Source organism: Peptostreptococcus canis (genome assembly GCF_014229965.1).
Classification (GTDB): domain Bacteria; phylum Bacillota; class Clostridia; order Peptostreptococcales; family Peptostreptococcaceae; genus Peptostreptococcus; species Peptostreptococcus canis.
Genome location: NZ_JABGBW010000004.1, coordinates 57672 through 103818 on the forward strand (window position 1 = coordinate 57672; position 46147 = coordinate 103818).

Annotated in this window: 39 protein-coding genes and 1 other annotated feature (1 of these 40 running past the window's edge); of the genes, 2 read left to right on the plus strand and 37 right to left on the minus strand. The window is 31.0% G+C overall.

Going from position 1 to position 46147, the window contains the following annotated elements; translation table 11 throughout:
• From HLB29_RS06495 to HLB29_RS06570, 16 genes are all read right to left on the minus strand, one after another.
• On the minus strand, positions 1-1420 hold the 5' portion of the coding sequence (locus tag HLB29_RS06495) for a putative polysaccharide biosynthesis protein (RefSeq protein ID WP_185624360.1). It extends 200 nt beyond the left edge of the window; 1420 of the gene's 1620 nt are visible here — the first part of the coding sequence; its start codon is at positions 1418-1420; its stop codon lies beyond the left edge, outside the window.
• Between the two features lie 204 nt (positions 1421-1624).
• Positions 1625-2209: an orotate phosphoribosyltransferase gene (gene pyrE / locus HLB29_RS06500; RefSeq protein ID WP_185624361.1), complete on the minus strand. Its 585-nt coding sequence runs from the start codon at positions 2207-2209 to the stop codon at positions 1625-1627.
• Between the two features lie 18 nt (positions 2210-2227).
• Positions 2228-3130, minus strand: a complete 903-nt coding sequence (locus tag HLB29_RS06505; protein WP_185624362.1) for a dihydroorotate dehydrogenase — start codon at positions 3128-3130, stop codon at positions 2228-2230.
• A complete protein-coding gene (locus tag HLB29_RS06510) occupies positions 3130-3819 on the minus strand; it encodes a dihydroorotate dehydrogenase electron transfer subunit (protein ID WP_185624363.1) in 690 nt (229 codons plus the stop codon). Before HLB29_RS06510 ends, HLB29_RS06505 begins: the two co-directional genes overlap by 1 nt.
• A 26-nt stretch (positions 3820-3845) precedes the next feature.
• Complete coding sequence (gene pyrB, locus HLB29_RS06515) at positions 3846-4760, minus strand: aspartate carbamoyltransferase (RefSeq protein WP_185624364.1); 915 nt, start codon at positions 4758-4760, stop codon at positions 3846-3848.
• Positions 4761-5072: 312 nt separating this feature from the next.
• Entirely contained in the window at positions 5073-6185 is a 1113-nt protein-coding gene (msrB, locus tag HLB29_RS06520) for a peptide-methionine (R)-S-oxide reductase MsrB (protein ID WP_330604430.1), read from the minus strand.
• A gap of 62 nt (positions 6186-6247) precedes the next feature.
• Positions 6248-6943, minus strand: coding sequence for a redoxin family protein (locus tag HLB29_RS06525; RefSeq protein ID WP_185624365.1), 696 nt, complete (start codon positions 6941-6943; stop codon positions 6248-6250).
• A 134-nt stretch (positions 6944-7077) separates the two neighbouring features.
• On the minus strand, positions 7078-7788 hold the full coding sequence (ccdA2, locus tag HLB29_RS06530; RefSeq protein WP_185624366.1) for a thiol-disulfide oxidoreductase-associated membrane protein CcdA2: 711 nt from the start codon (positions 7786-7788) through the stop codon (positions 7078-7080).
• Between the two features lie 310 nt (positions 7789-8098).
• Positions 8099-9829, minus strand: a complete 1731-nt coding sequence (locus HLB29_RS06535) for a sensor histidine kinase (RefSeq protein ID WP_185624367.1) — start codon at positions 9827-9829, stop codon at positions 8099-8101.
• Entirely contained in the window at positions 9829-10617 is a 789-nt protein-coding gene (locus HLB29_RS06540) for a response regulator transcription factor (protein WP_185624368.1), read from the minus strand. Before HLB29_RS06540 ends, HLB29_RS06535 begins: the two co-directional genes overlap by 1 nt.
• A gap of 12 nt (positions 10618-10629) precedes the next feature.
• Positions 10630-12366: an adenine deaminase gene (ade, locus tag HLB29_RS06545; protein ID WP_185624369.1), complete on the minus strand. Its 1737-nt coding sequence runs from the start codon at positions 12364-12366 to the stop codon at positions 10630-10632.
• A gap of 215 nt (positions 12367-12581) precedes the next feature.
• Positions 12582-13637 carry a peptidylprolyl isomerase gene (locus HLB29_RS06550; protein ID WP_243155101.1) on the minus strand — a complete coding sequence of 352 codons (1056 nt, stop codon included), beginning with the start codon at positions 13635-13637 and terminating at the stop codon, positions 12582-12584.
• A 56-nt stretch (positions 13638-13693) separates the two neighbouring features.
• The gene (gene mfd, locus HLB29_RS06555) at positions 13694-17092 is read right to left on the minus strand and encodes a transcription-repair coupling factor (RefSeq protein WP_185624371.1); all 3399 of its coding nucleotides are present in this window, start codon (positions 17090-17092) and stop codon (positions 13694-13696) included.
• A gap of 12 nt (positions 17093-17104) precedes the next feature.
• Positions 17105-17665, minus strand: coding sequence for an aminoacyl-tRNA hydrolase (pth, locus tag HLB29_RS06560; RefSeq protein ID WP_185624372.1), 561 nt, complete (start codon positions 17663-17665; stop codon positions 17105-17107).
• A 40-nt stretch (positions 17666-17705) separates the two neighbouring features.
• Positions 17706-18353: an A24 family peptidase gene (locus HLB29_RS06565; protein WP_185624373.1), complete on the minus strand. Its 648-nt coding sequence runs from the start codon at positions 18351-18353 to the stop codon at positions 17706-17708.
• 27 nt (positions 18354-18380) lie between these two features.
• Entirely contained in the window at positions 18381-19487 is a 1107-nt protein-coding gene (locus tag HLB29_RS06570; protein ID WP_185624374.1) for a type IV pilus twitching motility protein PilT, read from the minus strand.
• Between the two features lie 288 nt (positions 19488-19775).
• Here HLB29_RS06570 and HLB29_RS06575 point away from each other — a divergent pair, with 288 nt between their 5' ends.
• Positions 19776-21272, plus strand: a complete 1497-nt coding sequence (locus tag HLB29_RS06575; protein WP_185624375.1) for a helix-turn-helix domain-containing protein — start codon at positions 19776-19778, stop codon at positions 21270-21272.
• 286 nt (positions 21273-21558) lie between these two features.
• On the opposite strand, the gene HLB29_RS06580 is transcribed toward HLB29_RS06575, so the two are convergent.
• The 6 genes from HLB29_RS06580 to purR form a co-directional block, all read right to left on the minus strand.
• Positions 21559-22110, minus strand: a complete 552-nt coding sequence (locus tag HLB29_RS06580) for an Mpv17/PMP22 family protein (RefSeq protein WP_185624376.1) — start codon at positions 22108-22110, stop codon at positions 21559-21561.
• Positions 22111-22537: 427 nt separating this feature from the next.
• On the minus strand, positions 22538-23491 hold the full coding sequence (locus HLB29_RS06585; protein ID WP_185624377.1) for a ribose-phosphate diphosphokinase: 954 nt from the start codon (positions 23489-23491) through the stop codon (positions 22538-22540).
• A gap of 82 nt (positions 23492-23573) precedes the next feature.
• Positions 23574-24947 (minus strand): bifunctional UDP-N-acetylglucosamine diphosphorylase/glucosamine-1-phosphate N-acetyltransferase GlmU, encoded by a 1374-nt coding sequence (glmU, locus tag HLB29_RS06590; RefSeq protein ID WP_185624378.1) that lies wholly within the window; start codon positions 24945-24947, stop codon positions 23574-23576.
• A gap of 50 nt (positions 24948-24997) precedes the next feature.
• Positions 24998-25648, minus strand: coding sequence for a C39 family peptidase (locus HLB29_RS06595; protein ID WP_185624379.1), 651 nt, complete (start codon positions 25646-25648; stop codon positions 24998-25000).
• A gap of 186 nt (positions 25649-25834) precedes the next feature.
• Positions 25835-26587 carry a pentapeptide repeat-containing protein gene (locus tag HLB29_RS06600; protein ID WP_185624380.1) on the minus strand — a complete coding sequence of 251 codons (753 nt, stop codon included), beginning with the start codon at positions 26585-26587 and terminating at the stop codon, positions 25835-25837.
• A 7-nt stretch (positions 26588-26594) separates the two neighbouring features.
• Positions 26595-27425 (minus strand): pur operon repressor, encoded by an 831-nt coding sequence (purR, locus tag HLB29_RS06605; protein WP_185624381.1) that lies wholly within the window; start codon positions 27423-27425, stop codon positions 26595-26597.
• A 231-nt stretch (positions 27426-27656) separates the two neighbouring features.
• On the opposite strand from purR, the gene murC reads away from it, so the two are divergent.
• Complete coding sequence (gene murC / locus HLB29_RS06610) at positions 27657-29009, plus strand: UDP-N-acetylmuramate--L-alanine ligase (protein ID WP_185624382.1); 1353 nt, start codon at positions 27657-27659, stop codon at positions 29007-29009.
• A gap of 66 nt (positions 29010-29075) precedes the next feature.
• Here murC and HLB29_RS06615 read toward each other — a convergent pair whose 3' ends face one another.
• The 15 genes from HLB29_RS06615 to HLB29_RS06685 all read right to left on the minus strand — a co-directional run bounded on the left by HLB29_RS06615 (position 29076) and on the right by HLB29_RS06685 (position 45917).
• Positions 29076-29549: a PTS sugar transporter subunit IIA gene (locus tag HLB29_RS06615; RefSeq protein WP_185624383.1), complete on the minus strand. Its 474-nt coding sequence runs from the start codon at positions 29547-29549 to the stop codon at positions 29076-29078.
• A 24-nt stretch (positions 29550-29573) separates the two neighbouring features.
• Positions 29574-30380 (minus strand): pyrroline-5-carboxylate reductase, encoded by an 807-nt coding sequence (proC, locus tag HLB29_RS06620; RefSeq protein ID WP_185624384.1) that lies wholly within the window; start codon positions 30378-30380, stop codon positions 29574-29576.
• Positions 30381-30565: 185 nt separating this feature from the next.
• Positions 30566-32935, minus strand: coding sequence for a trans-4-hydroxy-L-proline dehydratase (hypD, locus tag HLB29_RS06625; RefSeq protein ID WP_185624385.1), 2370 nt, complete (start codon positions 32933-32935; stop codon positions 30566-30568).
• A gap of 1 nt (position 32936) precedes the next feature.
• Positions 32937-33848, minus strand: coding sequence for a trans-4-hydroxy-L-proline dehydratase activase (locus tag HLB29_RS06630; RefSeq protein WP_185624386.1), 912 nt, complete (start codon positions 33846-33848; stop codon positions 32937-32939).
• A gap of 361 nt (positions 33849-34209) precedes the next feature.
• Complete coding sequence (locus HLB29_RS06635; RefSeq protein ID WP_185624387.1) at positions 34210-34881, minus strand: HAD family hydrolase; 672 nt, start codon at positions 34879-34881, stop codon at positions 34210-34212.
• A 21-nt stretch (positions 34882-34902) separates the two neighbouring features.
• Entirely contained in the window at positions 34903-35673 is a 771-nt protein-coding gene (locus tag HLB29_RS06640; protein WP_185624388.1) for a TatD family hydrolase, read from the minus strand.
• Complete coding sequence (gene metG / locus HLB29_RS06645; protein ID WP_185624389.1) at positions 35673-37613, minus strand: methionine--tRNA ligase; 1941 nt, start codon at positions 37611-37613, stop codon at positions 35673-35675. The genes HLB29_RS06640 and metG overlap by 1 nt, the downstream gene beginning before the upstream one ends.
• Before the next feature lie 64 nt (positions 37614-37677).
• Positions 37678-37895 (minus strand) — a binding site (T-box leader).
• Between the two features lie 61 nt (positions 37896-37956).
• The gene (locus HLB29_RS06650; RefSeq protein WP_185624400.1) at positions 37957-38385 is read right to left on the minus strand and encodes an Lrp/AsnC family transcriptional regulator; all 429 of its coding nucleotides are present in this window, start codon (positions 38383-38385) and stop codon (positions 37957-37959) included.
• A gap of 51 nt (positions 38386-38436) precedes the next feature.
• Positions 38437-39873, minus strand: a complete 1437-nt coding sequence (locus HLB29_RS06655) for a nicotinate phosphoribosyltransferase (protein ID WP_185624390.1) — start codon at positions 39871-39873, stop codon at positions 38437-38439.
• A 284-nt stretch (positions 39874-40157) separates the two neighbouring features.
• The gene (gene rsmI / locus HLB29_RS06660) at positions 40158-41000 is read right to left on the minus strand and encodes a 16S rRNA (cytidine(1402)-2'-O)-methyltransferase (RefSeq protein WP_185624391.1); all 843 of its coding nucleotides are present in this window, start codon (positions 40998-41000) and stop codon (positions 40158-40160) included.
• Between the two features lie 12 nt (positions 41001-41012).
• Positions 41013-41765: a tRNA1(Val) (adenine(37)-N6)-methyltransferase gene (locus tag HLB29_RS06665; protein ID WP_330604432.1), complete on the minus strand. Its 753-nt coding sequence runs from the start codon at positions 41763-41765 to the stop codon at positions 41013-41015.
• A gap of 1 nt (position 41766) precedes the next feature.
• Positions 41767-42654, minus strand: coding sequence for a PSP1 domain-containing protein (locus tag HLB29_RS06670; protein ID WP_185624393.1), 888 nt, complete (start codon positions 42652-42654; stop codon positions 41767-41769).
• Positions 42648-43592, minus strand: a complete 945-nt coding sequence (locus tag HLB29_RS06675) for a DNA polymerase III subunit (protein ID WP_185624394.1) — start codon at positions 43590-43592, stop codon at positions 42648-42650. The genes HLB29_RS06670 and HLB29_RS06675 overlap by 7 nt, the downstream gene beginning before the upstream one ends.
• A gap of 55 nt (positions 43593-43647) precedes the next feature.
• Positions 43648-44358 carry a dTMP kinase gene (locus HLB29_RS06680; protein WP_185624395.1) on the minus strand — a complete coding sequence of 237 codons (711 nt, stop codon included), beginning with the start codon at positions 44356-44358 and terminating at the stop codon, positions 43648-43650.
• Positions 44359-44378: 20 nt separating this feature from the next.
• A complete protein-coding gene (locus HLB29_RS06685) occupies positions 44379-45917 on the minus strand; it encodes an aminotransferase class I/II-fold pyridoxal phosphate-dependent enzyme (protein WP_185624396.1) in 1539 nt (512 codons plus the stop codon).
• Positions 45918-46147 lie beyond the last annotated feature (230 nt).

A 46147-nucleotide genomic window follows, 5' to 3' on the forward strand; every position in this document is an offset into this window, starting at 1 on the left:
CTAAAAACATAAGCATGACAGTAATAAGAGGTTTTATAAAGTAATCCATCAAATTAAACTGAATGGATAAAGCTCTTTTGATATATATATATTCAAAAATGGCTGCTATTAGGTAAGATGCTACTGTACCAAAAGCCGAGCCAAGAATATTTATACTTGGAATCGCAGTCAATGTGTAACTAATTACTATTTTTCCTGCAATACCACAAAGAAGAGCATATACAGGTATCATCGGTTTACCCATTCCCTGAAGTATTCCGTTGAACGTATATAGTAGACCTAAAAATATACATGCCGGAGAAAGAGTAAATAGTATCAATCCCACTACTTCGGCCGATTGTTTAGGAAAAAGTAATCCCATTATAGGTTGTGCAAGGGATGCAAGTCCGAATGCACAAGGTAAGACTAAAAGCAAAGTTATTTTAAATGCCATTTTTGCATTATGTCTTGCTTCATTAAATTTCTTTAAAGTATATGATTCTGAAATAGCCGGAACCAGACTCATACCTATTGCAGTGGTAAATATCATAGGCATAACTATTATAGGCATTGCCATCCCTGTTAACTGTCCTAATAAAGAATTTGCAGCCAATGTTGTAAAGCCTGCCGCTTTTAATCTGGCGATAACTATTACTGAATCAACCACATTTACAAGTGGCATTACACAGGCCCCTATACTTATAGGTATTACCACCCTCACTATATTGAGGATAATTGTAGATGTATCTTGTTTTACATATCCTGTACTATTTTCTATAAGATATTTTCTTTGTTTTGAGTCTTTAAAATATACTAACATCAAAAATATAAAAGATGCAAATGCACCTATAGTAGCACCGGATATACCACCTGCAGCACCAATTTTAGGACCAAATTGTTTCATTAATATAAAAGCAAGTGCCAATCCTAAAAATACTCTAAATATCTGTTCAATAATCTGAGAAATAGCTATTCTTGACATCTGCTGGTATCCTTGATAATAGCCTCTATATGCCGACATAGATGGCACTATTAATAATGCTGGAGCAATTGCTTTCATTGCAGTTAATGCATTTGGATTATGCTGAACATTTGTAACAATATTATCTGCACCTATAAAAAGGATTAAAAATGTCACAAGACCTGTCACAAATAGCATTAAATGTGTTATTTTAAAAATTTCATTTGCTCCTTTATGATTCCCCAATGCGACCTGCTCTGATACCAATTTTGCTATTGCAGTTGGAAATCCTGCAGTTGCCAATGTTAAAAATAGTGCATATACCGGATATGCAGTCTGATAATATCCCATTCCTTCAGCACCTATAAAATTGGCAAGTGGAATTCTAAATATGGCTCCTAATATTTTTATTATAACTCCTGCGGCACCTAATATCAGAGTGCCCATCAAAAATGAGTTTTTCTTATTACTAACTTTCATTTTTTCCTCCAATTTACAAAACTTAAAGTTAATCTAAAATTCATTATATCATAGAATAGACTTTTTTTATTATTTTTCAAATAAATAGCATTAAAAACACAAAAATATTTTCCATATAGAACGTCAAAATAGCCTAGATAATCAATATATCTAGGCTATACTTTTTATTGAAATTTACATATTATAAATACTGAATTCCAACGTCTACTTTTTAATATCTTTAAATTCTCTGCTGCCCGGCTTTACTAAATCAATTTTACCTTCTTTACATAAAACACACTCATCAGCATCATATACTTGAATATCCAAATCAATAGCACTGTAAATAGGAATACCTATATCTTCTTTAGTTCTGTTTGCTATACATGCAACTCCAATTACTTCTCCGCCCAAAGCTTCCAGGACTTTTTTGGTCTCCATAGTAGATTTACCTGTAGTTACTACATCTTCGGCTATTATTATTTTATCTCCCGGCTTTACTTCAAAACCTCTTCTCAATTCCATTACATTGTCTTTTCTCTCTGTAAATATCGCTTCTTTTCCCAGTTGTCTTCCCAACTCGTAAGAAACTACAACTCCTCCCATGGCCGGACCAACGACTAGGTCAATATCTAAATCTTTAACTTTATCAACTACTATACTAAGAACCTTTGCTGCCTGTTTTGGAAATCTTAATACTTTTGCACATTGTACATATCTATTTGAGTGCTTACCCGAAGATAGTAAAAAATGACCTTCTAATAAAGCATCACATTCTTTTAATATTTCTATTACATCTATATTTGACATTTTTATTTCTCCTATAAATTATATTATTCCTCTGATTTCATCAAGGGATTTTATATTTCTATCATCCATAAATTTCTCAAGTTCTTCTATTATTTCTTCACCTATTCTTGGATTCACAAAATTCGCAGTTCCAATCTGAATACATGATGCTCCAGCCATTATAAACTCTACCACATCTTTTGCATTCATAATTCCACCCATTCCAATCACCGGAATTTTAACTGCTTTTGATACTTCATATACCATTCTAAGGGCAATTGGCTTTATTGCCGGACCTGATAATCCTGCTGTAATATTATTAAAAACAGGTCTTCTATTTTCAATATCTATTGCCATAGCCTTAAAAGTATTAACCAGGGAAATTCCATCTGCTCCCTCTTCTTCACATACCTTTGCCATTTCCACAATATCTTCGGCATTGGGTGAAAGTTTCACAACTAATGGTTTTGTAGTAGCTTTTCTAACAGCCTTCACTACTTCTCTTGCAACTTCGGATTTTATACCAAATGCCATTCCACCATGTTTTACATTTGGACAGGATATATTTAACTCCAAAATATCAAAATCTTTGTCATCCAATAATTTGGCACCTTCTACATAATCCTCTTCACAACCCCCGCCTAAATTGACGATCCTACAGGTATTTAATTTGGAATAGTCCGGCAGCTCATTTTCTATAAAGCCTTTTACTCCGGGATTTTCAAGGCCTACACTGTTCATCATTCCGGATGGAGTTTCATATACTCTCATTCCATCATTACCATTTCTTTTTTCGAATGTAAGTCCCTTGGAACTTATTCCACCTAACTTATTTATATTATATATCTCACCATATTCCTTGCCAAATCCAAATGTACCCGATGCCATTATAATAGGATTTTTCAATTCTATTCCACATAACTTTACTCTCAAATCTGCCATTATAAAATCACATCCTCTCCCCAGAATACAGGACCATCTTTACAGGTCTTCTTATTTCCGGAATGTGTCTTACAGGTACAAACCAAACATGCTCCTACTCCACATGCCATATGATTTTCCAAAGAAACCTGGATTCTGGTTTTCTTTCCCTCTACCATTTTCATTAATTTTTTCATCATTGGAGTTGGTCCGCATGTCAATATATAATCGTACTTATCGACATCTATTATATCAGTAATAAAAGTATTTCCGGTAGTTGTATATAAATTGCTACATACTTTTTCATAATCTTTAAGCATTATGGGTTCTTCCCTAAATCCAAGATAAATATCACAATCATCCAGTTCTTTAGCCACCATATATAATGGAGCAATTCCAATTCCACCGCCAACTAAAGCAATCTTTCCGTCTACTTTTTGATATCCATTTCCATATGGACCCTCTAGCTTTATATTATCTCCACTTTTCAGTTTAGAAATAATAGTAGTTCCCTCACCTACTACTTTGTATAAAAAACTTATTCCTTCATCATCTATATCGTATATGCTTATAGGTCTGGAAAGCAGCGGGTATTTATCCCATGCTCTAAGCATGTAAAACTGCCCCATCTTTGCCGAAAAATTCCCGGCTACTTTTATATAATACATTCCCTCTCCTACATATGTATTTTCTATTACTTTATATTCCATTTTTCCACCTAACTTTATCTATTTTTTTAATCTATTCCTAAAAGCTTCATAATTAAAGCCATTCTGACATACATCCCATACTGGGCCTGTTCAAAATAAACAGCCCTTGGATCCGAATCTACTTCTACGGATATTTCATTTACTCTTGGAAGCGGATGAAGAACAAGCATATCTTTATTTGCTTTATCCATTTTTTCCATATCCAAAACATAACTGTCTTTTAATCTTTCATATTCATTCTTGTCTTCAAATCTTTCCCTCTGAATTCTCGTCATATATAATATATCTAAATTTCCTATAGAATCTTCTAAACTGGAAGTTTCTATAAATTCAACTCCGTCTATATCTTCTTTCACGGATTTGGGCATACTAAGTTCATCCGGAGATATAAATACGAATTTTATACCTGAATACCTTGACATTGCCTTCGCAAGAGAATGAACGGTTCTTCCGTATTTTAAATCTCCACACATGCCTATAGTTAAATTATTTAAATCACCTTTTAATGATTTGATTGTAAGTAAATCTGTAAGAGTTTGAGTTGGATGTTGATTGCCACCATCACCGGCATTGATAAAAGGCAGTGGGCAAACCGCTGACGCCTGATTTGCGGCACCTGAGACAGGGTGTCTCATGGTTATAATATCGACATATTTAGAAACTATCGTAATCGTATCCTCAAGAGTTTCTCCCTTTGAAACAGAAGATGCATTTGGATCTGAAAATCCGATGATTCTTCCTCCCAGCCTGTTCATAGCTGCCTCAAAACTCAATCTGGTACGAGTAGATGGTTCATAGAAAAGTGTGGCCATTAATTTGCCCTCACATTTATTGAAATAATTTTGTGGATTTTTCTTTATATCCATCCCTAATTCAAGCACGGAATTGATCTCTTCAACAGAAAAATCATCCGGCTTTACTAAATGTCTGTTCATTAACATATTTTCCTCCTTTTCGGCCTCACAGGACCCAATTAAAGTATTGAAATTAATCTCTTTTCTAAACAGATTATCACCTTCGAGCCAATTTGTCAATTTATTAGAACACATTAATATATATTTTTATTCTTTTAAATACATTTTTTATATATTAAGATATTTTATATCCTAAAATAACACGTGGTTTTATATATGGATTATTGCAATATAAAACGTAGAGTCAATCACTAAATGTGATGTTCTCTACGCCCTATAAGATTATAATATTTTGTGGCTACTCGCTAACATATTTTTTGTCTGTTTTATACATCCTTCCTATTCTATATATCCCAACAGGTAGCCATATCCTTTCTCATCCATTTGTGATTTGGGAATAAACTTTATAGAAAGACTGTTTATACAAAATCTAAGGCCTCCTTTTTCTTTTGGACCGTCATCAAATACATGCCCCAGATGTGAGTCGCCTACTCTACTTCTTACTTCAATCCTTTTCATATTGAAACTATTGTCATCATGATATGTCAATACATCATTAGATATAGGTTTTGAAAAACTTGGCCATCCACATCCCGATTCATACTTATCTCTGGATGAAAATAGGGGTTCACCTGTAACGATATCAACATATATGCCCGAATCAAATTTATCCCAATATCTGTTTGAAAAAGCACTTTCAGTTTTATTTTCTTGAGTTACGGAATACTCTTCCGGTGTCAATTTGATTCTCAATTCTTTATCTGCGGGCTTTTTATATTTACCCGGATCTATAAGCGGAACATCGGCTTCTTCAACATCTATATGGCAATATCCACCCGGATTTTTCTTTAAATAGTCTTGATGGTATTCCTCTGCAAGAACGTACTGTCTTAACGGCTCAACTTCAACGACCACTTTTTGATTTAGTTCCTTTTCTTTTTGCTCAATCACTTCCTTTATTACATTTTTATCTTTATCATTTGAATAGTATATTCCCGTTCTATACTGGGCACCCACATCATTTCCCTGCTTGTTTACGCTCGTCGGGTCTATAACCCTAAAATATCGTAGAAGAACTTCTCTTAGAGAAATAATATTTGCATCATATTTTAAGTGAACAGTTTCAGCATGCATGGTATTTTTTAGTAATCTGTAACTTGTGTTTTCAGTATTGCCATTTGCATACCCGACAGTTGCATCTTCTATACCTTCAATTCTGGAAAAATATTCTTCCAATCCCCAGAAACACCCTCCTGCCAAATAAATTTCTTTTATATTTTTGTTTTTATTTATTTTTGAAACCTCCTTTTTCTTTGACTCCCCTACCAATTTTGCTACTCTTTCCTTATAAGCAGTTATATCGGATTTGACTATATTTTGTTTTGAAAATCCGATTATGGCTACTAATATTATTATAAGAAAAATTAATATATAAATATTCTTCTTTTCCACATTAATCAACCCTCTTTTATATTAATTTCATATACACCTGCAATAAGTCACATAAAATTATATTATTTAACCTCTTTCATCATTGTCTTTATCTGTTCTTCGTTCTGATAGCCAGGCATAAATTTAACCAATACGCCATCAGTACCAATATAAGCTGATGATGGATATCCCTTTATATTAAGTGATTTTACAATAGCCTCTCCGTTAGTATCCATTAATACTTTAAGATTTTTATATCCAAGTGATTTGTACCATTTTTTAAATTCTTCTTCTTTCTTTTCATTTCCGAATCCCGGTGAAACTATAGATATAACTTCGAAATCATTCTCTTTACCGGCTAATTTATCCGTTTCCGGAAGTGTATCAAGGCAAACTGAACACCACGAAGCCCAAAATTTCACATATACTTTTTTACCTTTATAATCCGACAATTTTACCTTATTTCCATCGACATCCATAAGTGTGAAATCTTTTAATTTTTCTCCTTTATTCATAGTTTCATTCATCTTGTCTTTATCCATCATATCATCTTTTTTCATATTATCTTTATGCATATCGTCTTTTTTCATTTTGTCCTTTTCCATGTGCATCTTATCTTTTTCCATATTTTTACCTTTCTTCATTTCCATAGATGATTTTTCTTTATCCATCTTCATATCCTTTTTACTCGTGTCAGCATTAGAACAACCAACTAAAACTAAAGTACTAACCATAAAAGCTGCAGCTACTTTCATTCCATTCTTCTTCAATAAATTCATAATAACCTCTCCTTTTCATTTTTCATTTATATTTTATAAATTCATCCAGACAACCGGATAGTTTAATCTTCTTTTTATATCTTCTTTTTTATCAATTTCTTTTTTTATGTCTTTTTTAATCAATATTTTCGTGCCTATCCTATAATAGAAAGCAAGAAATTCAATTTGCCAAACATCAATAATAGTCCCATTACTACTATCAATGCACCGCCAATTCTTTTAATCAAAACGATATGTTTTTTCACCCTCGTAAAATACTTCATGACAAATGATGACGCAAAAGCTAATATTACAAAAGGAATAGAAAGACCTATGGCATATATAATCATCAGCAAAGCCCCGAAAATTGCACCTTGTTCACCTGATGCAGCCACTGCTAGTACCGAACTTAATACAGGTCCTATACATGGGGTCCATCCAAAACTAAATGTCAGTCCCAGCAAATAGGCACCCAGGTATCCTCCCTTTTTTCCCTTGTTAAAATCGACTGTTTTTTGATATTGAAGTTTTTTAATATTTATTATTTCCATTTGATGCAAACCTAATATAATGACTATGACTCCCATAATATAGTTTGTATAAGGACTATATAATATTTTTCCCAAAGCACCTGCTCCATAGCCTAGTATAAAAAAAACCATCGACAGTCCCAGTATAAAAAACAATGTTTTAAATATGGGTCTGGTAAATACTTTGTACTTGCCAATTCCTATAGTTTTTTCTCCGGTATCTTCTATTAATGTACCTATATATACCGGTAATAATGGAAATATACATGGAGAAAAAAATGATAATATCCCTGCTCCAAATACCGATACTGCGAAAATGGTCGAATATGCATTCATAGATTCAACCCCCTTTCCTAAAAAATTCTTAATAGACTCCCCAAATCCCAAATCAAAATACTTTTTTATTTTTTCATTATTCTGGTATGAGTGTATTTAAGACTTCTATTTATTTTATGATTTTATTATATAGATTATTTACATATATAAAAATAGAATATGATACGTAAAAACTTGAATTTTTTACTATCATATTCTATTTAAGATCATAAAACTATTTTTTTATATTTTTAAACCATATATTAAATTTCATAATTTAAAAATATAATTTCCTATTAGATGTGTTATCTTTTATCATTTTACATAACATCTATATCATCATGTTTTTTGCAATATCTAAATCACATTTTTTAGGCATATAAAATACTACCTTTGTATATTTGTCCGGTTCCGAATCTACATCCATCTTATAGTTTTTGCCAAAATAAAGTGATAATCTCCTGTTTACATTTTTTAAACCTACTCCGCCCAATCGATTTGTCATCTCATCTTTCTTCATTTTGACCGGCATCCCTTTTCCGTTATCTTCAATACTCACTTTAATATAGTCGACTACATTTTCTACTTTTATTTTTATAAATCCATCTCGTTCTATCTCTTTTATCCCATGATAAATAGAATTTTCTACTACAGGCTGAAGAATTAGTTTAGGTATAATAAAGTCCTTACATTCATCAATTTCCTCTATATGATAATTTAACTTTTTGCCATACCTTTTCTTTTGAATAAAGAGATATTGTCTGACATGATCTATTTCATCCGAAAGGCTTATCATTTCATTTCCTTGATTTAAAGATAGTCTAAAGTATTTTGCAAGAGATTTTGTGATTTCAACCACACTTTCACTATCATTGAATTCTGCCATCCATATAATCGTGTCCAAAGTATTATACAAAAAATGAGGATTTATCTGACTTGCCAATGCTTTAAGCTCATATTCACGTATATCCTGCTCTTTTTCTCTTACATCTTTCATCAATTGACTTATTTTATCTAACATAAGATTAAACTTTTTTGAAAGCTCTTCAATTTCAATAGAACCAGTCTCTTTAGCCCTTATATTCTGATTTCCCTTTTCTATTTCTATCATCACTTCCCTAAGATCTTTTATAGGTCTGACACATCTTTTTATTATAAAGAAAACTCCCATTGAAGCTACTATAATAGCAAGTATTGCGATTAATGAAAACGAATTTATAAGCGTTCTCTTCACGGTATTTAATTCATCCAATGAAGCTACGGCCGTTATATTCCACCCTAAATCCTCAATAAAATAATGTCTTACAAATAAAGATTCTTTATCCATATAACCGTCTTTATTATTGGAAAGTTTCAACATTTTGTTTCTCAATTCTGTATCGGTAAATACATTTTTATCCGGATGATAGACTACCTGCCCCTGTTCATCAATTATAAATGCATATCCATATTTTCCAAGATCAAGTTTATTCAAATAGCTTTCAATTGCCCTATAATCTACATCTAACCTGACTACTCCTAAATTATTTCCCTGATTATCTACAATTTCCTGGGTTACAGATATTACCCAACTTTCTTTGTCCGATGTTAAATCCTCTTTTCTGGCCGATGTTAGAACGGGTATACTATTTTTTTGTATGGCTAATTTATACCACTTTTCCTCCATCATATTATCAGACATCTTCATCTCAAGATGGGATTCATTTGATATAACCCTGCCGTCTTTCGTTATAATAACAGCTGAAACAAGATTTTCATCAGTATTTATAATTGTTTTTATTAATTCGTTTGATTTTTCTCTCCTTGTGCTTGAATTACTGGTTATAAATTCATATATCGTATTGTTCTTTGATATTGAATTTGCAGTCATCTTGAGTTTATTTGTATAGCTATTTATATAATCGACTGTTCTTTTTACAGATTCAGATGTTTTTTTTTCGGTATCATGCATTATAATTTTTGAACTAACATCATAATTCAGCCATCCGACAACTAAAAGTAATATAGAAATAGATACTAAAAAATAAGTGGTTAATTCAAAAACCAGTGATCTTTTCTTCACTAACTGCTCACCTCTCTTTGATATTGTCTCGGAGTTTGCCCTACATAATATTTAAATCTGGAAGAAAAGTAATTTACATCCTCATATCCGATTTTTTCAGCAATTTCATATATTTTCATATCCGTTGTCAGTAAAAGTATTTTAGCGTATTCTATTCTGTTTTTAGTGACATAATCCTGAAAATTAATCCCCATTCTTTTCTTTATTAATGTACTTAAATAATTTACGCTAAATCCAAGTTTTTCAGATAAGTATCCTAATGACAAGTCTGGATTAAATATTTCCTCATTTATTACCTTTTCAATGTCAATTGCATTATATTCATTACCTATTTGTTCATCCAAACTGCGAGAGTGATACTCGGATATATTAATTTTTTTTCGTTCTTCAATCGCTTTTTCTTCTCTTCTCTTTTTTTCTAATTTGCTAACTAATTTTGTCAATATTTCTTCCACGTCTTTTTTTGAAACCGGCTTTAATATATAATCATCTGCTCCTATTTTAATAGCTGACAATGCATAATCAAAATAATCGTATCCAGTAAGAAAAACTATTCTTGTATCCGGATACTTTTCTTTCACTATTTTGGCCAAGCTTATACCATCTAACTGTGGAATATTAATATCAGAAAGAATTATGTCCGGCATTTTAGAGTCGATAATATCCAATGCCTTTTTTCCATTTTCAGCCTCAAATACTTCTTGTATATTTAATTTTTCATAATTGATTAATGATACTATTCCCTTTCTAATCAATTCTTCATCTTCTATTACCAAAAGTTTATACATATTCTCTCCTTTTTAGTATAAATATTCATCATTCAATACATCATAAAGACCATTTGTAGTTATTCTTATTTCCGGTATAACCGGCAGAGCTATAAACGATAATGTAATAAAAGGTTCAATACCTATACACACACCCATTTTATGTGCTTTATCAATCATTTTATATAGTCTGTTATTAATTTCAGAACTATTTAAATCACTTATTAAACCCATTATAGGAAGTGGCAAATACTCAAAAACTTTTCCATCCTCAACTAAAACATACCCACCTTTTATTTCTTTTATATTTTCAATAGCTATCATCATATCTTTATCATTGTCTCCTATAACTACTATATTATGAGAATCATGTGATACACTAGATGCTATTGCTCCTTTTTTAATACCATAACCATAAACGTTTGAAGTATGATATTTACCCGTATTATGATGCCTTTCTATTACTGCGACCTTATTATAAAAACTGCCTTTCATATCTGATACTCTTACTTTTTTTGTGAGAATTTCTTCATTTACGAGTTTTATAGCATATTCTTTACTTTTTAACTTTAACATACTCTTTTCAAACCAATCAATATGGATTGTATCAGTAAGTTTATTAAATTTAGATAGTTTTTTTGAAAATGCTCCTCCAAGCTCACTATTAGAATTATTTTCAGAAAAACTGTCCACTACTATTTTTCTATCATCATGTCTTTTTTCTATAAATTTACCCTTGTATATTACGGAATCTATTTCCACATTTTTCAAATCATTTAGTATTACCAAATTTCCTATTTTTCCTGGAGCTATCATTCCTATTTCATCTAATTTATAACATTGAGCAGCATTGTAACTCGCCATACTATATGCCTGAATAGGATCCAATCCTAGTTTAATAGCTTTTCTAATATTATGAGATATGTGCCCTTCATTCTTAATATCTTCAATATGCTTATCATCAGTACAAAAAGTGAATCTCGAAGTATCGGCATTATTTCTAATTATTCCACCTACTATATTAGCAAGATTTCTGGCTGCAGAACCTTCCCTTATATGAACGTACATTCCATTCCTAACTTCTGAAATAGCTTGTTCATATGTACTACTTTCATGATCTGTAAGAACACCCGCCATTATATATGCACTTAATTTTTTATCTTTTAATCCCAATGCATGTCCATCCTTAGGGTTTCTTTCAAATAGTTTTAACTTAGCCATCATGGATTTTTTCCTATTTATCACTGCCTCGCAATCCATTATCTCACCTAATCCAAGTACCCTTTTATTATTTAATAAAGTCATCATTTCATCAATTTCCATAATAACACCGTTGTCTTCACCATCTTTCGCCGGGACACAAGATGGAACCATTATATAAACATCTCCACTGCTATTTTCCGTACTCTCTATTATATAATTGACTCCATCTATACCGAATACATTTGCAGCCTCATGAGGATCTGCAATAAATGTAGTAGTTCCATTTAAAGAAGCATAGTAAACTAACTCATCCGGATTTGCCATTGTAGATTCAAAATGTAAATGAGAATCTATAAATCCCGGTGAAATATATTTACCATCGCAATCAACCTCTTTTATTCCCATATAATCACCTATACCCACTATGTATCCGTCATGGATGGCAATATCAGCCTTTATTATTTCTTTTGACTGAACCATTATTATATTAGCTCTCTTTAAAACTAATTCCGGTTTTTTAACCCCCAAAGTATACTCTGCTAACTGTTTATATTTTTCTATTTTCATAAGTACCCCTTATCAAATCACATAAATTTTATAATATTAAATATACCACTTTTTTTCGTTTTTTATAAGTTTATACTTTTTTTTCATATTTTGCAATCGATTATTAATATAGATATAGTGAATTTATAATAAAAAATAGAGCGACCACATAATTAATCTTTAACATTCTTATAGGTCGCTCCAACTTATATACTATTTAATTTTAATAGTCTAAACTATTTTTGTTCTTTCTTTTCCTCTTTAGGTTGTTCTTTTTCTTTACCCTTATTAGTATCTTTTTTATCCTTTGAATCTGCCTTCTTTTCTATAAATTTAATAGACTTAACTTTGTCATCGAATTTTTTAACTTGAGCTGATTCCTGAATCTTTTTAACCAATTCCTGACTCTTCTTTTGAGTCAATTCTGCTTTCAGAGAATCTTTTACCTTATTATAATCTGACTTTATTATCTTATTTACTTTAATTATATGATATCCAAACTCAGATTTAACAGGCGCAGATATTTCACCTTCCTTTAAGGCAAACGCTGCATCTTCAAATTCTTTTACCATCTGACCTTTACCGAACTCACCAAGAGAACCGCCTTTTTGTCCTGAACCCGGATCTTGAGAGAACTCCTTAGCCAACTTGGCGAAATCTTCTCCATCTTTTGCTCTCTTATAAACATCTTCTGCTTTTTTCTTAGCTTCTTTCTGTTTTTCTTCAGAAAGAGGTTTTCCAGTTTCGTCCTTTAAAGATATCAGTATGTGAGACGCATCCAATTTTTTACTATTTTTAGCATAATAGTCTTTTAGTTCCTGTTCTGTAGGAGTAGATTTCTTTTCTACGAATTTAGAAAATCCACTCATTAGTGCTGCTTGTTCACCATATTTTTTTAGAAAATCTTCTGTTAATCCGGCCTTTTCAAAGCTTTCTTTGCTTTTCTTATCTTCCATCATTTTCTTTATTTGTTCATTAATTTCTTTAGATTGTTTTGTATCCGGTTTAATGTTATTCTTTTCAGTATAATTTAATACTATTTTGCTTTGAATTAAAGACTCCAACAATCTATTTTTTATATTTTCCTCAAAATTTGGATCTTGTTGGGACATTCCATCCCAAACTTGTTCTCCATACTGTAATTCCATCACCCACTTATTAAATTTCAAATGTTGTTCATATTCTTTCGCTGTAATAGCCTTTCCGTCAACTACAGCAACCGCATCCTCTGAGCAAGCTACTGATGCAAATCCTATTACAACAGCAACTAATAATGATAATAATTTTTTCAATATTCTTTCCTCCATTTATTTATTTTTATTTTGCAAATCCCATCTAAACAGATTATTTATTGTTTAGTGTCTAGGTTTTTGCAAAATCCTTCCAGCATGGTTTCTAATTCCATTACTACTTCATGACCTACCACTTCTGATGTTTCATATTTGGTTAACGGTTCGAGTATAACGGTATTTTTAACCTGCTTTACTTTTTCTATCTTCAATCTCTTACATAGAGATTTAATATAGGCTATATTTAAAAGTGTCTGAGTTTCTTTTGGTATATCAGAAAATCTATCTTCCAACTCTTCCTGAATTTCATACATATCCTCTTTACTATCAATAGTAGCAATTTTTTTATACATTTCTAACTTTATTATTTCATCTTCGATATACGTAGATGGTATATATGCATTTGTGCTTAAATCTATTTCCACATCCAGATTTTCTAAAACTTCTTGCCCTTTTACCTTTGCTATGGCTTCATTCAACATCTTTACATAGAGTTCATATCCTATTACTGCCATATGACCATGTTGTTGAGCTCCAAGAACATCACCGGCTCCTCTTATCTCCAAATCTCTCATAGCTATTTTAAATCCCGAGCCAAATTCCGTAAATTCCTTTATGGCTTTTAGTCTTTTTTCTGCTACTTCACTTAGAATTTTATTTCTTTCATACATAAGGTAAGCATATCCCTGCCTTGTACTCCTACCAACTCTTCCTCTTAATTGATATAATTGGGATAGCCCCATCTTATCGGCATCATAAATTATAACCGTATTTGCATTCGCAATATCCATACCTGTTTCAATTATAGTTGTACACACCAACACATCAAATTCCTTTGTTAAAAAAGATAGTACTGTATTCTCAAGTTGATTTGATGACATTCTACCATGTGCGACACCGACCCTCGCATCAGGAACCAGCCTTCTTATTCTGGCGGCCAATTCTTCAATGCCTTCAATCCTGTTATAGACAAAGAATACCTGACCTCCTCTAGCTAATTCTCTGTGTATTTCATCTTGAATGATACTATCCTTTGCTTCAGTTACATAAGTCATTACAGGATATCTTTCCTGAGGTGGCTCTTCAATGATACTCATATCTCTTATTCCACTAAGTGACATATGAAGTGTTCTCGGAATTGGAGTTGCTGATAACGTAAGTACATCTACATTTTCTTTAATCTGTTTTAGTTTTTCTTTATGACGAACTCCAAATCTCTGTTCCTCATCAATAACCACCAAACCTAATTTAGGCATATTAATGTCTTTTGATACTATTCTATGGGTACCTATTATTATATCTACAAGTCCCTTATTCGCGTCTTCAATTATGTCTTTCTGTTGCTTAGGAGTTTTGAATCTACTCAAAGCTTCAACCCTTATAGGATAATCCTCATATCTTTCACTAAATGTATTAAAATGCTGTTGGGCAAGTATAGTAGTTGGAACAAGTATTGCAACTTGTTTGCCATCCATTACAGCTTTAAATGCAGCTCTTATAGCAACTTCTGTTTTACCATATCCCACATCTCCGCATATAAGTCTATCCATAGCCTTAGATGTTTCCATGTCTTTTTTTGTCTCTTTTATCGCCTTCAGCTGATCATCAGTTTCTTGAAAAGGAAACTTCTCTTCAAATTCTTGTTGCCAAATTGTATCTTTGGAGAATTTGTAGCCTTTTCTTCCTTCTCTCTTAGCATACAGCTCGATAAGCTCTTTCGTCATATCTTCAATCTGCTTTCTGACCTTATTTTTAGCCTTTGACCATTCTTGACTACCTAATTTATTTAGTTTTACCTTTTCGACGTCACCACCAATATATTTCTGGACTTTGTCCATCTGATCAATGGGAACATAAAGATTATCTCCACCTTGATAGACTACTTTCAAATAATCTTTTTTTATATTGTTCACACTTATTTGCTCAATCCCGGTATACTTTCCTACACCACTGTTCTCATGAACAACATAATCTCCTACCTTTAATTCCAAAAAAGAATCAATTTTTTTAGAATTTTCCTTTTGTTTCTTTTTCTTCTTTTTTACACCGGATTTATTAGCACCTACTATCTCTCTATCGGTTATAAGCTGAAATTTTATCGAGGGGTACTGAAATCCCTGACTTATATTAGCACCTGTTACTACAATCTGAGATGTTTTTATGTCTAAATTTCTATTTGATGAATATATATTTTCGACATTATTTTCATTTAATATAGAACTTAACTTCTTAGCTCTGTCAGAACTTCCAGTCGCAATAACTATCTTATATCCGGAATGTCTAAGCCTTTTCAACTCTTCCACAAAGAGGTCTATTCTGCCACCATATCCGGGAATTTCCCTTGTATCTATATTGAAAGAATGAATGATATTCATATCATTTACAGCTTTTGGCAAAAGAGAGTTAATAACGATCTTTTTATTCATCATATAATATATAACTTCATTTAGAGAATAAATTAATTTTCCCTGATTCTTAATAGCTAAACCTCTTTCCAAATTCAACATGTAGTTATCCCTAAATTCGGAATTTATATTTTTGAACCTTTCTTTTAATCTATTAATATCATCTATAAATATCATAGAATCATCAGTAAGATATTCAAATATACTTTCATCTTCATCACCATACAGGTAATCTATATAGTTTTCAAGACCATCAAAGTATTCTTTTCTCTCTATTCTCTCAAGGTTTCTAAAAACATCAGCATCTGTTATATCATTAAACTCACTTCTTATTTTTTTTGCAGCAACTTCCACATCTTTTGGGTATATTATTTCTCTTGAAGGAGTTATCGTGGCTGTTTTCATTTTCTCTATCGATTTTTGTGAATACACATTAAACTGTCTTATAGAATCAATTTCATCATCAAAAAATTCAAATCTCAGAGGAAAATCATAAAACAGAGTGAATATATCTAAAATTCCTCCCCTGACACTAAACTGTCCGAAACCTTCAACTTTAGTAACTCTCTGATATCCCAACAGGACAAGTTTTTGGATAAATTCCTGAATGTCTATATTTTGACCAACTCTAACCTTAAATATATTATCTAAGATAATTTTCTTAGGTATATATTTCCTGGTAATAGCTTCAACATATGTAACTACCAATATTTTGTCCTTATTTAGTAATTTTATATAGGTTTTTAGCCTTCTAGCATCTGCCTTTCTATCTCTCGCATCCAAGTTATAGAAAAGAATTTCTTCTGAGCCTAAAAACTCGACTTTATTTTTCATATATACGCATAACTCTTCATATATTTTCTTAGCTTCATACTCTGTATTTGCAATATATAGGATTTGTTTTGATGTATTTTTAAATATAGAATACGCTATGTGAGCTTTAGTAGATGGCAATAATCCATTTACCTGTATATTTCCCTCCATATCAAGAGCTTCTATTATACCTTCATATTCTTTACTATTTTTGAGGGAACTAATTAGTACATCTTCCATCTTCACCACACCTTAACCATTATATTTGTTCATTGCCAGATCCAAACCGGAACTGACAATTTCTTTAATTGTTTTAACAGCTTTATCTATTCCTTCCAACATATCTTTTTCCTGTTCTTTTGAAACTTTGGATAATACATAGTCAGCCAAATCCCAACCTTCCGGAGGTCTGGATATTCCTATTCTCACTCTTGGGAAATCTTCAGTTCCTAAACATTTTATTATCGATTTCATTCCGTTATGAGAACCGGCACTTCCTTTTTTTCTTATTCTAAGCTTACCTATATCCAAATCTATATCATCATAAAGAACTACTATGTTTTCTGACTCAACCTTATAAAACTGCGAAACACTAAGCACTGATTCTCCACTTAAATTCATATATGTTTGTGGTTTTACTAAAATAACTTTTTCAGAACCTATTCTTCCTTCTCCTATCAAAGCTTTATGCTTTAATTTATCGATTTTAATACCGTTTTCATCAGCAAATTTATCAATTGCATCAAAACCTGCATTATGCCTAGTATTTTCATATTTCTTGCCAGGATTACCTAGCCCCACTATTATATACATTTTTTCTTAATCCTTCCTAAAATTCAATTTCAATTATATTTTATAAAAAAATACTTATATATATTATTAAACTCATACTTATAAATGGTGTAAAAGCTATCGTTTTATTCATAATTACATTATTGATTCTGCTATTAATATAAGATGCCAGACAAAATATTCCCGCCAATATAAATGAACCGAAAAACAGAATAAATATTCCACCAAATCCACAGAAACTTCCGGCAAGAGCAAAATATAAAACATCTCCCATTCCCAAAGAACCGGTCGAGACATTAATAATAATTGTAACGACAAACAAGGTTGCCATACCGACAAAAGCATTTAATAAATACTTATAGCAACCAATAAAACCTATGTAATTGACCTTATCACCATAAATTCCAAAAACAAATGCTAAAACAATTGTTCCCATGTTTATTATTATACCACTAATTATATCTTCGTCAAACACCCATCTTTCATTGATATCTACGGTTGATATGACTATAATCAAAGGCATTATAAATACGGCTCTATACAATATTATCGGATCAAATATAAATAACTTTGACAAATTACAATATAATATCATAAACATGAAAAGGATTATCTTCTCATTAATAGAAAATATTATATTTCGTTTCTGCAATATTTTTACGCAAAAAATGTAAAGTGGTATTATACTTACAAATAAATAATACTTCAATTTCAAACTCCTTTTGTAATATTGGTTCTAATCGAAAAAGCATACCTTTTTATTCTTACTGACTTTTTTATCTATGTATTCTCTATCTATACAGTGAAAAATCAGCTGTTCATACTCTATAATATTCCTATTGTATAATTTTACTAATTCATCGTCCATGGATATCATTCCCTTTTCTTTATTTGTAATTAAATAATTTGCAATTTGATTATTCTTGCCTTCTCTAATCATATTTCTAGATGATTTATCTGCAATTAAAACTTCACTCACAACCACTCTTTTTATGGATGATAAATCTTGCTTTACAGATATTAGTTGTTGAGAATATATACATTCTAATACCATCGAAAGTTGAAACCTGTATTTTTCTTTTTCGTCTGATTCAAAAATATCAATTATCCTGTCTATAGTTGCCGCTACACCCAAAGTATGCATAGTACAAATACAAAGATGTCCCGTTTCGGCAGCATTCATGGCCGCCTTTAGGGTTTCATTATCCCTGATTTCTCCTATGACTATAACATCAGGATCTTGTCTAAGTGAATATTTTAGAGCACATCCGAAGCTTTCTGAATCTTTACCTATCTCTCTTTGTGTTATTATAGATTTCTCATTTCTAAATACATATTCTATAGGATCCTCTATCGTAATAATATGTTTTTGATAATTTTCATTTATGTATTTTATTATAGCTGCTTGAGTGCTCGTCTTACCGGAACCGGTTGGTCCTGTAATTATAAATAACCCGCTATTTAAATTACATATTTTCTTCAAAATATCGGGAATTCCTAATTCTTCAATACTTTTTATATATTTATCTATTTTTCTAAAGACTATCCCTAATTTACCACATGAATAAAGAAAAATGTTACCTCGAAATCTATTTTTTTGATTATCAATAGCTATATCATTTTCAGAAAAAAACTGCTCAAAGCCATAGTATTTATATTCTTCTTTACTATTATTTAAAATCCTGTGTAATTTCAAAAAATCAATTATTTCTTTTCTCGTAGTGTATGTATCACTATATTCTATTCTTCCATTAATTCTGACAATAATATTCTCTTCCTCTCTAATATGTATATCTGATATATTATTATTAATATTATTTAAAAAGACTTCTATTTTATTCAAAACAACTCCCTCCATTTCATTCATCCTTTGATAGTATATAGGTAAAATTAGCTAAAATGTATAATCATTTCATATTTTTTTATTATAATAAAGTTTTTTTCTATTTTTATAGTTATTAATAAATTTTATTAAATTTTCTAAAAATTGACATCGATAACCCATTAATATATAATAAAGTTAAAAATTTATATAGATTTTATTCTCATATTTTGATAATAATCTCAAAATTTATCTAAAAAATATGATTGTCTACTAGTAAAATATAATATAATAAAGGAGAGTGAAATAATGGAAAATTTGGACTCTTATTTGAAAAAAAAGCTTAAAAGTAAAAATATGAAGATTGATACATTCATAAAAAAAACGAAGATGAGTAAATCCACTATTTATAGGGTTATGAAAGGTCTTCAAAAACCCTCTGATGATTTAATAGAAAAAATAGCAGAAGTATTAAATTTAAGTCAAATAGAAAAGAGAGAATTGATATATTATAGTAATGTTTCCACATCTGATGAAGGTCTTACTTCAGCAAGAAATGCAGTATTAAAACTTTTATATGATACATCTATAGATGTCCATACAGAAGATTTGGAATTAATATATTATGACAAAGAGAAATATGTGAGATATTTTAATGACATCTTACATACGATTTTAAAAATCTGCACAAAAAATAATTTCAAAATAGATTTTAGAATAATTAATTGCAATACTGATTTCATTACATCTTCATTAATAAACTTTATACCAAAACTTGGTAAAAAAACTGATAATTATTGCATTCAACATCTTGTAAGTTTGGCTTCGGATTCACCGAAAGATAGCATAAATATTTTAAGCGAAGTGTTGCCTTTATTACAATTGGATAATTATTCTCTGTATTATAATGACTCCTCAAGTACCGGGAATATAGGCATATTCAATAACTTATTAATAATTAGTTATAAGTACGAGGATGACAATGGAGAAATCATAAGTACACATAACTATATATCCTTTCCTGAAGACGGACTTCCTGCCTGCTATGTATCAAGAAATGAAAATTATCTATACGAATTTTTTGATAGAAACTACAATTCTCTTATTCAAGAATACAAGCTTGCAGTAAATAACAGAAAAGAATATGAATTCTTGGGATATGAACTGGCCAAATTGGAAAATGAATATGAAGTTTTTCTTTTTAAACCTGATCCTTGCTACAATAGAATACCAATTGAAGTATATAAAGATATAATTGAAAAAACCTCAAAAGATGAGTTAAAAGTTTTTTTAAATAATTTATCGACTAATAATTTTAATGACAACGGTACATTGGACTTCATGCCTGAATTAATATCATATTTGGAAAATAGAATCAAATCCTCATTTAAAAATATTCAAGTTGATATTTTTACTAAAAAAGGATTGGAAGAATTTGCAAAATCCGGCAGACTGTCGGATCATTTAATAGGACTTCCTTCATTTACTAAAGAGGAAGTAAAAATTATATTAGAATTTATAAAATCCAGACATGTAGACAAAAAAGATCCATATAGATTTTACATTGTAGAAAATGAATATAATAACAATGAATTTATATTGACTGTATTTAAAAACTATGGATTATTTATAGAGTATTGTAATCCAAATTCTCATGCAAATAACTATCCTCATTGTTTTATTGAACATAAAGAATTGAGTGATATTTTCGCTGAGTTTGCAGATAATTATGTTCCTACTATGATAACTATGGACACTAAAAAGTCAATAGAATTTATTGATTCGTTAATAACTGAATATTGTTAAATTTTATAGAAGGGGCTGCCTCGTAGGGTAGTCCCTTTTAAGGTTGTATAATATTTAGCGTTGATGGAGCTGACTCATAATTTTATTGATTTAAATTATCATCAACGTTATTTGACATAGAACCGAAAAAAGACAACATCGAGGATATTATATGTACCCAAGATGCTGTCGTACAGATTTCAGATTTTATTCATCAATACTAGTTGACAAAGAACCCTCGACTATCAAGATTTTTTATTGTGGGAAACTAACCTTTTAGTTAGCCCATTTTAAAATATATTTTTTATTACTTAGACTTCAATGATAATATTATACCTAGACAAATAGACAATAACGCTGCGAAAAATACTCTAAAACCTTCCGGCAATAAGAAAGTAATAGTATGAGCCGGCAACCAGAAAGTTGGTATTGTACCTATTAAAACATTCTTGGCATACGCATAGTAATCTATCTTGCTACATATTTTTTGAAGAGTTATCTTTTCACCAGTATTTTCGTATCTCAAATCCAGATAAGTATCTGTATGCTTATGTAACACCATAAACACCGGTCCAAAAGAAGTATTCATTACCAAAGATGTTATAAATGCAAACGCAAACTTAGTATGCAATATAGCTGAATTTGAATCAGCTAGTTTGACTCCTACTCCTTTTGCAAATAATCCCATCATAAACGCAATCCATACCCCCAATAGTCCCCATATTAACATCCTATATCCTATAGAATGTGGTATAGTCAGCTTTTTAGCTCTAATACTGGATGCTATTATTTCACCAAGTGTGGCAAGTATAGCAAACTTGATGAAGGATAACACATAATGATTTGTTAAAAACGACATTTTTTCCTCCTGAAAATATAAATTTGAAAATTGCTCATTATCTATATTATAGGGTTATTTCTTCATAAATACAATTCAATTTTATAAAAAAATAACAAAATATCTATACTTCGATCTATACTTCATTTAGTAATTAGAATATTTTATATCAAATTTTTTTATGCTATTTTAATTATTGAAAAAAATAGCGATATATTATATAATATGATTAGAACTAAATTTGTTTATTATTTTTTTACCGGTTTATTTGTTCCGAATCTTTTCACTTTTTTATTAGAATAGATTTTGTGTATAAATAAATATATATAAAAATTGGAAGCTTCGTATTTATACAACGTACTATAACTTAACATGGAAAAACCGATATTTCAAAAATATCGGTTTTTTCTGTTGATATGAATTTTTTATTTCAAAAATAAACTGTATTCTAGAACAGTTTACTTACTGAATCACAAGTGTAAATTCTGTTTATTGCATCTGCAAATACATCTGCAACAGACATAATTTTTATTTTCTCAATTCTCTTTTCTGCAGGAAGCTCAATAGTATCAAGTACAATAAGTTCCTTTATATCAGATTCTTCAATTCTTTCAATGGCCGGGCCTGATAACACACCATGTGTACAACAAGCATAAACATCCTTTGCTCCAAACTTTTTAAGAGCAGATGCTGCATTTACAATTGTGCCGGCAGTATCTATCATATCATCAAGAAGTATTACATTTTTACCTTCTACTTCACCGATAATATTCATTACCTCACTTACATTTGGTTTTGGTCTTCTCTTGTCTATAATAGCAATAGGAACTTCTTTGCTTATGTTGTTCGCAAATTTTCTAGATCTGGTAACACTTCCAAGGTCTGGAGAAACAACTACCAAATCCTTTATATTTAAATCTTTGAAATAATCTGCTAAAATTTTCCCTCCTAACAGATGATCTACAGGTATATCAAAATATCCTTGAATCTGTCCGGCATGCAAATCCATAGTAAGAACTCTATCAGCACCAGCAGCTGTAATTAAATTAGCAACTAACTTAGCTGTAATAGGATCTCTGGCTTTTGCTTTTCTATCCTGTCTTGCATATCCATAATAAGGTATTACAGCTGCAACAGAACCTACTGAAGCTCTCTTTAAAGCATCAATTAAAATTAGTAATTCCATCAAATTATTGTTTACAGGACTGCTAGTAGATTGAATAACAAACACATCACATCCTCTGATTGTTTCGTTGATAGTAACGGCAATTTCTCCATCACTAAAAGTATCTACCTTGCAATCCACTAATTCTGTTCCTAAACATTTTGCTATTTTACTAGCCAATTCTTTAGAAGCATTTCCTGCAATTAACTTCATTTTATGGCTATTGTAACAAGTCATAAACGTAAACCTCCTATAAAAGTATAATAATAATTTATTTATAAAAAAACTTAATATCGCAAGCTATATTATACCATATATTTTATTTTTCTTCATCTCTTTTTCTCTTCTTTTCCACCCAGCCCGCTTTTAACACTTGTCTTTCTCTGGCAATAGCAAGACATCCATTCGGTACATCTTCAGTAATAGTAGAACCTGTAGCTATAAATGTGTCCTCTTCTATGATCAAAGGAGCGACTAAATTGGAATTTGAACCTAGGAATGCATTATCTTTAACGATAGATTTAAATTTATTCTTTCCGTCATAGTTTACAAATACAACTCCACAACCTATGTTTACATTTTTACCAACTTCTGCATCTCCAATATAAGATAGATGAGAAGCTTTAGAACCATCTCCAAATATTGCATTCTTAACCTCTACAAAATCACCTATTTTACAGTTATTGCCTATATTAGCATTAGGTCTTAAATAAGCAAATGGTCCGACCGTAGTTTCGTCTCCCACAACTGCATCTATTATTTCAGATTTTTTAACACTAGTATCATTCCCAATTACAGAGTTTTCAATACTCGCATATGGACCTATCTTACATCCGCTGCCTATCTTACTTCCTTTAGAGATCATACACCCTGGAAATATAATCGTGTCACTACCAATTTCTATATCGGAATCGATATATGTAGAATCCGTATCTATTATCGTTACACCATTTACCATATGCAGCTCATTGATTCTTCTTCTCATAATTTTCTCTGCATCAGAAAGTTGAATTCTAGAATTAACTCCCATTAATTCTTCTATACTTGCACCTAAAAAAGCTCCTGCTTTTCCACCGGACATTCTAATTATTTCTATAGAATCCGGTAAATAATATTCCCCTTGGGCATTTTTATTGTCTATTTTCTTTAATGATTCTTTTAGATATTTTCCATTAAAGCAATATATTCCGGAATTTATTTCATTCACGGCCTTTTCTTCTTCATTGGCATCTTTTTGCTCGACAATTTTTAATAAATTTCCCGTTTGGTCCCTTATTACTCTTCCATATCCAGTTGGATTATCAACCTTGGTAGTAAGAACCGTAACAGCATATCCACCGCAATCATGATAATCAAAGAATTTTACAAGAGTTTCCGAAACTATTAAAGGAGTATCTCCACATAAAACAACTACCGTATCTTCATCCCCGATATATTCGTCCGCCATCATAACGGCATGTCCAGTCCCCAATTGTTCTTTTTGAACAACTGTTTTTACATCTTTTCCAAGTATTGATTTAACCTCTTCAATACCATGCCCTAACACTACTATTGTTTCATCCACACCTGCTTTATCAGATGCATCTATCACATGATTTACCATTTCTTTACCACATACCTTATGAACCACTTTAGGATGAGATGATTTCATTCTGGTTCCTTTTCCGGCTGCTAATATAACCGCTTTTTTCATATCTTACCTCCAACATAAATAATTTATTTAATAAAACCAAGATCATGTTGTTAATATATTACAACTGCTTTACTTCTTGTCTGTACATATAATTTTGTAAATTCCAAAAAATTTATTCTTCTTTTTCCCTGAATAGGGTCAACTGCGCTTATTTTTCCAAACCCCACTCCATCTACTACAATACAGTGAGAATTTGATAAAAGTTCTTTTTTATTTCCATACTCATCTATATATCTACCTATACCTATCTCCGGTTCTCTATCGTCCACAGTGTACCACACTATAACAGGTTTTTTGTCAAATATAATCCTATTCAAAATCCCTAGAACACTCATTCCGGTTTCATCTTTAGCTTCTCTGTTTATTCCATATCTGTTAAAATATTTATTTGCTGCATTGGCAATTGGAGCTGCATTACAATAATATCCACTTTTGTATGGATTTCCAATATATGCTTTATTTGGATTGGCATTATAATATCCACTCTTTTCCAAAAAATTGTCACATAAAAATTCCTTTGAAACTTTGTATCCTTCGTGATTCATAACCATGGCTAATGAAGTAATTTCACATCCATTTGGCATATTCGGGTATTGAGATATCGGTTCGACATTCAACTGTCTATTTGGAACTAAGTAAAAAACCATAATAGATATAAATAGTACAATTGTTACTTTAATCAACCTAAATAATTTTTCCATCCCTCTTAGGCAAATTGCCTACCTCCATTCATTTGCATATGTTATACTACATATCAATTTTATTTATATAATATAATAATATAACAACTACTTAAACTGTACCTTAATAATTTTTCTTTTTTTAATCATTATAATATTATGTCCGTTTGTTGCTCGCTAAAAAGCATACACGTAAGCAGACATCGCCTACATATATGCTAAAGCTTCTTCAAAGCTCATCCAAAAATGTATCCCATTTGAAGACTCTAACCACCTATCAGGATTAAATGAATCTGCATATGACATTTCTCCTAATTTATATACAAACTCTCCATCAACAAATGAATTTGCTTCTGTATATGACCCCGTACCATCCAAATTTGTTATGGCTACGGTCTTTGCTTTGTCACATCTGCAGGCATTAGTAGTGCCCGAACTTCTCCTGGCATCTTTTGGTATCAGCAATTTTACCATACGATCATTAAAGCATTTTTTATACCCAAAGAAATAACCCTCTTCAGGACAAGACATTTTAAAATGTATTGTTCTATCCGTATGATGTAAATTTTCCAAATTTGCATCTCTCAAAAGAGATGCTGTAAAATCTGCCCCATCACATTCTGTATCAGATAGATCGCACCCTCTAAAATCTACACTAAATAGACTTGCATCTACTAATACAGCCCCTCTAAATGTACACATTGAACATTTTGAATGATCTAATTTTGAATTTTTGAAGTTACATTTACTAAAATCTACATTTATAAATTCACTCCAAGAAAAATCAATAAAACTTAAGTCTAAACCACTTAAATCAACATTACTAATAGATATTTTTTCTAAGACAATATTCCTACTTGTTGAATTTTTAAACCTGATGCCCGTGTCTTTCGCACTCCAACTATCTATTTTATCCTGCCTGAGCAAATTTATTTTATTAATTAATTCATCTCGGTTCATATCTTTTTTACTCCCTGTATTCGTGATTAAAGGTCTTTAAATTTGGATGAACTACAATTTTATCCCCTTGAGTATCTAATTCGAGAAGAGAAATATAATTTGATACAAGTTTATTTTCAGGTGTCATTGTTGAGATAAATACACCTGTCCCTACTACCTCTACATTAAATTCTTTCATCAACTCTGTCATACCTTTTATAGTACCGCCACCACGCATAAAATCATCAATTATTATAACCTTACTTCCCGGATTTAGCGCCTTGCTAGGTAAACTCATCGTTTCTATCTTAGAAGATGATCCTGTAACATAAGTCATACTTATCGTAGGCCCCTCAGACACCTTAGTATTTTTTCTTATTATAACCAAAGGAAGATTCATAGCCTTTGCTGTCATCAGTGCCATTGGTATACCTTTTGTTTCCATGGTAACAACACAGTCTACATTACTGTAATCTATATTAGATGCAAAAATTTCACCAATTTTATATACCACATTAGGATCATAAATCAGATCTATTAAATAAAGAAATCCTCCCGAGAGAATTCTGCCTTCCTCTTTTATTCTTTCACATAATTGATTTAAAAACTCTTCATTTTCTTCTTTTGATGTTTTGGGGATATATTTTACTCCACCGGCTGCACCGGATATAGTCACTACTTTACCAAGTTGTAATTTTTCAAATACATTTTTAACCACGATTAAGTCTTCACTAATTGTAGATTTAGCCGCATTAAACTGATTTGTAAAATAACTCAATGTAAAAACTTTATTTGGATTATCTGAAAGTATTTTTACTATCGCTCCTATTCTTTCATTCCTTTTAAATTTATTGATCATAATTCCTCCTAGCCTGTTTTTCAACTCATAGTAGTAACATTTATCACTACTAAAATTGCATGAAAAAATTTCTTGCCATACCATATTTATAATATCATTAGTATCGAAATATGATATAATAAGATTTATAAAATTAAATTATACATAATTTATTTTCTGAACGTTTCTTAATTATACCATATAAAACGTTCATATTGTATAGTTTTTTACAAAAAAGAGAGGTGTAAAATAATGAATATACATTTTATAGGAATTGGTGGCATTAATATGAGTGCACTTGCTGAAATCTGTATCAATAAGGGATATAAAGTTTCAGGATCAGATATGCAGGAATCGTACTTAATAGATCACCTTAGAGAGCTTGGAGCTGTAATTAATATAGGGCAAAAAAAAGAAAACATAACAGATGACATAAATATGGTAGTTTATACTGCAGCTATTTCTAGTGATAATGAAGAGTTTCAAGAAGCCAAAAGAAAAAACATACTTACTATAAATAGGGCTGCTTTCTTAGGTCAAATTATGAGAGAATATAAAAATTCAATAGCTGTCTCAGGAACGCATGGAAAAACGACAACAACCAGTATGCTTTCCACAATTTTCAACTATGCCGAAAAAGACCCTACTATTCTTGTAGGGGGAAATTTGGCAACTATAGGAGGTAATGTAAGAATAGGAAATTCAGATAATTTTATTACTGAAGCCTGTGAATATGTTGACAGTTTTCTCAATTTTAATCCCTTTATATCGATTGTTTTAAATATTGAAGAAGATCATTTAGATTATTTCTCGGGAATTGAAGAAATAAAAGCCTCTTTTAATAAATTTGGTAAACTACTGCCAGAAGATGGATTTTTTATAATAAACGGAGATAATGAAAACACTAAAGATATTATATACGATGTATCGGCAAATATTATAAAATTTGGTCAAGAAGAACATAATGATGTTATTATTTCAAATATAAATTTTGATAGAGACGGATATGCTTCCTTTAATTTAAAGTACAAAGGTGTAAATTTAGGTACTTTTGACTTATCTGTATATGGTATTTATAATGTATATAATGCCACATCTGCAATAATAGCATCCATAGTGTCCGGAATAGAAACAGATGTAATAAAAAAAGCAATAAAAGAATATACAGGAGTTGGCAGAAGATTTGAAAAAAAAGGATATTATAACGGTGCATTAATCATAGATGATTATGCCCACCATCCTACTGAGGTAAAAGCCACTCTTTCTGCAGCAAAAAATCTTAAGAAAAAAACTCTTTGGGTGGTATTTCAACCTCATACATATTCCAGAACTAAGGCTTTGTTAAATGAATTTGCAGAGGCATTTTATTCTGCTGATAAAGTAATAATCACGGATATTTATGCAGCAAGAGAAAAAGATCCTGGAGATATCAGTTCCAAAGATTTGGTAAATAAATTATACCAGAATAATGTGGATGTAAGTTATATTTCTACTTTTGATGAAATTGAAGAGTTTTTATCACAAAAACTTGAAAAAGATGACTTGATAATTACTTGCGGAGCTGGACCCGTAAATAAAATTGGAGAATCACTTCTTAAAAAATAAATAGTTAAAAATCACCATTTAAAATTTTACTTCATCTTTAAATGGTGATTTCCTATATTTTACGAGTTATTTAACTAAAAGGACAACATCTTTTCCTTTTTCCACAGATTCGCCTTTCTTTTTTGATTCCAAAGAATTATATTCGCTTTCCACTATCACAACAGGAATTTCGGTTCTACAACCTTTTTCTGCTAAAAAATCAAGATCCGCTTCAATCAATTTATCTCCTTTTGATACATCTTGCCCTTCTTTCACAAAAGCCCTAAAGCCCTCCCCTTTTAATGCAACTGTATCAAGTCCTATATGAATTAAAACATTTATTCCATCTTTTTGTAGAGTAATGGCATGAAGGGTATCAAAAATACTAACAACTTTGCCATCAAAGGGACTTACTATTTCGCCACTTTCAGGAATTATTGCAATTCCATCACCAAGCATTTTCTCACTAAAAACACCATCATTTACCTCTTTAATATCAATCACCTTTCCCGTTGCTGGCGCCACAAGCTCAATACCTTTTTTCTTGAATAAACCTAACATAACCATCCTCCGTTTTTAAATTAATTATTTTTTAGCCATATCTATTGATTTTTCAACACATGCAACCTGCCCTTTTATAACGGCATTTCTCATTCCATTTTCCTCTAATACTTCTACAGCTTTAATAGTAGTTCCTCCTGGTGAACATACCATATCTTTTAATTCTCCCGGATGTTTTCCTGTCTCTAATACCATCTTTGCGGCACCATATACAGATTGTGCAGCGAATTTATATGCTTGTGACCTAGGCATTCCAGTTAGAACGGCTGCATCAGCCATCGCCTCTATAAACATGAAAACATATGCCGGAGAAGAACCACTCACACCTGTCACAGCATCCATCAAAGATTCACTTACTATTTCGGATTTTCCAAAAGAATTGAATATATCACAAGCTAATTCCAAATCCTTATCAGATATATTTGAATTTTTACAAATTGCAGCCATTCCTTCACCTACAAGGGCAGGTGTATTAGGCATAACTCTAATTATTTTTTTATCTTCTCCAATAACTGCTTCCAAATCTTCAATAGATACTGCAGCAGCTATTGATATAATAATCTTATCATTTCCTATTGTATTTTTTACATCATTCATTACTTTTTTTATTATATTTGGTTTCACAGCAAATATAACAACATCCCCAAACTCTACTGCTTCTTTTGAATCCGTTGTAGTGTTTACATCAAATTCTTTCTTAACTAAATCAAGTCCGGGAACATAAGGATCTGATACCATAATATTTTCCGGCTTTACTATACCCGATTTAATTACTCCTCCAAGCATAGCTTTTCCCATATTTCCGGCACCTATAAAACTTATTTTTCTCATAATTGTACCCCCTAAAAAATTATTTTATATAATTTAAAATTAATAATACTTTCAATATAACAAACTTTTTCATCACAGATATATTTTATCACATTAATTAACAAAAAGGGATACCATAATACAGATATCCCTTATATATTAAATTATTTATTCTTTACTCCCATTATACTAAAACTGTAACTCTTTTAGAATGTCTGTTCAGTTCTATTAATTATTTCATCTTGAAGAGCCCTACTCAAATTGTTGAAATGATCACTATATCCGGCTACTCTTACAATCAAATCCTTATAGTCATCCGGATTTTTCTGAGCAGCAAGAAGAACATTTCTGTCAAACACATTGAATTGAATATGATGTCCATCCATATTGAAATAGGATCTTACCAAACTCGCCATATTATCAAGGCCTTCTTCTCCTACGACTACTGATGGAGCAAATCTCTGGTTTAATAAAGTTCCTCCTGTTTTTAAGTGATCCATTTTAGCACAAGATTTGATAACTGCAGTTGGCCCATTGGTATCCCCACCTTTTTCCGGAGAAATTCCTTCAGATACCGGTACATGTGCAAGTCTGCCATTTGGAGATGCATTCATTACTTCACCAAAGTACACATGACAAGTTGTAGGTAACATATTTATTCTATACTTGCCACCAGTTGCAGTTGGTCTGTCAGTTATTGCATCATAATATAACTTAAATACACTTTGCATGATTTCATCCGCATAATCGTCATCATTACCATACTTCGGTGTTTTATTCTTCACTAGATTTAATATGTGCTCATATCCTTCAAAATTAGCATCTATGGCATCCATTAAAGTACCCATATCAAATTTCTTCTTATCAAAAACATTATACTTGATAGCTGCCAAACTGTCTGTAATTGTACCAGTTCCAACTCCTTGAATATACCTAGTGTTGTACCTTGCTCCACCTCTTTGATAATCCATTGCTTTCTCAATGCAATCATCTACTATTGTGGAAATAAATGGTGCCGGAGCATGCTTAGCATAAATATTTTCAATTATTAAATTTCCTCTCATCTTAACATCTATAAAATGATTAAGCTGTTTAGAAAAAGCTTCAAATAACTCTTCATATGATTTGAAATCTCTAGGATCTCCTGTTTCAAGACCTAATTTTTTACCTGTTTGAGGATCTATACCATTATATAAAGTTATTTCTAGAATTTTTGGTATATTCATATACCCAGTTAAAACATATGCCTCTTTACCAAAGCATCCAGTTTCAACACATCCACTACTACCCCCATATCTTGCATCTTCAAGAGTTTTACCGGCTTCAAGTAATTCCTGAACTATTGCATCAGTATTATAAAATGCCGGCTGTCCCCATCCTTTTCTTGATATTTCACAAGCTCTCTTTAAGAATTTTTGCGGAGTTTTTCTACTTATCTGAACATTTGAACTTGGCTGAAGTAATTTCATTTCATCCATAGTGTCCAATATTATATAACTTACTTCATTAACTCCATTTTGTCCGTCCGGAGTTATACCACCAGTATTAATATTGGCAAAATCAGTATAAGTAGCACTTTCCTTTAATGTGATACCTACTTTTGGAGGAGCAGGCTGGTTATTAAATTTAACCCAAAAACATTCCATTAATTCCTGAGCTTGTTCTCTTGTCAATCTACCTTCTTCAATATCATTTTCATAGAAAGGATTTAAATGCTGATCTAATCTACCCGGACTATAAGCATCCCAAATATTTAATTCAGTAGTAACACCTACATGAACAAACCAATACATCTGAAGTGCCTGATGGAATGTTTTAGGTTTATGAGCAGGAACAACATCACAGTTTTCAGCTATTAATAATAAATCTGCTTTTCTCTGTGGATCATCTGTCTGAGCCGCCATCTCCCTAGCTTTTTCAGCATATCTTTTCCCGTAAATCATTATTGCATCACAAGCTATAGACATTGCTTCCAGATCGACTTTTTTATTATACGCATCCACATCATTTGTAAAATCTATTCTTTTCATTCTTTCTTCTATTTTTTTCTTAAAATCCAAGAATCCGTTTTTATAAAAATTATTTCCAGCAACTGTATGCCCTGGTGCTCTCTGTTCCATAAATTCTGTAAACATACCAGCTTCGTAACAGTCTATCCATTCCTGATCCATATTGCTAATTATTCTATTTCTTATCTGTCTTCCCTGCCAGAAAGGAATAATTTTTTCTTCCTGAATCTTCATATCTTCTTCAGAAACCTTGAAATTAACCAAATCTCTGTCATTCATCACCCTCATATCTTCAAGTGAATGACAACACTGATCCGGATATGTCGGCGCTCCCTGTGGACCATCACCTTTCTCACCGACAATTAGTTCATTATCGTTTATACAAAGAGATCTGTTTTCCATATAATACTTAAATGCCTTTGCTCTCAGTATTGGTGTTTCAACACTTCCTTCATATTTTTGATAAGCTTCTGTCATTAATACAGCACGTTCTATACTAATATATGGCTGAGCCTCAATACTTTGCTGTCTTAATTTTCTCGTTCTCTCAAATGTTCCTCTTTCCATATTATCCTCCTATTTTCACCTTAAAATTATTTTTTTCAAATATTTCTTTTATTTCCTCAAGCTTCTCATCACTTGGTTTCTTAAATTCATCTCCCTCGTATTTTACACCAAGTTTCTCATATTTATTAACCATAATATTATGATATGGGAGTAAATTTACATTTTCTATCTTCAAATCTTTTAAAATATCTATCATTTTTAATATTTCCGAATTATCTTCAGAAACGTTTACCCCTTCAATAAGAGGTATTCTAATATTTATTTTAGCGTCCACTGAACTGAGATACCTAAGATTTTCGAAGATTTTATCATTTGATTTGCCTGTAAATGCTATATGCTTCTCTTCATCTACCAGCTTTATATCATACAAAAAAATACCTACTTTTTTATATATTCTTTCATAATTTTCTTTAGGAGCATATCCACATGTGTCAATAGCTACATGTATACCTTTACTATTACATGCATCAAGTAATTTCTCTATATAGCCCATATTTTGACACATTATTTCTCCACCCGACAGTGTGACTCCTCCACCTGATTCTTCATAAAACATATTGTCTTTTTCAATAATCTTGATAAGTTCTTTTAATTCGTATGTATCTCCCACTAACTCTCTTGAATTTGATAGACACCAATCAATACATTCTCCGCAGAGCTCGCAATTATCCGGATTCCTTTTAATCTCTGTCCCTTCCACATAAACCGCATTGCCTTTACAAACTTTTACACAAGTTTCACATTTTAGACACTTTTCGGCATCATATAAAAAGTCAATCTTATAGCTTTGACTTTCCGGATTATGACACCACTTACAGGTTAATGGACATCCTTTAAAAAAGATAGTTGTCCTTATACCTGGACCATCGTGTATACTACATTTTTGAATATTTAAAATTAATGGCTTTTGCAAGCAATATCATCTCCTCATATTATTATTTCTTTTTTAAATTAATTTGTTTTAAAGTATAAAATTCAACACTTATTTTAAATTTTCTACTTTAAAACAAATAATTTTTAATAAAATCAGTAAAAATATCAACAAAATTTAAAGTAAAATCTAGTTGCCATAATCTTAACATTTATATGTGCTTTTGTCTATATATTTTTAAAAAATATATAGAAAAGATTTATAATTATTAAAAAATATGAAAAAAAATATATATTTATCAACTTAAAATTAATTTAAAATAAAATTATAAATTAATAAAAATTGGAGCAAGCTATTTATTTGCTTGCTCCAATTTTTTATATAATCAAACAGTATTATAATATTATAAGATATTATTGTTTTTCTCAAGCCAGTCTATCACTTCAAATAAATTATTGCATATCCCATCTGACTGATTTATCATTTCTTTAGTTGGTTCTTTAAAGTCTACTACATTAATACATTTGAATCCTCCTGAAAAAGCAGCTTTTATTCCTGATGGAGAATCTTCCAGAACCAAACATTCTTCTGGTCTCAAATTTAATTTAGATGCTACTTTCAAAAATATTTCTGGATTTGGTTTCGAATTTTCAACTTCATCACCAAACATAAATTCATCTATATATGCGTATATATTTTCTTTTTTTAATCTTTTTTCAGCTAGATTCCTTCCGGTAGATGTTGCAATACCTATCTTATATCCTTTTTCTTTTAAATATTCCAAAATTTCAAAAACTCCGGGTAACACGGGAATTCTATTGCTATCTAGTTCATTAATCATAGCCTCCCTCTTTTCAACAGCTATACTTCTAAAATCTATATCTGGATCATTATATATTTTTTCGAGCCCATCTATTACTCCATCAAAGTTTCTTCCCATGACTTTCTTATATGTCTCATCAGTCATTTTATGACCATACTTTTTCATAGTAGCAATCCAAAATCTAGATGACATTCTTTCTGTATCAAAGATGACTCCATCAACATCAAATATTACCGCTTTTATTTTTTTCACTTTCTCACCTCTACTTAAAATTTACTTTATTCCAAAGAATTTTTTTGCATTTTCCTTTGTTGCCTGACATACTTCCTCATACGAAATTCCTTTTTCAAAAGCAATCTTCTCAGCTACAAACTTTACAAGAGAAGGGTCATTTCTCTTGCCTCTATATGGTGTAGGTGCCATATATGGAGAGTCTGTTTCTATGAATAGCCATTCTAGTGGAATTTCTCTAGCTACCTGAACTGTTTTTCTATTATTCTTAAATGTTACAGTTCCCGGGATTGATATATAGCATCCCATTTTAATATATTCTCTTGCCAATTCCAATGAACCGCTAAAACAGTGAAGAACACACCCTGTTTCCGGTGCCTTATATTTCTTTATTATATCAAAAGTATCCTGATGAGCATCCCTATCATGAACGATGAAAGGAAGTCCTAATTCATTTGCCAGTTCTATCTGTCTAATAAACCATTTTTTTTGATCTTCCCTTGGAGACAAATCATAATAATAGTCAAGCCCTATTTCTCCTATTGCTACAACTTTTTCATTTTCTCTTGCCCATTTTTTAAGAGTATTTATATCTTTTTCAGTCATCCCCTCAACGTCATGAGGATGTACTCCCACTGCAGAATATATAAAATCATATTTATCAGCCAATTCCATTCCCGTTTTTGAACTTTCCATATCTGCTCCGGGATTTACAACCAAATCAACTCCCTTTTCTTTTAAAGAAAGTATCAATTCTTCTCTATCTTCGTCAAATTTTTCATCATTTAGATGAGCATGTGAATCGAACAACATTATCTCACCTCTACACCGTCTGTAGCACCAGTAGCCAAAGGTATAATAAGATCATCCCCGTTATCTCCAGCAGCCAAAATCATACCTTGTGACTCAATACCTCTTAATTTTACGGGTTTTAAGTTACAAACTACTACTACATCTTTTCCAATCATATCTTCCGGATTATACCAAGCAGCTATTCCGGACACAATTTGTCTAATTTCAGATCCTATTTTAATCTGTGAAACTAATAATTTATCAGCCTTAGGATGTTTTTCACATTTCACGACCTTACCTACTCTTAATTCTACTTTATCAAAATCATCTATCGTTATCTCTTTTTTATGTTCAATAGCTTTTTCCTGATCTACAATTTTTTCGGCAAATAGTTCTTCTAATATTTTTACCTCTTCTTCCACATCCAATCTAGGGAATAGTACTTTTCCTTTATGTACTTTTACACCATCAGGAATTAATCCAAATTCATCAGTGCTCTCCCAGTTATATAATTCTTCTCTTCCCTTAATTCCCAATTGTTCATATATTTCAACTGCAGTAGCCGGAAGTAAAGGATTAAACAAAGTTGCAATTAATCTAATTGATTCACATAGATTATACAATACATTGTTTAACACGTCTTTGTTGGCTTCATCTTTTGCCAAAGCCCAAGGCATAGTTTCATCTATATATTTATTAGTTCTTCTGACAAATTTCCATATACTTTCTAACGCCTCATGATACATCAAGTCATTCATTTGTCTTTCAAACTCAACTCTCACTTCTTTATACAAGCTAATTAAACTCTCGTCAAATTCAGTAGTCGCATCATTTTTTACTAAAATCCCGTCATTGTATTTTTCGACCATTGATACAGTTCTACTTACCAGATTTCCTAAATCATTCGCTAAATCTGAGTTAATTCTATTTATAAAGTTTCTGTGTGTATAACTTCCATCTTGTCCAAAAGAAAATTCTCTAAGCAAGAAATACTTAAGAGCATCTACGCCATATCTGTCAACCATCTGACCCGGATATACTATATTTCCTTTTGATTTACTCATTTTATCATCAGCAAATAATATCCATCCATGACCAAAAACCTGTTTTGATACAGGTATATCCAAAGCCATTAATAATGCCGGCCATATAATAGTATGAAATCTTACGATTTCCTTTGCAACCAATTGAACATTAGCAGGCCAATATTTTTTATATAAAGTATCGTCATCACTTTCATATCCAAGAGCAGTAATATAATTGCAAAGTGCATCTACCCATACATATATGACATGTTTTTCGTCAAATGGTACTTTTATCCCCCAATCAAAAGAAGTTCTCGTAACAGATAAATCCTCCAATCCTGGATCTAAAAAGTTTTTAATCATTTCATTTTTTCTACTTTCAGGTGCTATAAAATTTCCTGTTTCAAACAAATCCCTTATTCTATCTTCATATTTTGACAGTTTGAAGAAATAGGACTCTTCCTTTACTATTTTAGTTTCTCTACCACAGTCAGGACACTTACATCCATCTATCATTTGTGATTCTGTCCAGAAACTTTCACATGGTACGCAATAATTGCCCTCATAAGACCCTTTATATATGTCCCCTTTTTCATATAGTTTAGTGAAAATTTTTTGAATGGCTTTTTCATGTCTTTCTTCTGTCGTTCTTATAAAATCATCATTGGATATTTCAAGTTTTTCCCATAGTTTTTTTATTTCAGCTATTTGGGCATCAAGAAAATCTATTTCTTTCATTCCCGCCTCATGAGCTTTTTTCTGTATTTTTTCGCCATGCTCATCTGTACCAGTCAAAAATCTTACATCATAACCACAAAATCTTTTAAATCTTGCAATTGCATCTGCAGCAATCGTAGTATAGGCATGACCTATATGAAGTTTGCCACTTGGATAATATATAGGCGTTGTAACATAAAATGTCGGTTTTTTATTCATAAAATTTATCCTCCTGTTTCACAAATATAATTATTTTTTCATAAAAAAATACCCCTATGTAAAACATAGGGGCGATTATTATTCACGGTACCACCCTACTTATTGCAACTAAAAAGTCACAATATCTCTTAGATTTAACGCATCGTCCACGAACACCCTAATTCTAAAACTCAGGTGTAAAAGCTCCAAGGCCATATTCGATATTTTTACAGTATCGGTTCACACCTACTCCGACTCTCTGAAACCTTATTATATATCTACTCTTCTCTTCTCAGCTATATATGAAACTTTGATAAGTACAGTTTATATTATTTTTCTTTAAAAGTCAATCGCAATAATATTATTATAAAATAGACTTAGCCTGAATTGGAGTAGAAAGAATAACAGAAGTCTTAGTTCTTCCAAAATCTTTTAGACCGTCTATCACATTTTCTAGTTCATCCATATTTTCTACTATAACTTTGATAAGTGAACTATCATCCCCTGTTATGTGATGACACTCTACTATTCTATGATCACTCTTCGCCTGTTCAATAAAAGCATCATATGCTGTACCCGGAAGAGATACGTTTATAAATGCCTTTATTACTCTACCCATGGAATCAGGATTTATTATAGCTTTATAGCCTGATATTATTCCTGCTTCTTCTAATCTTTTTACCCTCTCAGAAACAGCCGGAGATGTTAAGCCTACAGCAATTCCTAAATCTTTCATTGAAATTCTACCATTATCCTGTAAAATTTCAATAATCTTTGCATCTGTTGAATCCATTCTTTCCTCATAAGATTTTTTTGTCATTTTACCCACCTACTTTACATAAAATTAATTTTTCTTCTTAGAAGCAACCATATCGTTCTTAAGATTCCATAACTTGTATGATAAATCGACCTTGTATACATGAGGATTTTTTATCCTCTTATACTGATCCCACATACTCTTAAGTTCTCTATTGGCATAATCTCTAATTTCATATACTTTTTTCTTAGTTCTGACATATTCACCGTTTATAAATAGAGGCGAAAGCATTTCTCTTACAGAATAGTTTTCAAACAACTTTCTTTTCCAAGTGTACACCGGATCAAAAAGTTCAAGAGGTTTTGTGGTATCTATATATTCATCATTAAGCATTATTAAATCTGCTTCTGCCTTACCAAATGAATTATAGATCCTAATAACTTTCTTAAATCCTGGATTATTAATTTTCTCAGGATTCTCAGAAATTTTTATTTTTGGCTCCAGATTTCCATTAACATCTGAAACAGCTGCCAATTTGTACACACCACCTAAAGAAGGATAATCATATGAGGTAATCAATTTGGTACCCACTCCCCAAGAATCAATTGAAGCCCCTTCTTGTTTTAGTGCTGTAATAGTGTACTCATCCAGATCATTAGAAGCGGTAATTTTTGCATCATTATATCCCGCTTCATCAAGTTTCTTTCTGACCTCTCTAGACAAATAAGTCAAATCGCCTGAATCAAGCCTTACTCCAACGGGTTTATGCCCCTTGGCTTTCAATTCATCAAATACAGTAATTGCGTTCTTTATGCCACTATCAAGAACATTATATGTATCTATAAGCAATAGGCAATTATCAGGATATATATCCGCATATGCTCTAAATGCTTCTAATTCAGTATCAAATTTTTGCACCCAACTGTGTGCGTGAGTTCCAGCTACAGGAACATCGAAAAGTTTACCGGCAAGTACATTAGATGTACCAAGACATCCACCAATGACTGCAGCTTTAGCTCCATATAAACCCGCTTCGGGACCTTGTGCTCTTCTCAAACCAAATTCCAACACGGCATCACCTTTTGCCGCATTGCAAACTCTAGATGATTTTGTAGCTATCAAAGTCATAAAATTAACTATTGAAAGCATGGCCGTTTCTATTAATTGAGCTTGATATAAAGGTGCTTTTACCACTAATATAGGTTCATTTGGAAACATTATAGTTCCATCTTCTACTGCATAAATATCTCCGGTAAATTTAAAATCTTTAAGAAATTTGAGAAAATCATCTTCAAACAGATCCAGACTTTTTAAATATTCTAAATCAGAATCGCTAAATTTCAAAGACTTTATATAATCAACAACTTCATCAATACCACAAGTAATCGTATATCCACCTTCACATACATTTTTTCTAAAAAAAACATCAAAAACTGCAATATCTTCATGGGTATTTTTCTTAAAATATCCATTTATCATTGTTAACTGATACAGATCCGTTAACATAGTTAAGTTTTTAAACATCACTCTCTCCTTACTTCACAGGTTAAGCTAACACACAACACTTTATATTATTAAGTATAGTAACTTAAGTATATTCTATCATATATATCCGCAAAATTCTATTTAATTTATTTCTGATTAATCTTTTTTCTTATAAAACATAATTACTTTGATATAATTATAATGAAAATGTATTCATATTTTTATTATTAAACTCGTAATATATATAAAATAAAAAAGGAATTAAACGATTTTAGTTTAATTCCTTTAGCATAAATATTTTTTTATTTATTATATTTTTTTCACTAAATATCCAAAACTTTTTTATATACCAAATCTTTTTTTAGACCTCTAGCTCTGGATACTTTTTTTATGGCATCTTTTTTACTCATTCCACTCTCTATTAATGAAATCACATATTCTCTCTCATCCATATGTTCATATATATTATTCTCAGGCATATCTTCATAATATTTATCTCCCTCAATAATTAATATATATTCACCTCTGGGAGAGTTCTCACTATAGTAATCTATTGATTCTGTCAAAGTTGTTCTAAAATATTCTTCATGTTTTTTAGTCAACTCTCTGCAAATCGATATTTTTCTATCTCCTAATATTTCCAACATTGTTTTCAAAGTATCCTTTAATCTGTGAGGAGATTCATAAATAACAATAGTTCTTTTCTCTTTTTTTATCTCTTCTAATCTTGTTTTTTTATTTTTTTTATCTCTATCTAAAAATCCTTCAAAAACAAATTTTGATGTATCCATTCCGGATCCTACGAGTGCAACAACAAATGCAGATGCTCCGGGTAACACTTCTATCTCAAATCCATTATCAATACATTCTTTTACTATATCGGCCCCCGGATCGGATATTCCCGGCATGCCCGCATCACTAACTAACGCGATATCCTCTCCTTCTTTCAACTTATCCAATAGATAATCGCCTTTAAAATTTTTATTATGTTCATGATAACTTGTCAAAGGCTTATTTATATTGAAATGATTCAATAATTTTATCGTATGTCTTGTATCCTCAGCTGCTATAATATCAACATTATTGAGGACTTTTAAAGTTCTATAGGTTATATCTTCCAAATTCCCTATTGGAGTTGGACAAATATACAACTTACCATTTTTCATGTTCAACACCTTCTACTCGGTTTCTTCAACGCTTTTTTTAGAATAAATTTTCTCAATTTCCAATGTATAATTGTTATTCTCATCATATATATAAAGTGGATCTAATATTTTCACTTCTGATTTGGCATTTTTTACATATTCCATCAATACCATCTTAGGAGCCTTCCCTTCCTTTGAGTGAACAAATCTAATATACTTAGGTTCCAAATTATATTTTCTTCCAAAATAAACCATATCAACTAGTCTTAGTGGTCTATTTACCATAAATAATTTCCCGTTTGGTTTAAGTAAGTAAGAAGCCCCTTTTAATACATCTTCTATATTACATTTAATGCTATGTCTGGATATAGCTTTTTTATCATTTACATTTATGACTCCGTTTGCATGCATATATGGGGGATTAGATGTCACTACATCATACTTTCCTTTTTCGAAAATATTTTCTATATTTCTTATATCGTCATTTATTATTTTTACCGTATCTTCAATACAGTTCATCTTAATAGATCTGTTTGCCATATCTGCAACTTCTTCTTGTATTTCAAGACCAATTATTTCCTTCGCATTACTCTTTCCATAAAGCAATATAGGAATTATACCTGTACCTGTTCCTAAATCGACTATTTTTGCATTTCTTTTAATTTTACAAAAATTTGATAGTAGTACTGCATCTATTCCAAAACAAAATCCATCTGTATTTTGAATTATTTTCAATCCCATAAACTGTAAATCATCTATTCTTTCATTTTCTAAAAGTTCTATCATATTACTCATCTTGTTCCAATTTCTTAAGCTCGGCTAAAGTTTCTTTATCTAATACTTCACCATTTGAGTTGTCTTTCTTAAATGCTTTTAAAATTTTATAATCCCCTTCAGACAATATTCCTATTGTTTTATCTTCGTATTCTACTTTGATAGTTTCCAATAGGTAATTTGATTCAATTACCTTTGCCTTTCTATCAGTAAATAAATCTTTTACAATCCATCCGCTTGCCGGCATTTTTTTCACTGCTTCTGCATATCCCTGAGATTCATATTTCAAACAACAAAATAGTCTTCCACATACTCCTGAAATTTTTGCCGGATTCAGAGATAATCCTTGATCTTTTGCCATTTTTATAGATACCGGCATAAATTCGCCTATCCAAGTAGCACAACAAAGAGTTCTTCCACATGGACCTATTCCATTTAAAATTTTCGCCTCATCTCTGACTCCAATTTGTCTGAGCTCTATTCTAGTTTTAAAAATTGCTGCCAGATCTTTTACTAAATCTCTAAAATCTATTCTTCCATCTGCTGTAAAATAGAATATTAACTTATTTCTATCAAATGTATATTCGCAGTCTATTAAAAACATTTCTAATCCATGACTTTTGATTTTTGATTCGCATATTTCAAATGCTTCTCTAGTCTTTATTTTATTTTCTGCATATATATCTTTATCTTCCGTAGTTGCAAGTCTGATAATAGGTTTTAACGGAGTAATTATATCACTTTCTTCCACATTTTTAGGACCTATTACCATCATTCCAAATTCTAAACCTCTTGATGTTTCCACTATTACATCATCACCTATATTTAAAATTAAATCTACCGGATCAAAATAATAAATCTTTCCAGCAGGTTTAAATCTTATGCCTACAATCCTTACCATCTATTCACCACCTTATAAATATTCAATGACATCGCCTGAATAGTACTATTAAAATTACAATTAGCGTTCAATTTATTATCTGTGTCATTCAATATAGATAATATTTCACCCAATTGAGATAAACTAAGTGCCGATGCTAATCTTCTGATCAAGTTTTCTTTATCTTTATTAATTAACATATTAGTACCATATGTATCTCGCATAATAATAGCATCTCTAATATAAATTTTAAATAACTGTATTATACCGGATATATTATCAGAATCTTTTTTAAAAAATTCTGCAGCTACAGAAGCTTTAAATTTATCCTTTTTCAGTAATACATCGCTTAAATAATCTTCTATACCATTTCTTAGTGATATAATTTCACTATTTTGTGATATGGATAATGCCATACTTGCACTACCTCTGGCAAATATTGTAGCCACATTTGCATCATTACTACTTACGCCATTTGATTTTAAAATTTTTTTTATATTTTCCATACTCAAAGACGAAAATTTTACTTCGATGCATCTAGATCTTATGGTTTCCAATAATGCCTGCTCATTTTTTGTTACAAGTATTATTATACCATAACTACAAGGTTCTTCTAAAGTCTTTAATAAAGCATTTTGAGCTTGTATAGTCATTTTTTCTGAATCATTTATTAAATATATTTTATAATTGCTGTATGGTTTTAAACTTATACTTGAATTCAATTCTCTAATTTGTTCGATTTTAATTGTATTTTCACCTTTTTTCGGCTCAATCAATATAAAATCTGAGCTATTATCTACATTCATGCCAATCAGACAATTAGCAAACTCTTTTGCCATAAGTTTTTTACCAACCCCTTCTGGTCCGGTAAAAATATATGCATTACTAATTCTTTTATTTTTAACTAGATTAGATAATCTTTTTTTAGCCAACTCTTGACCTAATATATTTTCAAACATATCCACCTCTAGTCCTTTCTTACCACACTATACCTACTATCTGCATATCTAATATCTATATATATTTAGTAACTTCCGAATATATTTCTTCATGTATACTTTCTACACTTTTCATTTTATATATTAAATTATTTCCGCCAGAAGAATCTATCTCTCTCTCTACACAATCAATAATCGTCCAATTATATTTTTCAGCTACATATTTTGAATTATTGTATGTTCTTACTAAATAATCTATATCACTTTCATGTATATCTTTTTCTTCTCTATCTGTTATTTTGTTTTTTCTATCTTTCATAAGTTCTTTTGTAATATTCACAGGCACATCTAAAAAAAATACTCCATCCGGCTTAGGTATCTTATATAATTCATATTCAAGACCATCTAACCACTCTAAAAATTTATCCCTTTCACCAATATCATTCATTTTAGATGCCTGGTGGACCATATTAGATGTGGTATATCTATCAGCTAAGATTATTCCTCCTGCCTTGTAAAACTCTTCCCATTCTAATTTATAGGAAGCATATCTATCGGCAGCGAAAAACGTCGACGCTACATAAGCATCCACATCATCTGCTTTTTTTCCAAACTCTCCGTTAAGGTACATCTTTACCAAAGCTGATGAATCAGATTTATAATTTGGATATTCAACTTTTATCACATTATATCCTTCTTTAATCAACCTATCATAAAGTAATTTTGTTTGAGTTGCCTTTCCTGAACCATCTGTGCCACTCTCTATTACAAATAGTCTACCCTTCATAATATCTCCTTTGATTATTCTTATTTTTTTTCTTTTAAAACAATTATACTATTGTATTTGTTATTTGCCATTCCATTGATTTCCATACCTAGTTTAATGGCAGACTTTATATAATTAACTATCTCTATATTTATCACCTCACCTGGTGCTAATACACATACCCCCGGTGGATATGGAGTTACAAATTCTCCACTTATTCTACCAACAGCTTCTTCCAGACTTACACTTTCTTTTTCCATATTAAATGCATAGTTAGGAGTAACTGTTCTTACCGGTATACTTTTTGGAAAAATTAATCCGATTTTTTTACTTGCCTTTACGGAATGTATTAACTCTTCTCTAGTTACATTGTTAAATTTATCATCTGTGGGTTTATATTTTTTGCTTCTTTCTGTACCAAAAATATTCGTTGCATTTATATCTTCAAGTGCATATACCATTCTATCAAAATCATTTTTGGAATTAGCAATTGTACAAAGTAAAAGAACTCCGGAATAATTTGATAATTCAACTTGAATATTGTATCTATATCTTAATATATTAGAAAATTCATATCCATTTATGCCTTTTTCGATTGTATTTATAAATATCTTTGTAGGATCATCTGTATCAAAAATATTATAACTTTTAACTTTTCTTTTAAATACATATATATTATTAAGTAGTGTTTCCATTAAAGTTTTGCCAAACTTTTCATATATATCTACTGCAAACTCCAGTCCCATTAAAAATACATATGATGGACTTGATGATTCAAACATATTTAGTGAATTTCTTAATCTATTGTAAGTTTCTGAGCAAACTAATATTCTCTCCCCTTTTTTCACGGTATTTTTTCTAACTAACATAATAGACGATTGTGTAAAAGAAGGCAAAGTCTTATGTATACTCTGAATTACAAAGTCTGCTCCATATTTTACGGATGATTTTGGTAGTTTATCGTTTAAACCTAAATGAGCACCATGTGCCTCGTCCACTATCACAAACATACCATAATTATGCGCTGTTTCTATTATATCCTTTATTTCAAAAGACATACCATAATAAGTTGGACGAGTTATAAATATGGCTTTTGCGTCTTTATTATTTTCAATTGCCTTAATATACTCCTCTTTCTGAACTCCCAAAAATATATTATTTTCTGAATCTACCATCTCATTTACAAATATTGGTTCTACATTGGATAATATACAAGAATTATAAGCAGATTGATGGGATGCTCTATTTATTATTATCTTATCTCCAGGCTTACAACTTGCCATTATAGCAGATTCTATGCCACATGTACTACCATTTACAAGATAAATTAAATCATAACCATCATTTTCCGGAAATAAAATTTTTCTTGAATTATTTTGTGACTCTTCTATTATTCCGCTCGGATTATGCAAATTATCTGTACCTATAATTTCAGTAGAATCTAAATTTAACAAATTAGAAATTTCTCTTTCGTATCCCAATTCTTTAAAAATTCGTCCGCTTTTATGACCTGGCATATGAAAAGACACTATTTCTAATTCACTTATTGCTTTCAAAGTTTGATATATTATTTTAGCCACATTTATCACACCTACCTACCACAATTAATTTGTACTATTTCATTATATCACATCTCTAAAGAATAAACTCAATCGCTTCACTTTTTAAAATAAAATATTATGACTCTTTGTAAAATATACAATAAAAAACCCCGGAAAAATCCGGAGCTTGTCACGTAGCTACGTCCTATTCTCCCGGGCAGCTTCCCGCCAAGTACCTTCAGCGCTAAAGAGCTTAACTTCTGTGTTCG

Excerpts from the sequence above, each read along its gene's own strand:
- metG (WP_185624389.1), bottom strand. The coding sequence starts at position 37,613 with ATGAATAAAAAACCGACATTTTATGTTACAACGCCTATATATTATCCA.
- HLB29_RS06680 (WP_185624395.1), bottom strand. The coding sequence starts at position 44,358 with ATGAAGGGTAGACTATTTGTAATAGAGAGTGGCACAGATGGTTCAGGA.
- HLB29_RS06670 (WP_185624393.1), bottom strand. The coding sequence starts at position 42,654 with ATGGTAAGGATTGTAGGCATAAGATTTAAACCTGCTGGAAAGATTTAT.
- HLB29_RS06655 (WP_185624390.1), bottom strand. The coding sequence starts at position 39,873 with ATGTTTAAAAACTTAACTATGTTAACGGATCTGTATCAGTTAACAATG.
- ade (WP_185624369.1), bottom strand. The coding sequence starts at position 12,366 with ATGAAAATAGAAAAATATAAACAGTTAGCAGAGTATACTTTGGGGGTT.
- glmU (WP_185624378.1), bottom strand. The coding sequence starts at position 24,947 with ATGAAAAAAGCGGTTATATTAGCAGCCGGAAAAGGAACCAGAATGAAA.
- pth (WP_185624372.1), bottom strand. The coding sequence starts at position 17,665 with ATGTATATAATAGTGGGGCTAGGTAATCCTGGCAAGAAATATGAAAAT.
- HLB29_RS06665 (WP_330604432.1), bottom strand. The coding sequence starts at position 41,765 with ATGATAGAACTTTTAGAAAATGAAAGAATAGATGATTTACAGTTTATG.
- purR (WP_185624381.1), bottom strand. The coding sequence starts at position 27,425 with ATGATCAATAAATTTAAAAGGAATGAAAGAATAGGAGCGATAGTAAAA.
- pyrE (WP_185624361.1), bottom strand. The coding sequence starts at position 2,209 with ATGTCAAATATAGATGTAATAGAAATATTAAAAGAATGTGATGCTTTA.
- pyrB (WP_185624364.1), bottom strand. The coding sequence starts at position 4,760 with ATGTTAATGAACAGACATTTAGTAAAGCCGGATGATTTTTCTGTTGAA.
- HLB29_RS06595 (WP_185624379.1), bottom strand. The coding sequence starts at position 25,648 with ATGGAAAAATTATTTAGGTTGATTAAAGTAACAATTGTACTATTTATA.
- HLB29_RS06510 (WP_185624363.1), bottom strand. The coding sequence starts at position 3,819 with ATGGAATATAAAGTAATAGAAAATACATATGTAGGAGAGGGAATGTAT.
- proC (WP_185624384.1), bottom strand. The coding sequence starts at position 30,380 with ATGAGAAAAATAAGTTTTATAGGTGCCGGAAATATGGGAAAAGCTATG.
- HLB29_RS06615 (WP_185624383.1), bottom strand. The coding sequence starts at position 29,549 with ATGTTAGGTTTATTCAAGAAAAAAGGTATTGAGCTTGTGGCGCCAGCA.
- HLB29_RS06575 (WP_185624375.1), top strand. The coding sequence starts at position 19,776 with ATGGAAAATTTGGACTCTTATTTGAAAAAAAAGCTTAAAAGTAAAAAT.
- HLB29_RS06505 (WP_185624362.1), bottom strand. The coding sequence starts at position 3,130 with ATGGCAGATTTGAGAGTAAAGTTATGTGGAATAGAATTGAAAAATCCT.
- HLB29_RS06540 (WP_185624368.1), bottom strand. The coding sequence starts at position 10,617 with ATGTATAAACTTTTGGTAATAGAAGATGAAGAATTGATTAGAAAGGGA.
- HLB29_RS06640 (WP_185624388.1), bottom strand. The coding sequence starts at position 35,673 with ATGTTGTTCGATTCACATGCTCATCTAAATGATGAAAAATTTGACGAA.
- HLB29_RS06525 (WP_185624365.1), bottom strand. The coding sequence starts at position 6,943 with ATGAATTTATTGAAGAAGAATGGAATGAAAGTAGCTGCAGCTTTTATG.
- HLB29_RS06600 (WP_185624380.1), bottom strand. The coding sequence starts at position 26,587 with ATGAACCGAGATGAATTAATTAATAAAATAAATTTGCTCAGGCAGGAT.
- HLB29_RS06585 (WP_185624377.1), bottom strand. The coding sequence starts at position 23,491 with ATGACTTGTTACAATAGCCATAAAATGAAGTTAATTGCAGGAAATGCT.
- HLB29_RS06675 (WP_185624394.1), bottom strand. The coding sequence starts at position 43,592 with ATGTTTGAAAATATATTAGGTCAAGAGTTGGCTAAAAAAAGATTATCT.
- hypD (WP_185624385.1), bottom strand. The coding sequence starts at position 32,935 with ATGGAAAGAGGAACATTTGAGAGAACGAGAAAATTAAGACAGCAAAGT.
- ccdA2 (WP_185624366.1), bottom strand. The coding sequence starts at position 7,788 with ATGAATGCATATTCGACCATTTTCGCAGTATCGGTATTTGGAGCAGGG.
- mfd (WP_185624371.1), bottom strand. The coding sequence starts at position 17,092 with ATGGAAGATGTACTAATTAGTTCCCTCAAAAATAGTAAAGAATATGAA.
- murC (WP_185624382.1), top strand. The coding sequence starts at position 27,657 with ATGAATATACATTTTATAGGAATTGGTGGCATTAATATGAGTGCACTT.
- rsmI (WP_185624391.1), bottom strand. The coding sequence starts at position 41,000 with ATGAAAAATGGTAAGTTGTATATTTGTCCAACTCCAATAGGGAATTTG.
- HLB29_RS06650 (WP_185624400.1), bottom strand. The coding sequence starts at position 38,385 with ATGGATTCAACAGATGCAAAGATTATTGAAATTTTACAGGATAATGGT.
- HLB29_RS06580 (WP_185624376.1), bottom strand. The coding sequence starts at position 22,110 with ATGTCGTTTTTAACAAATCATTATGTGTTATCCTTCATCAAGTTTGCT.